Origin of the sequence: Curvivirga aplysinae, assembly GCF_009711445.1 — a bacterium.
Classification (GTDB): Bacteria; Pseudomonadota; Alphaproteobacteria; order UBA8366; family Aestuariispiraceae; genus Curvivirga; species Curvivirga aplysinae.
The window spans coordinates 1-57,671 of the sequence record NZ_SMMC01000213.1 but is presented as its reverse complement, the minus strand read 5'-3'; the positions used below and the strand labels follow the sequence as shown (position 1 = coordinate 57,671).

The 57,671-nt window shown below is 42.8% G+C and carries 51 protein-coding genes, 1 tRNA gene, 1 pseudogene and 1 riboswitch (1 of these 54 running past the window's edge); of the genes and pseudogenes, 20 read left to right on the top strand and 33 right to left on the bottom strand.

Going from position 1 to position 57,671, the window contains the following annotated elements:
• Together E1160_RS15970 and E1160_RS15965 are read left to right on the top strand one after the other, a co-directional pair.
• Nucleotides 1-214, top strand: the 3' end of a protein-coding gene (locus tag E1160_RS15970; protein WP_155157025.1) for a DUF4197 domain-containing protein. Its footprint begins 566 nt before the window's first position; only the last 214 of its 780 coding nucleotides appear in the window; its start codon lies off the left edge, out of view; its stop codon occupies nt 212-214.
• Nucleotides 215-241: 27 nt separating this feature from the next.
• Complete coding sequence (locus tag E1160_RS15965) at nt 242-631, top strand: hypothetical protein (RefSeq protein ID WP_155157023.1); 390 nt, start codon at nt 242-244, stop codon at nt 629-631.
• 27 nt (nt 632-658) lie between these two features.
• Here the strand turns inward: E1160_RS15965 and E1160_RS15960 are convergent.
• Nucleotides 659-746 (bottom strand) — tRNA-Leu (locus tag E1160_RS15960).
• 156 nt (nt 747-902) lie between these two features.
• On the opposite strand from E1160_RS15960, the gene lipB reads away from it, so the two are divergent.
• The 5 genes from lipB (at nt 903) to E1160_RS15935 (ending at nt 6,039) form a co-directional block, all read left to right on the top strand.
• Complete coding sequence (gene lipB, locus E1160_RS15955; protein WP_407923910.1) at nt 903-1,553, top strand: lipoyl(octanoyl) transferase LipB; 651 nt, start codon at nt 903-905, stop codon at nt 1,551-1,553.
• Between the two features lie 28 nt (nt 1,554-1,581).
• A riboswitch (TPP riboswitch) is annotated at nt 1,582-1,688 on the top strand.
• Nucleotides 1,689-1,777: 89 nt separating this feature from the next.
• A complete protein-coding gene (gene thiB / locus E1160_RS15950) occupies nt 1,778-2,788 on the top strand; it encodes a thiamine ABC transporter substrate binding subunit (protein WP_155157018.1) in 1,011 nt (336 codons plus the stop codon).
• Nucleotides 2,789-2,822: 34 nt separating this feature from the next.
• Nucleotides 2,823-4,445: a thiamine/thiamine pyrophosphate ABC transporter permease gene (gene thiP, locus E1160_RS15945; protein ID WP_155157016.1), complete on the top strand. Its 1,623-nt coding sequence runs from the start codon at nt 2,823-2,825 to the stop codon at nt 4,443-4,445.
• Nucleotides 4,442-5,158, top strand: a complete 717-nt coding sequence (gene thiQ / locus E1160_RS15940) for a thiamine ABC transporter ATP-binding protein (protein WP_155157014.1) — start codon at nt 4,442-4,444, stop codon at nt 5,156-5,158. The genes thiP and thiQ overlap by 4 nt, the downstream gene beginning before the upstream one ends.
• 134 nt (nt 5,159-5,292) lie before the next feature.
• Nucleotides 5,293-6,039, top strand: coding sequence for a substrate-binding periplasmic protein (locus E1160_RS15935; RefSeq protein ID WP_218048954.1), 747 nt, complete (start codon nt 5,293-5,295; stop codon nt 6,037-6,039).
• Nucleotides 6,040-6,074: 35 nt separating this feature from the next.
• Here E1160_RS15935 and E1160_RS15930 read toward each other — a convergent pair whose 3' ends face one another.
• From E1160_RS15930 to E1160_RS15850, 17 genes are all read right to left on the bottom strand, one after another.
• Nucleotides 6,075-6,275: a hypothetical protein gene (locus tag E1160_RS15930; protein WP_155157010.1), complete on the bottom strand. Its 201-nt coding sequence runs from the start codon at nt 6,273-6,275 to the stop codon at nt 6,075-6,077.
• A gap of 228 nt (nt 6,276-6,503) precedes the next feature.
• Nucleotides 6,504-7,445 carry a hypothetical protein gene (locus tag E1160_RS15925; protein ID WP_155157008.1) on the bottom strand — a complete coding sequence of 314 codons (942 nt, stop codon included), beginning with the start codon at nt 7,443-7,445 and terminating at the stop codon, nt 6,504-6,506.
• A 19-nt stretch (nt 7,446-7,464) separates the two neighbouring features.
• A complete protein-coding gene (locus E1160_RS15920; RefSeq protein WP_155157006.1) occupies nt 7,465-7,743 on the bottom strand; it encodes an acylphosphatase in 279 nt (92 codons plus the stop codon).
• Between the two features lie 64 nt (nt 7,744-7,807).
• The gene (locus E1160_RS15915) at nt 7,808-9,808 is read right to left on the bottom strand and encodes an acetyl-CoA carboxylase biotin carboxylase subunit (protein WP_155157004.1); all 2,001 of its coding nucleotides are present in this window, start codon (nt 9,806-9,808) and stop codon (nt 7,808-7,810) included.
• 21 nt (nt 9,809-9,829) lie between these two features.
• Nucleotides 9,830-11,362, bottom strand: coding sequence for an acyl-CoA carboxylase subunit beta (locus E1160_RS15910; RefSeq protein ID WP_155157002.1), 1,533 nt, complete (start codon nt 11,360-11,362; stop codon nt 9,830-9,832).
• A 326-nt stretch (nt 11,363-11,688) separates the two neighbouring features.
• Nucleotides 11,689-12,387 (bottom strand): ATP12 family chaperone protein, encoded by a 699-nt coding sequence (locus E1160_RS15905; protein ID WP_155157000.1) that lies wholly within the window; start codon nt 12,385-12,387, stop codon nt 11,689-11,691.
• A gap of 71 nt (nt 12,388-12,458) precedes the next feature.
• Nucleotides 12,459-15,296: an AsmA family protein gene (locus E1160_RS15900; RefSeq protein ID WP_155156998.1), complete on the bottom strand. Its 2,838-nt coding sequence runs from the start codon at nt 15,294-15,296 to the stop codon at nt 12,459-12,461.
• Nucleotides 15,297-15,968, bottom strand: coding sequence for an HAD-IA family hydrolase (locus tag E1160_RS15895; protein ID WP_155156996.1), 672 nt, complete (start codon nt 15,966-15,968; stop codon nt 15,297-15,299).
• Between the two features lie 22 nt (nt 15,969-15,990).
• Nucleotides 15,991-17,001 (bottom strand): RluA family pseudouridine synthase, encoded by a 1,011-nt coding sequence (locus E1160_RS15890; RefSeq protein WP_155156994.1) that lies wholly within the window; start codon nt 16,999-17,001, stop codon nt 15,991-15,993.
• 87 nt (nt 17,002-17,088) lie between these two features.
• Nucleotides 17,089-17,466 carry a fluoride efflux transporter CrcB gene (gene crcB / locus E1160_RS15885; RefSeq protein ID WP_155156993.1) on the bottom strand — a complete coding sequence of 126 codons (378 nt, stop codon included), beginning with the start codon at nt 17,464-17,466 and terminating at the stop codon, nt 17,089-17,091.
• A 9-nt stretch (nt 17,467-17,475) separates the two neighbouring features.
• Nucleotides 17,476-18,792 (bottom strand): replication-associated recombination protein A, encoded by a 1,317-nt coding sequence (locus E1160_RS15880; protein WP_155156991.1) that lies wholly within the window; start codon nt 18,790-18,792, stop codon nt 17,476-17,478.
• Nucleotides 18,793-18,797: 5 nt separating this feature from the next.
• Nucleotides 18,798-20,270: a DegQ family serine endoprotease gene (locus E1160_RS15875; protein WP_218048953.1), complete on the bottom strand. Its 1,473-nt coding sequence runs from the start codon at nt 20,268-20,270 to the stop codon at nt 18,798-18,800.
• Between the two features lie 105 nt (nt 20,271-20,375).
• Nucleotides 20,376-21,491 carry a DUF2336 domain-containing protein gene (locus E1160_RS15870; RefSeq protein ID WP_155156987.1) on the bottom strand — a complete coding sequence of 372 codons (1,116 nt, stop codon included), beginning with the start codon at nt 21,489-21,491 and terminating at the stop codon, nt 20,376-20,378.
• Between the two features lie 386 nt (nt 21,492-21,877).
• Entirely contained in the window at nt 21,878-22,189 is a 312-nt protein-coding gene (locus E1160_RS15865; protein WP_155156985.1) for an ArsR/SmtB family transcription factor, read from the bottom strand.
• Between the two features lie 210 nt (nt 22,190-22,399).
• Nucleotides 22,400-25,555, bottom strand: a complete 3,156-nt coding sequence (locus tag E1160_RS15860) for an efflux RND transporter permease subunit (protein ID WP_155156983.1) — start codon at nt 25,553-25,555, stop codon at nt 22,400-22,402.
• Nucleotides 25,556-25,622: 67 nt separating this feature from the next.
• Nucleotides 25,623-26,759, bottom strand: coding sequence for an efflux RND transporter periplasmic adaptor subunit (locus E1160_RS15855; RefSeq protein ID WP_155156981.1), 1,137 nt, complete (start codon nt 26,757-26,759; stop codon nt 25,623-25,625).
• Nucleotides 26,760-26,795: 36 nt separating this feature from the next.
• Entirely contained in the window at nt 26,796-27,725 is a 930-nt protein-coding gene (locus tag E1160_RS15850) for a histone deacetylase family protein (RefSeq protein WP_155156979.1), read from the bottom strand.
• Between the two features lie 152 nt (nt 27,726-27,877).
• On the opposite strand from E1160_RS15850, the gene E1160_RS15845 reads away from it, so the two are divergent.
• The 9 genes and pseudogenes from E1160_RS15845 to sppA all read left to right on the top strand — a co-directional run bounded on the left by E1160_RS15845 (nt 27,878) and on the right by sppA (nt 37,695).
• Complete coding sequence (locus E1160_RS15845) at nt 27,878-28,129, top strand: exodeoxyribonuclease VII small subunit (protein ID WP_155156977.1); 252 nt, start codon at nt 27,878-27,880, stop codon at nt 28,127-28,129.
• 52 nt (nt 28,130-28,181) lie between these two features.
• Nucleotides 28,182-29,098 (top strand): annotated as a pseudogene (locus E1160_RS15840) (polyprenyl synthetase family protein).
• Between the two features lie 57 nt (nt 29,099-29,155).
• The gene (gene dxs / locus E1160_RS15835) at nt 29,156-31,093 is read left to right on the top strand and encodes a 1-deoxy-D-xylulose-5-phosphate synthase (protein ID WP_155156975.1); all 1,938 of its coding nucleotides are present in this window, start codon (nt 29,156-29,158) and stop codon (nt 31,091-31,093) included.
• Nucleotides 31,094-31,109: 16 nt separating this feature from the next.
• Nucleotides 31,110-31,505 (top strand): YbaN family protein, encoded by a 396-nt coding sequence (locus E1160_RS15830; RefSeq protein ID WP_155156972.1) that lies wholly within the window; start codon nt 31,110-31,112, stop codon nt 31,503-31,505.
• Nucleotides 31,506-31,636: 131 nt separating this feature from the next.
• Nucleotides 31,637-33,031, top strand: coding sequence for an MATE family efflux transporter (locus tag E1160_RS15825; protein WP_218048952.1), 1,395 nt, complete (start codon nt 31,637-31,639; stop codon nt 33,029-33,031).
• Nucleotides 33,018-34,466 carry an MATE family efflux transporter gene (locus E1160_RS15820; RefSeq protein ID WP_155156967.1) on the top strand — a complete coding sequence of 483 codons (1,449 nt, stop codon included), beginning with the start codon at nt 33,018-33,020 and terminating at the stop codon, nt 34,464-34,466. The genes E1160_RS15825 and E1160_RS15820 overlap by 14 nt, the downstream gene beginning before the upstream one ends.
• Nucleotides 34,459-35,241, top strand: a complete 783-nt coding sequence (locus E1160_RS15815; RefSeq protein ID WP_155156965.1) for a TlyA family RNA methyltransferase — start codon at nt 34,459-34,461, stop codon at nt 35,239-35,241. Before E1160_RS15820 ends, E1160_RS15815 begins: the two co-directional genes overlap by 8 nt.
• A 52-nt stretch (nt 35,242-35,293) precedes the next feature.
• Entirely contained in the window at nt 35,294-35,866 is a 573-nt protein-coding gene (locus E1160_RS15810) for a peroxidase-related enzyme (RefSeq protein ID WP_155156963.1), read from the top strand.
• A 29-nt stretch (nt 35,867-35,895) separates the two neighbouring features.
• Nucleotides 35,896-37,695 (top strand): signal peptide peptidase SppA, encoded by a 1,800-nt coding sequence (gene sppA / locus E1160_RS15805; RefSeq protein WP_155156960.1) that lies wholly within the window; start codon nt 35,896-35,898, stop codon nt 37,693-37,695.
• Between the two features lie 40 nt (nt 37,696-37,735).
• Here sppA and E1160_RS15800 read toward each other — a convergent pair whose 3' ends face one another.
• The 11 genes from E1160_RS15800 to flgB all read right to left on the bottom strand — a co-directional run bounded on the left by E1160_RS15800 (nt 37,736) and on the right by flgB (nt 49,909).
• The gene (locus E1160_RS15800; protein WP_155156958.1) at nt 37,736-38,581 is read right to left on the bottom strand and encodes an AAA family ATPase; all 846 of its coding nucleotides are present in this window, start codon (nt 38,579-38,581) and stop codon (nt 37,736-37,738) included.
• Between the two features lie 70 nt (nt 38,582-38,651).
• Nucleotides 38,652-39,827 (bottom strand): cyclic nucleotide-gated ion channel, encoded by a 1,176-nt coding sequence (locus E1160_RS15795; protein WP_155156956.1) that lies wholly within the window; start codon nt 39,825-39,827, stop codon nt 38,652-38,654.
• A gap of 112 nt (nt 39,828-39,939) precedes the next feature.
• Nucleotides 39,940-42,597, bottom strand: a complete 2,658-nt coding sequence (alaS, locus tag E1160_RS15790) for an alanine--tRNA ligase (RefSeq protein ID WP_155156954.1) — start codon at nt 42,595-42,597, stop codon at nt 39,940-39,942.
• A 275-nt stretch (nt 42,598-42,872) separates the two neighbouring features.
• Entirely contained in the window at nt 42,873-43,973 is a 1,101-nt protein-coding gene (gene recA / locus E1160_RS15785; protein ID WP_155156952.1) for a recombinase RecA, read from the bottom strand.
• A gap of 211 nt (nt 43,974-44,184) precedes the next feature.
• Nucleotides 44,185-46,185, bottom strand: coding sequence for a response regulator (locus E1160_RS15780; protein WP_218048951.1), 2,001 nt, complete (start codon nt 46,183-46,185; stop codon nt 44,185-44,187).
• 188 nt (nt 46,186-46,373) lie between these two features.
• The gene (flhB, locus tag E1160_RS15775; protein ID WP_155156948.1) at nt 46,374-47,480 is read right to left on the bottom strand and encodes a flagellar biosynthesis protein FlhB; all 1,107 of its coding nucleotides are present in this window, start codon (nt 47,478-47,480) and stop codon (nt 46,374-46,376) included.
• A 6-nt stretch (nt 47,481-47,486) separates the two neighbouring features.
• On the bottom strand, nt 47,487-48,251 hold the full coding sequence (locus E1160_RS15770) for a flagellar biosynthetic protein FliR (RefSeq protein WP_155156946.1): 765 nt from the start codon (nt 48,249-48,251) through the stop codon (nt 47,487-47,489).
• Nucleotides 48,252-48,305: 54 nt separating this feature from the next.
• The gene (fliQ, locus tag E1160_RS15765) at nt 48,306-48,572 is read right to left on the bottom strand and encodes a flagellar biosynthesis protein FliQ (RefSeq protein ID WP_155156944.1); all 267 of its coding nucleotides are present in this window, start codon (nt 48,570-48,572) and stop codon (nt 48,306-48,308) included.
• 56 nt (nt 48,573-48,628) lie between these two features.
• Nucleotides 48,629-48,961 (bottom strand): flagellar hook-basal body complex protein FliE, encoded by a 333-nt coding sequence (locus E1160_RS15760; protein ID WP_155156942.1) that lies wholly within the window; start codon nt 48,959-48,961, stop codon nt 48,629-48,631.
• A gap of 115 nt (nt 48,962-49,076) precedes the next feature.
• Nucleotides 49,077-49,487, bottom strand: a complete 411-nt coding sequence (gene flgC / locus E1160_RS15755; protein WP_155156940.1) for a flagellar basal body rod protein FlgC — start codon at nt 49,485-49,487, stop codon at nt 49,077-49,079.
• A 23-nt stretch (nt 49,488-49,510) separates the two neighbouring features.
• Nucleotides 49,511-49,909, bottom strand: a complete 399-nt coding sequence (gene flgB, locus E1160_RS15750; RefSeq protein WP_155156938.1) for a flagellar basal body rod protein FlgB — start codon at nt 49,907-49,909, stop codon at nt 49,511-49,513.
• Between the two features lie 161 nt (nt 49,910-50,070).
• Between flgB and E1160_RS15745 the strand changes: the two genes are divergently transcribed.
• The 4 genes from E1160_RS15745 to fliP all read left to right on the top strand — a co-directional run bounded on the left by E1160_RS15745 (nt 50,071) and on the right by fliP (nt 51,995).
• Nucleotides 50,071-50,406 (top strand): EscU/YscU/HrcU family type III secretion system export apparatus switch protein, encoded by a 336-nt coding sequence (locus E1160_RS15745; protein ID WP_155156935.1) that lies wholly within the window; start codon nt 50,071-50,073, stop codon nt 50,404-50,406.
• A gap of 102 nt (nt 50,407-50,508) precedes the next feature.
• Nucleotides 50,509-50,805: a hypothetical protein gene (locus E1160_RS15740; RefSeq protein ID WP_155156933.1), complete on the top strand. Its 297-nt coding sequence runs from the start codon at nt 50,509-50,511 to the stop codon at nt 50,803-50,805.
• A gap of 39 nt (nt 50,806-50,844) precedes the next feature.
• Entirely contained in the window at nt 50,845-51,180 is a 336-nt protein-coding gene (locus E1160_RS15735; protein ID WP_155156931.1) for a flagellar biosynthetic protein FliO, read from the top strand.
• Nucleotides 51,181-51,257: 77 nt separating this feature from the next.
• On the top strand, nt 51,258-51,995 hold the full coding sequence (gene fliP / locus E1160_RS15730) for a flagellar type III secretion system pore protein FliP (RefSeq protein ID WP_235914185.1): 738 nt from the start codon (nt 51,258-51,260) through the stop codon (nt 51,993-51,995).
• Between the two features lie 40 nt (nt 51,996-52,035).
• Here fliP and E1160_RS15725 read toward each other — a convergent pair whose 3' ends face one another.
• From E1160_RS15725 to E1160_RS15710, 4 genes are all read right to left on the bottom strand, one after another.
• Nucleotides 52,036-55,497, bottom strand: coding sequence for an AMIN domain-containing protein (locus E1160_RS15725; protein ID WP_155156927.1), 3,462 nt, complete (start codon nt 55,495-55,497; stop codon nt 52,036-52,038).
• A 61-nt stretch (nt 55,498-55,558) separates the two neighbouring features.
• Nucleotides 55,559-56,281, bottom strand: a complete 723-nt coding sequence (locus E1160_RS15720; RefSeq protein ID WP_155156925.1) for an OmpA/MotB family protein — start codon at nt 56,279-56,281, stop codon at nt 55,559-55,561.
• On the bottom strand, nt 56,278-57,096 hold the full coding sequence (locus tag E1160_RS15715; protein ID WP_155156923.1) for a hypothetical protein: 819 nt from the start codon (nt 57,094-57,096) through the stop codon (nt 56,278-56,280). Before E1160_RS15715 ends, E1160_RS15720 begins: the two co-directional genes overlap by 4 nt.
• 168 nt (nt 57,097-57,264) lie before the next feature.
• Nucleotides 57,265-57,651, bottom strand: a complete 387-nt coding sequence (locus tag E1160_RS15710; RefSeq protein WP_155156921.1) for a response regulator — start codon at nt 57,649-57,651, stop codon at nt 57,265-57,267.
• Nucleotides 57,652-57,671: the final 20 nt, after the last annotated feature.

Sequence of the window (57,671 nt, the reverse complement as noted above, 5' to 3'; positions counted from 1 at the left end):
TCAGGATGTTGGCGCGATCCAAGCCTATGATCAGCTACTCGGTGAATATGACACAATTCCCTTTATGCCTGATCTAAAAGCCGACTTGACGGACCACGCCACAGATTTAGCTTTGGAAGGTTTATTTCATTACCTAGCTATAGAAGAAGCCGCCATTCGCGAAAATCCTGCCCAATATGGAAAAGATATTTTGCTCAAACTTTTTGGGCAATAAGTTTAACATATATTCAGGAAATCTTGGATGATCGAGCGTTTTGAGAAATTACTTCGAGTACCAATTGTAGCAATAATAATTATTTCTTGCTGCATTTTGATCGCTTCTCCTGTGTTTTTTTCTAACCTAGATCGTATCTCTACATACATTACATTTAGCATGTATATCTTAGCTGCATCAATTCCTTGGATGCGCTGGCCCTATATTGGATTAGGGATACTAATTATATTAATATTGCATGTTATAATCCAATATCCCTTCGACGATTTCAAAATGTTGCCCAAGAGTAAAAGTGGGCTAGTTTTCTATGGTATTTTGTTTTATCTTCACATCGGGAACTGGTTTGCAATGATTGTTGCTTCGGTCATGGAGTTTTTACATAAAAAACTAAAAGAAAACCCTGCTTCAGATAACTGAACGGGGTTCTTGAACTCTTTAGAGTTATGGTGCGGTCGAGAAGACTCGAACTTCCACGGGCTATTAACCCACAGCGACCTCAACGCTGCGCGTCTACCAATTCCGCCACGACCGCATCGCATTTGCCTTGTTAGAAATAATTCTATCAGGCTTGGTAGAAGTCCCAAATCCTTGAGACGGGTGGTGAATAACAAAAGGGGGCTGGCTAATCAAGCCCATTCTTCCTATATATGCTGTCATGACTGAAAATTTTAGCGATCTAAACAAAGAAATCGAATGGAAATACGGGCTGGATGGCAAAGACGGCTATGTAGACTATGAAACCGCCACCGCCTTTATGGAACAACGGGTGGCCGATATTCAGGCAGGTAAAGCGCCGGAATGCATCTGGTTTCTGGAACATCCCCCTCTTTACACCGCAGGCACCAGCGCGAAGCGTGAAGACCTACTCACCCCCGATCGTTTTCCAGTATATGACGTGGGGCGTGGTGGACAATATACCTATCATGGTCCGGGTCAACGAATCGCTTATGTGATGTTGAATCTAAAAAAGCGCAATCCCGATGTACGCTGGTTTGTCGCCCATCTGGAAGAATGGGTCAAAAACGCACTTGAAGAGTTCAATGTGGTTGGTGAAACACGCGAAGGCCGTGTTGGCATTTGGGTAGATCGTGGCAATGGTTATGAAGACAAAATTGCCGCCATTGGTGTGCGCCTTCGTAAATGGGTCACTTTTCATGGTATCTCCATCAATGTGGAACCGGACCTGTCCCATTTTGGCGGGATTGTACCATGCGGCATCGGGGATGAGAAACTAGGCGTGACCTCTTTGGTTGACTTGGGATTGCCCGTAACCATGCATGATCTGGATATGGCTTTAAAATCCACATTCGAAGCGAGTTTTGATCCTGAGGCATCTTGATTCTCACGTTAAAACCGCATAAATTCTGCTGATCTCAACGGGGTGCTTTGCAAGCTGAGATTCGAAAACTTTCTTCGAAAACCCGCTGAACCTGAACCGGGTAATTCCGGCGGAGGGATTGAGGAAATCACAGAGTTTTTCAAATTCTGAAAATTTCATACAAGACCGCCGCTACCCATTAACCAAATTGGGTCCTTTAAACAGGAACCTTAATGGAGCGCGAAATGAGCTTATCTCAAACATTTAAGAAATCTCTTGCCGTTGCCGTATTGGCTTTGGCCCCTGCTTTGGCAAATGCCAATGACAATGTCCTCACCGTTTATACTTACGATTCCTTCACCTCCGATTGGGGGCCGGGTCCACAAGTGGAAAAAGCGTTTGAAGCAGAATGCGGATGTGACTTACAATGGGTTGCTACCGAAGACGCGGTTGGCCTTTTAAGTCGTTTACGTCTTGAAGGATCAAACAGCAAAGCGGATATAGTTCTTGGCCTTGATCAAAATCTAATTTCCCGTGCAAAAAACACCGAACTTTTTATCGAAAGTGCCACAGATCTTTCCAAACTCAGCTTGCCTAATGGATGGAGTGACACAACTTTTGTTCCGTTTGATTATGGCCATTTTGCTTTTGTGTATGATTCAAGCAAAACAACCCCACCGACAAGCTTAAAGTCATTAGTGGAAGATGCAGATGTATCTATCGTGATCCAAGATCCGCGTACGTCTTCCCCGGGCCTTGGTTTATTGCTTTGGGTAAAATCCGTATATGGCGACCAAGCAGGCGAAGCGTGGGAAAAACTATCCAAGAAAATTGTTACCACCACAAAAGGCTGGTCCGAAGCGTACGGGATGTTCCTGGAAGGGGAAGCAGATATGGTGTTGAGCTATACCACTTCACCTGCCTATCACATGGAAGCAGAAGGCGAATTTAAATATAAATCTGCGCCCTTCAGCGAAGGCCATTATGAACAAATCGAAGTGGCCGCAAAATTGAAAAACGCGCCTAATCCCGCTTTGGCAGATCAATTCCTGAACTTTATGGTATCTGATAAATTCCAATCCATCATCCCAACCACAAACTGGATGTTGCCTGTGGCGGCTGCGGGGGAATTACCAGCAGCTTTTGCCAAAGATAAAATCCATTATCCAGAAACCTCTTTGTCTATCTCATCAGAAGATGTGGCAAAGAATAACAGTGACTGGGTTGATGAATGGTTGGAAGCCGTTAGCCAATAAGCCAGCGGTTTAAGTCCTTCAAAGCGTCCCTGAAATGCGTATCTTTTATAACAACTCCAAATTTGGCAGTGATACAATCTTACTGCTGATATCCATTGGCATATTGATCACGATTTTGGGGACCGCTTTTTTTCATTTAGCCTTACAGGCTGAAAGCTATAATTTCTTCGATGTTTTACAAAGTCGCTATATCAAAAGGGTATTGGTTTTCACCTTATGGCAAGCTGCTCTTTCCACGGGATTAAGCCTTCTATTTGCGATCCCGTTAGCACGATTTTTCTATTACCATAATTTTCCCGGTAAAAGGATCATCCTGACCTATTTTGGTCTCTGCCTTGTCATGCCGGTCATTGTGGCCATCCTCGGGATTATTCAGGTACATGGGAATTCCGGCTATATTGTCTGGATGATGCGAAGCCTTGGCATTGAAACCAAAGGTTATCTTTATGGATTATTCGGTATCCTTTTGGCCCATGTCTTTTTCAACACGCCACTGGCAGTGCGCAGCTTGTTATCCCGCCTGAATGACATCCCACAAGAACAATGGCGATCTGCGATCCAGTTGAATTTCACGCCTTGGCAGCGATTCAGATTAGTTGAATTACCTGCCTTGCGATCAGCTCTACCCGGCTTGGCAGCCTTGATCTTTATGTTATGTTTCACAAGCTTTGCCATTATCCTGTCCCTTGGAGGTGGACCAAAGGCGACCACATTAGAAGTGGCTATCTACCAAGCCCTTCATTTTGATTTTGATATGGCCCGTGCCGTCACCTTATCCGGATTACAATTGGCGATCTGTGCGATTTTAAGCTTTATTCTTGTACGTTTTGGCAAACAAAGTGAAACAGAGATTTCCTATCAAACCGGACAGGAAAGCATTTTAAAATTCCTACAGAACAAAAGCTGGATGGCACGCCTCTTCGGTTGGGTCAGCCTTGCCTTGATCCTGTTATTGGTGTTTCCGCCTTTGTTTTCCGTTATTGCAAAAGCGCTCTATCATTTTGAATGGAATTATTTGAGTAAACCAGCGCTTCTAAATGCAGGGTTGATCAGCCTAGGTATATCGCTTTCTGCCGGAAGTCTCTCTATCCTTTTGGCGGTCAGTTTATGTTTGGGATTACGCCATATCCAAAACAGATCCATACGCAGTTTTGTTGAAACCATCGGGGCACTCATTCTAGTCTTTTCCCCCTTTGCCTTGGCGACAGGGTTATTCATTGTGCTTTCCAATTATGCGAGTTTAGATCAGATCGGACCATTTTTAGTGATCCTGATTAACGCATTAATGTCTTTACCCTTTGCTTTGCGGATTTTAATTCCTGCCTTTCAACAACGGTTTCAGGAAACCCAACCTCTTTGTATCAGTATGGGCATTCAAGGATGGACCCGTTTTCGCATGATAGATTTTTCACTACTTCGAAAACCCATTGGTCTTGCCATGGCCTATGCGACCACCTTATCGATCGGGGATTTCGGGATTATCGCCCTATTTGGTAGTCAGGATTTTTCCACCCTGCCGCTCTATATCTATCGGGCAATTGGGTCCTATCGGTTACATGAGGCAAGTTTTGCGGCCTTGATCCTAATTCTAACCTGCTATCTCTTATTTATTATATTGGAACGCCTGATTGGTGGACCGAAAGGACAAACCCAATGATACAACAAACAGGCCTGATCCTTTCCGATATTCAATATAACTATAAAGATTTAACGCTTCGCTATGACTTCAACTTAAAACAAGGTGACATCCTTGCCCTGATCGGCCCAAGTGGCGGCGGTAAAACAACCTTGTTAGACTTAATCGCAGGTTTCTTATCCCCTCACCAAGGCACACTCTCTTTTCAAGGTAATGATCTTATTCCCCTTGCGCCAAGTGAACGCCCGATCACCATGTTGTTTCAACATCACAATCTTTTCCCACATCTTAGCATTACCCAAAATGTGGCGATTGGTATTGATCCGGGCTTAAAGCTATCTAAAAAAGATCAGGAAAATGTAGCAAACGCCCTTTCCCATGTGGGATTGGATAATATGGGAGAACGTTTACCTGCCACTTTATCAGGCGGCCAACGCCAGCGCGTCGCCTTAGCCCGCGCCTTGGTGCGTCATAAACCACTTCTTTTACTAGATGAACCCTTTAGTGCTCTTGATCCTAGCCTGTCTAAAAACATGATGCGCCTGATCAAACAGGCCCAAGAAGATTTAAACCTCACCGTGATCTATTCTACCCATAGCCCGATGGACAGCCTCGGCTTCGCAGATCAAGTCGCCTATATCAAAGAGGGGAGAATCGAAGAATTTGGAAAACCGGAAGATATCTTAAATACCAATACTCAATCTCCTTCGGTTAAAGACTATTTGGGAAACTAACTTAGTGTCTATAGAAGTATAGATGTATTAAAGATTCTAATTTTTGGTGTCTAAACATATCTAAATTCAAGTTTGAATAAGTAGAAACCTAATTTGTTTTTAAGTAAACTAACAGAAATCAGATGGAGATTCTGTTGTTTCTACGCGATTTAAGATTTGTATTCTGTATCTTAATTTTCCTGCCTTACCATTTCGCATTCGGCGCGGATAAAACTGTTCGTATCACCACATTGGAATTCAGCCCCTATGTCAGTGAAGATCTACCCGGTAACGGTTGGGCATGGCAAATTGCTGAGCGCGCATTGGCCTATGAAGGCTATAAGGTAAAATTAACGATATTACCTTGGGCAAGGGCTGTGAAAATGGTTCAGTCAGGACAATTAGATGCGTTATATCTAGCCAATAAAAATCCGGAACGAGAAATATGGGCCAGTTTCACCGAACCTATCGGAGATGAAATATCTGTCCTGTTTAAACGGCGGGATAATGAAATTAGCTTTGAAGCTTTATCCGATTTACAACAATATAGAATTGTCACGCTAAATAGTTCCCATGTTGAAAGTATTCTTAAAAATCAGGGCTTAAACATCCATTCCGTCAGCAACTATAAATTCGGCACCAACCAAGTTTTTCACAAACGGGCAGATGCATTTGTCACAGACAAATTTGTAATGCTGCATTTTTTACGCACCCAGATGCCATCTACATTCTTCCAACAGCTTGATTTCATTGATCAGCCCGTCGATCAAAACCAGCTTCATCTTGCCGTTTCCCGCAAACATAAAGGTCATATTGCGATCACAGAAAGCTTTAATCGAGGTCTCGTAAAGCTACACGCATCAGGTGCCTATCAAGAAATCCTACAATATTATGGGTTTTAAAAGAATGTGAGGGATAAAACCTTATGAGGTCGCTATTAATCATCACGCGATAATTCAGCATCAGCAATAGATTGCGTCGCATTTGGTCCTTTGGTTTTTTGCGGATAAAACATAAGAAATTTTAAGGTGAATAAGCTTACCGCGAATGCCACTAAATAACTCCATTTGGTTTCACTATAATGAGCAGCAACAGACCAAGTTATCGCCAAAGAAATAAGAATTAAAAAAAATCGCATAACGCCCTCAGAAACTATAAGACTATCTTGTATCATAAGAATTATTTGATCATAAGAGATTGAGCATATTTACAACTTACCGTCACGATATAACTCTTCAAACAAACTATCTTCGCGCGGGAACTCTTCCCAAAGGCACAGCATCTCTATCAGCTTTCTCGTAGAACAAAACGCCTAGTAAAATTATAAAAATTGCTCTTTTCATTTTATTACCACCCCCAATCAGTCTTATCCTTTGCAGTTGATTTGCTTCTCTTTATCCGCCATTGATATAAAGAAATCTCCTCCTTGATCTGCATATTCAAAAAAGGCCACATATGTGTATAAACCTTGGGGAGTTTTTTCATTAAAACGATATTTCTGCATATTATCGTCGCAACCATTCAAAGTTATAATTTTACCATTTTTAAGTTGCTCATCTACCCATAACGCCCAGATTTTTCTAAAATCACCTTTCTTAAAATAGCTAAACCAATCATCATAAGGATCATGAACAGAGCATCCATTATAAACCGATTGCTGATAACTTCTCTCCAAAACAGTTAAATGAATTGGGAAAGATTTATCACTCCATTTAATCTGGTTCACATCTCGCAACCAATCCTCTTCCCATAATTCCGACATATCAGCAGTATCAGCAACTTCCCCACTTGAAATGGGTTCAATACATCTCTTAAACATCATATCTATGAGAGTAGCGCGTGCTTCGCTGGCAGCAGTTTTTGAGGCAATTGGAATGTTAATATTAAAACGCTTTGGGAGTTTCTCTGGTAAATTGTTTTTACTGGTAATAAAAATCTTCAAAGATTGATTCAAGGAGTTCTCGAAATTTACTTTATCTTCAATTGATAGCGCATTTGTTCTTACTTTATCGACTTTAATGATTTCTTTTTTATCATAGGATATTTCTGCGATTAAAAACCCATCATCCATAAATGGTAATTGGATATCATTTTGCAAAATGGCTCTTTCAGCTAACCATGTTAGTCTAACCCAAGTTTTCCCAGAGGAAGAGGTGTAATATTTATCATAAAAAACACTTGGCTCACTCATCGATATTGGTGCCCAATTCCACAAACCTATATCAATCAAAAGCAATCTAAAATTTTCTTTACAGCCCGATAATAAGAAAATAACGGCAAATAAAACTATTATTTTTCTATAAAACATATTTCCCCCGTATATACTTTTACATTGTTGGAAGTTTATGGAACCCAGCATCCTTAGGAGCTTCACAAGCTTCAACCAAGACAGCAGTGACCCGCGCCAACTGAGGGCCATCCTCACAGCGCTTAAGCATTTCATCAACAATTGAGTCATCCCCTGAAAACAGGGCCTCAACGGAGCTATCCACCCGATTTCGCACCCAGCCGTTTAAGCCGAGTTCCTTGGCATTTTCCACTGTCCAGTTTCGATACCAGACGCCCTGCACTTTGCCTTCGATACGTGTGAGAACTGATTTAGTCATAGTGAACCTCGCCTAAGAAAAAGGCGGCCTATAAAGGACCGCCTTTAAACTTATAGTTTAGAGTTTATTCAAACTCTACGATTTTTTGGTCAACGGCGAGGTTATCGCCATCTTCTGCATAAACCGCTTTGATGGTGACATCCTGTTCAGCGCGCAGGATATTTTCCATTTTCATGGCTTCTACCACTGCAAGTTCACTACCAGCTTTCACTTGGTCACCTTCTTTGACAGAAAGACGGACCAACAAGCCCGGCATTGGGGACAGCAGGAATTTGGAAAGATCAGGTGGCTCCTTATACGGCATCAAGCGTAAGAGATGTGCCAAGCGACGTTCGATCAGTTGTACCCGAATACGCGCGCCGTCATGGGACAGGATACTGCCGCCTTCGGATGTATCGAGCTGCATCACCACGGGGGCATCATTCACCATTGTCTTCACAATCGGCTCAATCGGGCTCCAGCTAGACTCAATTTCAAACTCTTCACGATCCACTTTCACCGTCACATGAGTATCAGAACGTTTTTTGATTTTGATCTTATACTCGATCTTATCCTTTTCACCCAAGAAGGCATTAAACTTACCCTTCTTAAACGGCTCCGCAGGTGTGGCACGGCCGGATAAGCCTTGTTCTTCTTCCAATTCACGCATATGGATCATAGACGCCACGGCTGCAAAAAGTTTTGGGTTCTTAGGGGCTAATAACGCTTCCGTCATGCCGTCTGGATAATGATCCCCGATAAAGTTGGTGGTCATATTCCCTGCACGGATGTCTTCATCCCCACAAAGCTGGTTCAAGAAACCAAGGTTATGACTAAGACCACGTACATGATACAGGTCCAAGGCTTGCTGCATATTATCAAAAGCTTCCTTGCGATCCTTACCCCCGGTGACCAATTTGGCAATCATCGGGTCATAGAACATGGAAATTTCAGCACCTTCTTCAACACCCGTATCCACACGAACTTTGCCTTCGATTTCTTCCGGGGCTGTATATTGAACCAGACGACCGGTGGATGGCAGGAAGCCACGTTCTGGGTCTTCCGCATAAAGACGCGCTTCAAGGGCCCAGCCTGTCAATTTCACATCTTCCTGCTTCATTGGCAGTTTTTCATCATTTGCCACACGGATCATCAATTCGACCAGATCATAACCTGTGATAAGCTCGGTAACCGGATGTTCCACCTGCAAACGTGTATTCATTTCTAGAAAATAGAAGTTTTTATCCTTATCCACGATGAATTCCACAGTACCGGCGGAGCAGTAATCAACTTCCTTCGCCAAGGCCACAGCCTGTTCCCCCATGGCTTCACGGGTAGCTTCATCCAAGAATGGAGATGGGGCTTCTTCCAATACTTTTTGATGACGACGTTGAATAGAACATTCACGTTCTCCAAAATAGAGGGTATTGCCGTGTTTATCTGCCATGACCTGAATTTCAATATGGCGTGGTTGTTCAATGAATTTTTCAATAAACACACGATCATCCCCGAAAGAGGCACGGCCTTCATTCATCGCAGATACAAGGCCTTCGCGGCATTCATCATCATTCCAGGCAAGGCGCATACCTTTACCGCCACCACCAGCAGAGGCCTTCAACATCACCGGATAACCAATGCCGTTAGCAATTTTTACGGCTTCTTCTGGATCGTCGATTGCTTCCACATGACCGGGGACAGAACTTACACCTGCATTGATCGCCAGTTTCTTGGATTCGATCTTGTCACCCATGGCTTCGATCGCGCCTTTAGGTGGCCCAATAAAAGCAACGCCTGCTTTTTCCAACGCTTCGGCAAAGAGCTTATTTTCGGACAAGAAACCATAGCCCGGATGGACAGCTTCGGCGCCTGTTTGTTTGATCGCATCCAAAATCTTGTCGATCACAAGATAGCTTTCCGCCGACGCCGCAGGGCCAATATGCACAGCTTCATCCGCCATACGCATATGCAAGGCACCATCATCTGCATCGGAATAAACCGCCACAGTTTTAATGCCCATTTTCTTGGCTGTTTTAATCACGCGACAAGCAATTTCGCCGCGGTTCGCAATGAGAATTTTCTTAAACATTTTTCTAAATCCTCCTAAAACTTAAAGCGGGATATTGCCGTGCTTGCGCCACGGATTTTCAAGTTTCTTAGTGCGTAACATACGCAATGCACGTGCAATACGTGGACGTGTGTTATGCGGACGGATCACATCGTCAATAAAGCCCAGTGAGCCTGCCACGAATGGATTGGCAAACTTATCTTTATATTCCTGTTCTTTTTCTGCGATTTTTTTAGGATTATCACGATCTGCACGGAAGATAATCTCAACCGCCCCTTTCGCACCCATCACCGCGATTTCCGCAGACGGCCAAGCGTAATTCACATCCCCACGTAGATGTTTAGACGCCATCACGTCATAAGCCCCACCATAGGCTTTGCGAGTAATCAAGGTTACCTTTGGTACCGTTGCTTCGGCATATGCATAAAGAAGCTTGGCGCCATGTTTAATGATACCGCCATATTCTTGGGACGTGCCCGGTAAGAAGCCCGGTACGTCAACCAAGGTTAAGATTGGGATGTTGAAACTGTCACAAAAACGGATAAAACGTGCGGCCTTAATAGAACTCGCAATATCCAGACATCCTGCCAAGACCATTGGCTGGTTGGCAACGATACCAACTGTTTGCCCTTCGACACGGGCATAGCCACAAATGATATTGGCTGCATATTCAGGTTGGACTTCAAAGAAATCACCTTCATCCACCATTTTATGGATCAGCTCTTTCATATCATAGGGTTTGTTCGGGTTTTCCGGAACCAACGTATCCAAAGACATTTCCACGCGATTGGCCGGGTCAGATGTCGGCTTACTTGGCGCTTTCTCACGATTGTTACTTGGCAAGAAACTTAAGAAACGACGCAGCTGGCCAATGGCTTCCACATCATTTTCAAACGCTTTATCCGCAACACCGGATTTGGTTGTATGGGTAATTGCACCGCCAAGTTCTTCCTGTGTAACTTCTTCGTTGGTCACGGTTTTTACAACTTCCGGACCTGTCACAAACATGTAAGAACTATCTTTCACCATAAAGATATAATCAGTAATTGCAGGAGAATAAACCGCCCCACCAGCGCAAGGTCCCATGATCATGGAAATTTGCGGGATCACGCCAGATGCCAATACATTCTGTTGGAAGACATCCGCATAACCAGCCAGCGATGCCACACCTTCCTGAATACGTGCACCACCAGAATCATTCAGGCCGATCACAGGAACGCCGACTTTCATAGCCTGTTCCATCACCTTGACAATTTTACGTGCATGCGCCGCCGAAAGAGACCCACCAAATACGGTAAAATCTTGAGAGAAAACAAATACCTGACGGCCATTTACAGTGCCATATCCAGTTACAACACCATCCCCCGGCATTTTGTTTTCTTCCATGCCAAAATCGGTACAGTCATGTTCGACGAACATGTCCCATTCTTCAAAAGACCCTTCATCAAGAAACAGATCAATCCGTTCTCGCGCAGTCAGTTTCCCCTTGCTATGCTGCGCATCAATACGACGCTGCCCACCGCCTAATCGGGCTTGGTCCCGTTTTTCTTCCAAGGCATGGATAATATCTTTCATCAAGCTTACCCTTTGTTGTTTTAGTTACTCACACCGCAAATATCTTGCATTTCAAATCATGACTATTAGGTATGGATTACACCCGTTTTCCTACCCGCCTCACATAATTAAAAAAGGACTATAACACCGATCACTTCTTTAACCACACACGCCACCATACGCTACCGTATGGAAAATAGATATAGCAAGAAAATGCATCGCGCAAGAAAAAGCATACCATACGCTAGCGAATGGTACAAAAAATACGCAAAAACAATGGCTTCAACAATGATACAAATCAGTCGAAACCAAATAATGTTATAATTTTATTTCAAGATTAATTTAAATCAGGCGCGTAAAGCTTTAAGAAAAGTTTCTGCTTGGGTCATTTCACGATGATATTTTTCGCGACGATCCTGTGCTTCGAAATCTTCCCCCCATAATTCAGCTTGATGAAGCTCATCTAGAAGGCCTAATTTCAACGCCTCAGCAGCAGGGAGCTCTTCACGCAATACCGCAAGCCCTAGAACAAGTGATCCAGACATTGTCGTAAATTCATGTAAGGCGGTTAGTTCAAAAGCAGTTGTCGCATGTACAAGCTTCGCCAGCGCAGAAACAGCTTTTTCATCTTGCTCCACATGCATAATACCAGTGGTAACTTTCAAAGGTGCATCCAACTCACGCATTGCCCAATCGATCCATGGATTCCATTGATCTTGCTGCTTACGCACCAATTCTTCCTGAGTGGGTTCCGCGCGATAACACAATAGATCGTTACCACCATATTCTGCCAGCATATCCGCGATCTCTTTATGCGATGGCATCACACGATCAACCGTCGTATTTGCAAGGGTCATAATCGGCATTGAAGTTGGATCAACTTCTTCACCTTGTGCATTCCATTCTTCGGCAATGATTTCAGCTAAAGCAGCTGATGGCACTTCAAGTGTGACTTTGGATTTCGTTTTGATAGATCGTCCATCTAACTGCACAACAAAGTTATCGCCAGATTCAGCAATACCTGCATTCTTATAAAAGCGTTTCATCTGCTATTTTCCACATAACCAACAAGGATTGAACTTCTTGGCGGAGGATATGCCACGAGGGCACCAAAGAATCAATCTTGCTGCCCACCAAGAATATTAAAAATTCCTTCAATGGCTTTGGTTCCCAAATCATTGATAATACTTTCGCCACGCTCTGCTTCACGAGTTTTCGCCTTGGCATTTGCACCTGTACAAGGTGAATCTTTATGATTGAGAGGAAGAACACTTCCCGCAACAGAGAAAGGAAATAAGACGCCGGATAAGACTGTCCCAGTCAAAGAGGCCACAGTTCCTGCAGGATCAGGATAAACATTAAACTTCCTAAAATCGCCACTAACGATGACAGGCAATGCGGCACCAATCCCCAAGATATCCCCTTGAGGTGTTACTACCAGATCAATCTCCTCTTCCCCCAGATCAACTGTTCCCGTTGATGTAATTGTTGAAACGCTTGAATCAAAAAGTAAACTTTTCGTTTTCATAATCCCTTGTTCGATGGGGTAATCGGCAATGAAACAGTAAATCTTCACACCATCATCAGCTTGCCCGCCAGTAAAAAGCTCAGTAAAAACAGCTGCGCCAGCACCAAAATATTTAGTGATTGAATCCGCATTCATCACACCATTGGCCATCGCCATTTGCACATGACCTTGCATATTAGAGGCAAGTTGTTGAGGGGACTTCCCTTTGGTTTTTAAATCTAGACTAACTTGCACATCACCATTGATTAATTTCGTATAACCAACCACGCTAAGCAAAGCATCCACATTAAATTCTTTGGCCTTTAAAACGATATCCGTATCGATTTGACCGGAGGAAGTATCAAAGTTCATATATCCTTCCGCAAGATGACCGTCTCCATCTCCAAGCTCAAGTTTTTGTGTCTTAAGATTGCCGTTTATCAAAGATGCTTTCACATTTAAGGGGCTAATCGCAAGATCACCTTCAACCAATTTATTTATGGAGACATCTAGATTAACATTCGCTGATTTTAACTTTGAGAGATCAATTTCAGCTTTTGATAGTCTGTATAATTTCACTCTTGGCTTGGTTGGTTCTTTGAAATCCACTCTATTTTCAGTATATTTTCGTCCCAAATGAGATGTAGTTTCTTGATGGCTTTCCACAGTTTCACGAGATTTGGCAGCAGTTTTTAATTTATGGGCCTGCGATTTACGTAAATCACCCATAACAATACGCTGACTTGAAAGAACCGCGTTTATTTCCGGAACATCTTTCTTAAGTGAAATTTGCACATGTCCTGAAATATCTGAATCTTGAACTTGAAGCATGAAATTCTTCACATCAAAATACTCATCTTTCATCGATGAAAGATCACCTTCCAGTTTCACATTTTTCCATCCGGGTAATTTCAATCCAAATTTTTGGGCGGTCTGTGATACATCAGCCAATTTTAGATTATAATCCAAATTCATCTCACGCTCAGACAACAAATTCTGAATAGAGCCTGTTAATTTTGCATCCACTTTTTGACCAGATTTAACATGCAAATCAAATGCGTTTAGATTGAGATTAGCGGGATAATCTCCATTAATTTTTGCAGAAATACTTCCATGCCCCAAACTCGGAATTGGATAATTAAGATAGCTGGATAATTCCGAAATGTCAGAAACACTTGCTTCCGTGACGATTTTTATATCGGATTGCTTTAAAACATCACCGACATCACCAGTTAACTTTGCTGAATAATGATTCTTCTTAATTAAAGTCGCAGTTATATCCGAAAGAGTGATTTTATTTTCAAGACCACCACTTAACTTAGTATCAACTGCAAGCTGCCCTAATTCAGGATAATCAAAATCAGTTACCAGCAATCGAATAAACTCATTAATGGATTGAATTTCAGCCTGTGTAGAAACATGAATTCCATTCAGGGCAATGATATCATCAACGGCACCGTCGATAACCACACGATGCTTTCCTGATTTATTTACGGACCAATATAAATTTTGAGCAGCTAATCGCCCCTGTTCATCGGCCTTCAAGGTTGCGGATAATTCAGTGCTGCCAAGGTCGGGCACATCAAACCCACCAAAGATATGAGACAAAGCAGAAAACTTACTAATATCATTGGACATAATAAAGATATCAGCATTCGCACCAGCAGCTTTCCGTGGGTTTTGAAGATTTCCATTTAAATCTAGCTGAACTCCAGCGACATCTCCGGTCAATGTAAAAGGCCAAAATAATTCTTCGTCAAAAAGCTCACTAAAGCTTCCTGTCTCCCCTTCTACAAAGAAGGGGATACTAGATGCATCCCCCTCAAGAGAGATGCTTCGCTTTCCGACATTCTTACTTTCTGTAACAGTCAGATTATATAAATTAAAGATACGCTTTTCAGGTTCTTGAGTATCCGCGTATGTAACTTTTAGCCTATTTATTTCTGCCGCATGGATAATAGGCAAGATTATTGGCTCTTTAGGTTTAAGGCCGCGCTCAGATACGATCGGAATAGTATTATCTGTGTGTTTAGATACTGGGGCCTCTTCTGTAGAAGGAAAGTTTAATTGCCCATAGTCGTCACGCTGGATATGCAAAGTCGCATCATTAATCTTGATATGATTCACTTCAAGCAATCTATCAAAAGGCAATCGACTTAAATCAAGATCAATTTCAAGCTCCCCTACCTCAAGCATTACGGGCTCATTTGCCCATGGTGCATTTAGAAACTCAACATCGCTCACACGTAACCTTGGTGTAAATAAAGATAACGAGACATCTAATTCACCATGGATAACTAAATCTCGGCCCGTAAGATCTTTTACCTGTTCTTCAACGAAAGCTTTATGTTCATTAAAATCAATACTGAACAAAACCAAAAGTGCCACAGCGCTTAAAATTGCTATGCCGGAAAATAATGCTGCTATAACTTTCGCTACCATACGCATCTATCTAATAAAAACCTCATCTAACAATTCAGGTAAATCATTAAAGCTGGAAATTACTTTATATGACCCAGCCTGCAATAGCATTTCCGGTGCATGATATCCCCAGTCGACACCAATCGAAATCGCCCTCGCATTAACGCCTGCTTCAATATCATAAACTGTATCACCAATCATAACCGTATCGCTAGCCTCAACACCACATTCCAACATAGAATCCAATAAAATATCCGGATTTGGTTTCCCTGGGCCATCATCGGCTGATTTTAAAGTCGTGAATAAATGATCAATACCATGATCTTTTACTGTTCTTTCTAACCCTCTTCGCCCCATTCCGGTCGCTATTCCTAGGAAATAACCTTTATCGTAAAGCTTCGTTAAGGTTTTTCGGCAATCTGGAAAGAGCGGGGACATCTGCGTACCGGGTAACTTAACCTCATAAACCGCTTTTTTATAATTTTCGACCATGCGATGCAGCAAATCCATATCGTCTTTCTGACATAGATTATACATCATTTGCATTAAAGGAAGGCCAACTTGATGACAAATATCTTTGCGAGAAGGTTCTTCAAACCCTTCTTGTAGAAAAGCATAGCATGTTGCTGTCACAATGCGTGATTGGGAGTCAGTTAAAGTACCATCACAGTCAAAAATCACTAATTTAGGTCTATCCATCCCGATCACATATTCACTTTATCTATTCTAAATCTTCAAATGGATCTTGGTTAAGCCAGTCTTCATATTCGAAACCAATTCCCTTTAAGGTCTTTAAGAAATAATCTGGCAAAGTCGCCTTTATGGCTGGCCCCATTTTGTTGTTTTTCTCATCTGGCAATTGTAATTCACGTGCATGTAAATGCATTTGTTTAGCAATATCCTCGCTATCAACAAATGCTTCACGTCCGCCATATTTACCATCGCCAAGAATTGGCGTACCAATTGCAGCCATATGGGCACGTAACTGATGCGTACGCCCCGTTTTTGGCCATAAAGCGACCAATGCCAAACGACGGCCTGCCCGTTCCATTGTCATAAATTCAGTGACAGCATTTTTACCGTTTTCTTCATCCACAACAACACGTTCACCGCCTTTTCCACCTAGCTTACCCAGTGGGTGGGTGCAACGCCCTTCTTCTGGATCAGGAATACCAACAACAATTGCCCAATATATTTTACGAGTAGTACGATGTTTGAATGCACGTCCAATCGTGGTAGCGGATGCACGATTACGTGCTAATAATAATACACCTGACGTATCACGGTCTAACCGATGCACAAGACGTGGCTTTTCATCTGCTTCATATTGTAAAGCTTCTAACATGCCATCTAAATGGCGCTCTGTCTTGGTTCCCCCTTGCACAGCAAGGCCGGCCGGTTTGTTAATAGCAATGACATCGTTATTTTTAAAAATAACCAAGCTTTGTACAAATTTAATATCTGCATCGCTTAAAGGTTTCGGACCACGCGGTTTACCTGATTTTGCCGGATCGACTGTCGCATTATCATCCAGTGGCGGGATACGAATTTCCTGCCCAACTTCAAGGCGTTGATTCGTTTTAGCACGCTTACCATCCACACGCACCTGTCCTTTACGAACAATCTTCTGTAACTGACCGAAAGGTAATCCTGGAAAATAAGTTTTAAACCAACGGTCTAATCGCAGGCCTTCATCTTTGTCTTTGACACTACGTGTTTGTACACCGCTCATCCTATTTTCCTATTCAATCAAGCGTTAATTTCAAGCGTTTCTTTTGACGGATTTATATGACTTTTTCAAGTCATCACCCATAATAAACTATGTAAACTGTCTTACGAACATCATCGCAAGCATCAGCGCTATAATTGCGCCGGCGACAGAAACACCCACATATAAGATCATCATGAAAGACTGACCTCTTTGCATCAATAAAACGGTATCTAATGCGAATGTGGAAAAGGTAGTAAAGCTTCCTAAGATTCCAACAACGAGAAAAGCACGAAATTCCTGTGATAAAGACCAATGCATTGCAGACATCTCAATCAATGCCCCCATTAAAAACGCTCCCAGAATATTACATAGCATAATGCCCCACGGGAAATGACCAGCCATTTGGCTATTTATCCAATGAGCAAAAAAATGACGAGCCAATGCCCCAACGGCACCCCCCGCAGCAATTGCTAAAATCATATTCATAAGAATAGGTTATATCTTATTGCGTTTTTTGCGCAAGCCTTCCCAATATTCCAGGCGTTTATTTACGTCTCGTTCAAAACCTCGCTCAACAGGCTGATATAGTTTCTCACGTGCCAAATTTTCTGGAAAGAAGTTTTGCCCAGAAAATCCATCTTCTGAGTCATGGTCATATTGATATCCAACCCCATATCCCATCTCGCGCATCATCTTTGTGGGCGCATTCAAAATATGTTTCGGTGGCGGCAAAGAACCAGTTTCTTTCGCTAAACCTTTCGCGGCTTTCAGGGATTTATATTGGGCATTTGATTTTGGCGCAGTGGCTAAATAGACAACAGCTTGAGATAAAGCCATTTGCCCCTCAGGATTACCCAACCGTTCAAATGTTTGCCACGCATTTAACGCTTGAACGGCTGCATTCGGGTCTGCCATCCCAATATCTTCATAAGACATAACCAATAGGCGGCGCGCAATAAAGTTGGGATCTTCACCGCCTTCCAGCATGCGCCCTAACCAATAAAGAGCGGCATCTACATCAGACCCACGCACAGCCTTATGGAGTGCAGAGACCAAGTTATAATGACTATCTTGGCCTTTATCATATACCGGCAGGCGTTTTTGCACCACACGCCCTAGTTCTTCCACGTCCATTTCGTTAGATGTGCCAAGTGCATAAAGCGCTTCTGCCATGTTTAATAAATAGCGGCCATCCCCATCCGCCATATCCATCAGAGCCCAACGCGCTTCCTGTGTGAGAGGTAGTTTTCGATCTTCCTCTTCTTCTGCACGTTGAAGCATAGTTTCAAACGCGTCATGTTCCAAGCGGTTCAGGACAAAAACCTGACACCGGGATAGTAAAGCCGCATTTAGTTCAAAGCTTGGATTTTCTGTCGTTGCCCCGACAAGAATGATTGTGCCGTTTTCAACGTAAGGCAAAAAGCTATCTTGCTGTGCTTTGTTAAATCGATGAATCTCGTCCACAAAAAGACAAGTGCCTTGCCCTTGCATTCGACGGGATTCTGCTCGGTCAAATACTTTACGTAGGTCTGCAACGCCGGAAAATATCGCACTTAAAGGTTCAAAAGCCAAATCCGTGTGATCAGCTAGTAGGCGTGCAATTGTGGTTTTACCGCATCCGGGTGTACCCCATAAAATCAAAGATGTTAAACGTCCTTGATCAAGGAAACGTCGAATACTGCCTTCTGGACCTAAAAGATGGTCTTGCCCCACAACATCATCAATGGTTTTGGGACGCAAACGATCTGCCAATGGACGCGGAGCATCCGCACCAAACAGACTATTTTCAAATCCTGTTACGCCCCCAGCCATAATCTTTAACGCACCTCAATTACATGTTTACGGCCATTACGTTCAATCACCACATGCCATTCCCCGCCATCTGTTTCAAGCGCATCACGTATATCTTGAACCATTGGCGTATCCTGACCGTTAATAGCTAGGATACGATCACGGTTTTTCATCCCAAGACGCGCAGCTGGTGAGCGTTTAATGACACCAGACACAACGACACCTTTTGCATTGCTTGGCATATATAATTCTTCAGCAACAGCCGGTGATAAATTATAAAGACGTAGACCGGCTAATGGAGAATGCCCTTCAACAATAAATTCATCACGTGCAGGTGTTTCAGGTGGGGCAATCAAATCAAAAGACACTTCTTTTATCTCACCACCACGCAGCAATGACACCTTCGCCGTACCGCCAATACCGCGTGTTGCCAATCGGAAACGTAAAACTTGCCCGTCTTCAACGTCGTAATCTTCAACTGACAAAATCACATCCCCCGGCTGCACGCCAGCTTTCTTAGCCGGACTACCTTCAAAGATATCTTCAACAAGCACACCGCCGGGACGATCCATGCCTAACGCATCTGCAATTTCACTTGTCACATCGCGACCATTAAATCCAAGCCATGGGCGTAATAATGGCTCACCCGTAATTGCGCTATCCACAACAGCTTCAACCATTGTTGCAGGAATAGCGAAACCGATTCCAACACTACCACCTGTCTTTGAAAAAATAGCGGTGTTAATACCGACAACTTCACCATTCATAGACATCAAGGCGCCACCAGAATTTCCAGGATTAATCGCGGCATCAGTTTGAATAAAGGAGCGGAAGTCTGACACACTTACAGCTGTACGGGCCAACCCAGAAACGATACCTGATGTCACTGTTTGGCCGACACCAAATGGATTACCAATTGCTAACACAAGATCCCCAACTTCCAGCGCATCTGAATCACCAAAAGTTAAAGCAGGTAATTTTTCTTTCACTTTCTCAAGTTCTAGTACGGCTAAATCTGTACGATCATCAGCTAAAATAACCTTTGCATCAAATTCTCGACGATCAGACAAGACCACGCGGATTTCAGTCGCCCCCGCAATCACATGATTGTTTGTAACAACAACACCATTGTCTTTTACAATCACACCCGATCCTAAGGAGTTTTCTACTTTCTTTTTCTTGCCACCTAAATTGAAACGATTACCAAAAAACTTTTGAAAGAATGGGTCATTAAAGAGGGAAGCACCTTGACGACTCTCAACAACTTTCTTGGTATAGATATTCACAACTGCAGGCGCAGCTTCTTTTACCAATGGCGCAAACGATAATTGCATTTGCATTTGGCTTTCGGGAGTTATCTTCGTTTCTTCTGCCTGTGCAGGTTCAACCGAAAAAGGGTTTACGGACACAGAAACTACAAAAGCCAATGCAGCAGCAACGCTGCTAACAGTGTGCTTACCGAAACCTAGTTTTTGAATTTTAGGTCGGAATATATTCATCATAATCTTCATAAGACTTTATATTAGGGAGATATATGTCAGAAACAAGGCGACTTCATTAGAAAATCGCCGTCTCATTCTCTATTTTATTTTTTTCGATAAAAACTAAGCAACCTGATTAAACTTGTTTAACAAGTAATCAACGTTTTCCTCACCATATCGACCGATAACATCTTCATGTGCGGTTAAAATATGCTCCAACATCGAACGCGTTTGCTGCTCTAAATCTGCATCTGTGCGTTCTTTCTCGTTATCACGGGCTAAAGAAACACCTGTACGGAAGGCAGGTAGGAGACTAGATGGCAATCCCCCTTTTGCATAAAGGGACTTGAACCCTAAATCACCTTCATCATGAATGAGGATACGTGCATTTTGTAAAGGTACATCAGCCATAATCGCCAAAGCATTTTCGAAAAACACAAGATCTCCAACGCATAAAGATCGAAATACAATAGAAGGTGTTAACCGACCATTATTATGAAGCTGTCTCACCAAGGCCTCTACATCCGTTTCATCGTTATATGTGGCAGCAAGGCCAATGGTTGCACGCTCCCGAGCTTGTAAGACTAAATCAGTAGCTGTTTCTTCAGATAACTCGTGATGTTGAACCAGATAATCTTTTAATTCGTCTGTTAACTTACTTACAAGTTTTTCTGTAATTGTGATTGGTAATGTTGGGCGATGAACCAATGGACGTTGTACATCTTCGTCTTCACCATAGGTTTCCACAACTTTGTCCAAGACGCCTTCAGATAAATTAACGCGCTCATTAGACACAAGTGCCACAACAGCTGTTTTATCAGCTTCATCAACCAAAACATGCGCAACACCATCCGTCACGTCTTCACGAGAAGCAACAGCGACCTGACGTTGTGGCGCCTGAGTACGTACGATATCAATCAGGTCATCTTCGCTTAAGGCTTCAGAAAATTGAATAATTGGTAAGGCAACCTTATCACTAATATCCTTGGCTAAAGTAACAGCAACATCAGCAGGAACGCCCGCTGCATTTTTCAAATTCTGGGAGAGGGCCTGACGCACACGTTCTTCTGCATCTTTTGCTAATACACGAAAAATCTCACTGGCGAGTTTTTGTTCTACTTCACCCAGACTTCCGTCTTGGAAACTAGATGCTACTTTTGCCGCGGTCTCAGTTCGAGTCTCCGCAGAAGGATCCGTCATTAAACGTTGTACATCAGCAGCAGATAATGTTGTGCCCATATTAACAAGCCTCTCAAGCGTTAGTTTCTGCCTATCTCATCCGCAATTTGCGCGAAGTTCCCCAATAACAGTTGAGTAAATTTCACCAATCAACAGAAACAATCCTGTTCTTTTCTCTAAATAGAATGCGATTTATCCTCTTGAATTGCAAGAACATCCGCATCAAACGAAAAATTATTTTATCACTTTTTCCGAAATTGTTTAATAATAAAATAAAAGGACGCTGCATAATTGCAGTGTCCTTTTAAAAAATCACTATTAACCAAATGCCTATAAAATCCTGCTTATTAAGATGAGATCACCTTCCCCATATCGATCCATCTAAGCATTCTGATTTTTACCACTTAATTAAATTCCTGATACCCCTCAGGTATAAATTCGCAGCCTTATGCAGCTAACACCATTTCATCTGCGAAAATATTGCTTAACGCAGAGATAATAGTCTTAGTCTGCTCACCCTTAATAGAATAGTAAATTGTTTGTGCTTCGCGACGTGTTTGAACAAAACCATCACGACGCAAACGTGCCAAATGTTGAGATAGTGCAGACTGGCTTAAACTAACTAGTTTTTCCAATGCGCCAACAGACAATTCGGAATTAAGCAAATGGCAAAGAATCAATAAGCGTTTTTCATTGCTCATAGCTTTCAGCAATGTGCTTGCTTCTTGAACACGAGGTTCCAAAGCTTGTGGGGACATTAATTTCACCTTTTAGTTGAATTATTTAAACGAAGATGAGGTCCATCCTCTTGCACGCATATTAGCAATATGCAATGGCAAAGAAAATGACTTTCCCCCAGAAAACCGCCATATTTTTGACAGCATTTTATCTAGTTGAGGTACTATAATACCTTACATAAAATGCCAGCTTATATATTAACAATTCGTTAACCACTTGCTAAGATCATGTTAACTTTTCGATCTATTTTCCAAGGAGGCAACAAGCAATGCTAATAGTGGTGGAACTATCGCTAAAGTTAAGATTGCAGATAATGCCAAGCCACCGACAACAACCGAACCAAGACCACTATATATCTCAGAACCTGCACCTGGGAATAAAACAAGCGGTAACATACCAACCACAGACGTGAGAGTAGACATGAAGATTGGACGAATTCGATTCGTTGTCGCTTCGACCACAGCTTTTCCTGCTTCCATCCCTTCTTCACGGATATGATGCAAGGTTTGATGTACTAATAAAATCGCATTATTCACTACAATGCCGATCAAAATCACAAAACCCAAAAGCGTTAACATATTAAATGTCTGGAACTTCCATGTCGCGAGCAACTGGAATCCAACCAAACCACCCGCTGTCGCTAAAGGCACCGCCAACATAATGATCAATGGATAAAGAAAACTTTCGAATAGAACCGCCATAACAAGGAAAACGATGATCAGAGCAATCAACAAGCTACCTTTCATTTCACTCCATGTTTCATTCAATTTTTCTGCCGTACCTGTTAACTGTAGATTGATCCCATTTGGGACACCTTCCTCAATCAGAGGATTCATAACTTGCCCTTCCAACATTTCCAGTGCCACTTCTAACGGGATAAAATCATTGGGGCGAATCTGTAGAGTGACTGTGCGTACACGTTCAGTGTGACGAATTTCTGTGGGTCCTGAAGTTACACGAATATCAGCTAATGACGCCGCAGGCAAAATGGTGCCACTTTCTGTCACAACAGGTAATGCATTAATATCCTGTGTTGCCTTATTATATTCTTCAGGCCCTGTCAGAGTTAGATCAATCAATTTACCATCGACCGTAATCTCATCAATTCGAAGACCATCATTAAAAGCATCGACAGTAATACCTAACTCATTTGCAGATACACCGTTATCAGCCAATCGCACTGGGTCAGGCGTCAAACGGATTTCAGGTTCACCAAATTCTAATCCCGGAATCGGACGCATCTGATTTCCTTCATTACGCGGTAAAATCGCGCCAACCTTCATTGCAGCACGTTGGGCAGTGGTAATCACATCTTCCAGACTAGGACCAGAAATATCTAAATCAACCGAACGAGATCCACCAACCCCACGGCCAAAAATAGATGGCTGCGTAAAGAAACCAAACATACCCGGTTCGCTAAATATTGGTTTCGTCAGAACGGGAATAAGTTCCCCCGCACGTTGTTGATCCATCGCACTTGCGCCCATAAAAGTACGATTGGTCAATGCAACGAAAAAGAAATTTTCAATTTTCGGAGGTTGTCCTTCTTCAGATTCAGGACCTGATACAGATGCCCACAGTGGTTTAACCTTACTTTCGACCTCAGATGCGATCTCATTCATCGTTTCTAAATTATAGCCCGGAGGTGGAAATAACATACCAAAGACGAAATTTCGGTTACCGGTTGGTAGATATTCAAGTTTTGGAATCAATGCCAAGGTAATTGCTGAACTAATGACAGTTACACCAATCACCAATGTCAGGGCAAGTTTACGGCTATTGACGACACCATTTGTAAGCTTAGTCACTGCGGACATGAACATGCGCCCAAAACCATCGACAAATGGCAATTTGATAATCTTGCGATTAGGATCATTCACATCATGACGCAACAAGCGATTTGCCAAAGCCGGAATAACAGTGATGGAAACAAGTAAGGACAACATCACAGATACAGAAAGCGCCACAGCAATATCACGGAATAGCTGACCAACCTCTAATTCCATGATCATTATAGGAATGAAGACAAGAACAGTCGTCATCGCAGAGACGAAAATAGCACCCCAAACCTGCGCGGCACCTTCATAGGCGGCTTGTGAAATCGGCTTCCCTTCTTGTCGTAAACGATAGATATTCTCAAGAACGACAATCGCCGCATCCACCACCATACCAACAGCAAAAGCAATACCCGCTAAACTTACCACATTAAGCGAGCGCCCCATAAAGGCCATAGCAACAAAGGACGCAATCACAGATACAGGAATAGCCAATCCCACAACCAAGGTCGCACGTAAACTACGTAAGAATATCAATAAAATAATGGCAGCTAGAACACCTCCAACCCAGATATTCTGAATAACCAGTTCAATAGCAGAATCAATATAGACAGTTTCGTCATAAAGCTGTTCCATTGTTAGTTTTTCACCAACTAAAACACCTGCATTAAGTTCGGCTACAGCAAGACGAATTTCTTCCATTACCTCAATCACATTGGCACCTGTTTCACGGGTGGCATTCACCGCAATCGCATCAATACCGGAGGATCGGATATCTGATGTGGAACGTTTATATGAGAAATATACATTGGCGATATCACCGACAGTGATACGGGCCATACGCCCTGTCGTTACATCTTGTTCTGTTCGTAGAACGACATCACGTACCTGCTCAAGAGAAACAAATTCATTATCCGTGCGCACAACATAGCGACGCTTACCTTCTTCTACGATACCGCCAGTAATAGAAGCATTTGCCGCGCGCAAAGTGGACAGAACTTCGGAAATCGTAAGATTATGTTGTGCAAGCAGGGTCGGTTCGATTTCAACGCGCATTTCGCGTTCCCCACCGCCATACACATTCACTTCGCCAACACCGTTCACACGTTCAATGCGTTCTTGGACAACATCAACGACAAAATCACGATATTCCCCCACCGGACGGTCGTTCCCTTCGGTTCGAACAACACGGAACCAAGCGATAGGATTATCTTCACTACCTGCCGTCCGTAAAGTCGGCTCATTCGCTTCTGAAGGATAACTTGAAACACGATCAAGACGGTTTGCGGTTAAAAGCAAAGCACGAGACATATCCTGCCCGACTTTAAATTCAAGTGTCACACTACCACGTCCCGTGGATGCACTACTTTCCATGCTTTCCAGGCCTTCAAGACCTTTTAACACATCTTCTTGCTCATTGATGATTTCACGTTCTACTTCTGCAGGCGCAGCCCCGGGCCAGTCAGTTCGGATGGTAATCACCGGGCGTGTGATATCTGGTGTTAACTGGATCGGAATCGTGTTCAAGGCCACGAATCCAAACATCACAGCCATTAATACGGCTGCGATGACGGCGACAGGTCGTTCAATAGAAATACGGATTAAATTCATGTTCCAAGCCCTTCCCGGCTTTGTAATATATCAAATATGCGAGACGAATTAATTTAAAGCGGCATAGTTAGCTGCCGCTTTCCTCCGCTTTTGGCATATTTGGATATTGTACCGCTTGTCCCGGGAATAAACGTTCATTCCCACGTATGACAACAATATCACCTGCTTTAAGGCCAGTCATAACTTCAAAACGCTGTCCAACAGCATCCCCAACTGTTACAGGACGAATATTAGCAACCCCATTTTCAACCACATAGGCGATATAACCTTCACCTTTGGCAATAAGTGCATCCTTATGAACGGTCATTACCTGACGTGTTGATCCAACAGGAATATATACTGTCACGGATTGGCCCGCCGCTAAATTTTCAAGTGCATTATCATCTGCACCCAAGGTAAAACGAACCGCACGTGTACGGGTAAGTACATTTTCATCTGGTACCACAGCACGCACGATTGCATCGTAATTTTGCCCTGACAAGTCTACGTTAATCAATCGACCGTTTTCCAGGCCAATCAAACGATTGGATGGCACATCTGCCTCTACTTCTAGATCTTCATGGTTGATCAACGACAAAACAGCATTACCTTGACTTACATAAGATCCAACCTCGGTATTCTTTTCAGTTACAACACCATTAAACGGTGCTTTAATCACAGTGCGGGCTAGATCGATCTCAGCTAAAGATAAATTTACTTGTGCCGCAGCTACTTCTGCTTCGGCTACAGAAACTTGAGACGTAAAACGTGCCAATTCTAACTGCTTATCTTCAAGACGAGCTGGGGAGAATGCTGCTGAAGATTGTAAACGTTCCAATCGTGCTAATTCTTGTTCAGTCAGGGCTTTTTGATCAAGAGCTGCTTTTAAGCTCGCTTTTGCTTGCTGTAACATCGCCGCTTGCAGGTTACGTGATTGACGAATACGGCGATCATCTAAAACAACCAACGTGTCTCCTTTGACAACGCGATCGCCTATTTGAACATCCATTTTTTCAATCGGCCCATCGACCAAGGCTGCAACTTGCGAACGTTGTTGTGCAACCAATCGACCCAATACAGGGATAGTTTGCCCTAGAGGCTCCCCCTGCACTTCATCGACACCAACCAATGCAGCTTGCTGACCTTGCGCCCATACAGATTGTAGCGGGCCTATCAAAGCAAGACCTAATACTGCCGCACCAACAATCTTTAAAATATTCTTCATGTCATTAATCCCCTGATGACAAATAGCTCATCCATATCAATAAGCTTGCAATTCTCTTACATGAGCCTGAACTGAACGAGGTAAGGCTTCCAGATCATACCCACCTTCCAAAGTTGAGATGATCGGACAATTACTTATATCCCGTGCGAATGCAACAAATTCAGCAGTCATCCATGCATAATCCTCATCTTCCAAAATCATATTGGCCAAAGGATCATCTCGATGTGCATCAAACCCAGCTGAGATAAATAAAAGGTCCGGATCGTATTTTTCAAGGGCAGGCATGATTTTTTCTTTGAAAGCAATACGTATTTTTTCTCCATCCGCATAAGCAGGTAAGGGAAAATTCACTATATTATTATATGCACCATGATCATGTTCAGCACCCGTTCCTGGATAAAGGGGCGATTGATGCGTAGACAGGTATAAAAAATCCGGATCATTCCAAAAACAGGCTTCGGTTCCATTTCCATGATGAACATCAAAATCAATCACGGCACATTTCTTAATGCCATAAGCTTCGCGTGCATATGCAGCCCCAATTGCAACGGAATTAAAAAGACAAAAGCCCATAGATTTGTTTGGTTCCGCATGATGCCCAGGTGGACGAGTCGCACAAAACGCTGTCTGATCTTCCTTAGCATGAATAATAGTGTCGACTGCCGCCACCACCGCACCCGCTGCACGCATGGCGGCTTCTCCAGAATGCGGGCATAGTGAAGTATCTCCGTCAATAGATATTAATCCATCTTGGGGCACTGCATTTAGAATTGAGTCAATATGCTCTTTAGGATGTATCAGTGCCAACTGATCTTTCGTTGCTAACGGCGCTACTTTTCGATTCAGCGATTTAAACTCATCAGCTTCTAGACCTTTTAGAACAGATACCAAACGCGCTGGCTGTTCTGGATGCCCAGCGCCCATGTCATGCAAAATGCAACTTTCATGTGTGAATAATAAAGTCATGTTTAAACACCTTCCCTCTACCTGAGCACTTGTTATCACAAAGAAAACTTGTTTTCTCCATTCTTATAGCTTGGCTGTCCCTTGCATAAAGGATAAAATACATCTCAATTCATGAAATATTTAAGCATAAGTAAACTTTAAGGACCTGCATCATGTCAGAGACCCAAGAAAAACAACCTATCTCCAATATGAGTTTTGAAACTGCCCTTCGGGAATTGGAGACTATTGTAACAGGTCTGGAAAGTGGTGACATTCCCCTAGAAATGTCGATCGCATCTTATGAACGAGGTACGGAGTTAAAGAAGCATTGTGAGGAGAAGCTTTCTGAAGCACGCTTGCGTGTAGAGAAAATCAGTTTAAATCCAGATGGCAGTGCCAGTGCTACTGAAATGCAGCTAGATTAAGCCTATTCCCGTTACTAAATAGAACATAGAGGTAGCCTCAATGGCCCCGAATATGAATCAGGATTTTTCTATCTCTCTAAATACAGCTATGACAGATGTGGCTGACAAGATTGAAACAGAAATCAGCAAACATCTTCAAATAGAACAACCTGAAGATAGTGTTATCTCAGAACCCAAACTTATCCAGGCAATGCGCCATGGTAGTTTGAATGGCGGAAAACGATTACGCCCCTTCTTGCTTATGCAAACAGCTAATCTGTTTTGTGTTTCAGAAGCCTCTGCCTTACGTGCTGCCACTGCCCTTGAAATGATCCATTGCTATTCATTGATCCATGACGACCTTCCAGCGATGGATGATGACGACTTACGTCGAGGCCAACCAACAGTTCATAAAGCCTATGACGAAGCCACAGCTATTCTGGCAGGAGACGCTCTTCTCACAATGGCGTTTGAACTGTCTTCACATGAAGAAACTCATGCCAATCCGACAATCCGCTGTGAATGGGTTGCAGCCTTGGCAAAAGCAGCTGGCCCTCATGGTATGGTGGGTGGTCAAATGATTGATCTGGAAGCAGAGGAAACAACATTAGATCTAAATGGCATTACAAGATTACAGCGCCTTAAAACCGGATGCTTAATCGAGGTTGCATGTCAAGGTGGTGCAATCCTTGGCCAAGGAGCAAAGCCCAACGAGATGCCTTACGTGGTTATGCACATGACCTTGGTTTAGCCTTCCAAATCGCAGATGATTTACTGGATGTGGAAAGTACCGAAGAAGAAACCGGAAAGAAAGTAGGCAAGGACGCGGATCGTGGTAAAGAGACTTTCGTATCGCTTCTTGGTGTGGATCGTGCCAAGGCCCAAGCAGCACTTTTAGCCGAACAAGCGGTTGACCATTTGTCTGACTTCGATCATAAGGCTGATTTGCTGCGTGAAGTTGCAAGATTTATCGTAAACCGTCGCAACTAAAAACGCGTATAATACACAGGATTTTTATCCGACAGGATAAGTTGAGGAGCCCCTTTCATGGTGATCAAAGATACACCACTGTTAGACCAGATTAATGTCCCAAGCGACTTGCGTAAACTGGATGAAAACCAGTTACAACAAGTTGCAGATGAAGTACGTCAGGACATGATCCAATCTGTATCACATACAGGTGGTCATTTAGGGGCTGGCTTAGGTGTTGTAGAATTAACAACGGCCTTACATTATATCTTCAACACGCCGGATGATCGTTTGATCTGGGATGTGGGTCATCAATGCTATCCTCATAAAATCCTGACCGGTCGCCGTGATAAGATGTTGACTATGCGCCAAGGAGAAGGCTTAAGCGGCTTTACTAAGCGTAAAGAAAGTGAATATGATCCATTTGGTGCTGGTCATAGTTCCACATCCATTTCTGCTGGTCTTGGTATGGCTGTTGCCCGTGATCTTGCGGAAAGTGACAATCATGTGGTTTCTGTGATTGGGGATGGTTCCATTTCTGCAGGGATGGCATTTGAAGCTATGAATAATGCAGGGGCCTTAAAATCCAATCTGACCGTTATCCTGAACGACAATGAAATGTCTATTGCACCACCTGTTGGGGCAATGAGTGCCTATTTAACCAAACTGCTTTCTTCCAAATCTTATTTGTCCTTGCGCGATATCATGAAAAAAATTGCGACAAAATTCCCGGACCCAATGGAAAAAGCAGCTGCGCGCGCAGAGGAATTCGCCCGCGGCATGGTTCAAGGTGGCACCCTATTTGAAGAACTTGGTTTTTATTATATCGGCCCAATTGATGGGCATAATATGGATCATTTGATTCCAGTTCTTAAAAATGCACGCGAAGAAGCAGAACGTGGTCCTTTCTTGATTCATGTGATCACCCAGAAAGGAAAAGGGTATCAACCTGCGGAACAGGCATCTGACAAATATCATGGTGTTTCTAAATTTGATATTGTTACAGGGACACAGGTTAAATCCCAACCAAAGGCACCGACATATACAAAAGTCTTTGGAGAAACTTTAACAGAACTTGCTAAGCACGATGACAAGATTGTTGCGGTCAATGCTGCCATGCCATCCGGCACGGGCTTAAATATTTTTGATGCGGCCCATCCAGATCGTTGTTTTGACGTAGGCATTGCCGAACAACATGCAGTGACATTTGCAGCAGGTATGGCATGTGAAGGTTTTAAACCCTTTGCCGCAATTTATTCTACCTTCTTGCAACGTGGATATGATCAAATTGTACATGATGTTGCCATTCAAAACCTTCCCGTTCGTTTCGCGATTGACCGTGCAGGCTTTGTAGGGGCTGATGGATCAACACATTGTGGTGCTTTTGATATTACTTTCTTGGCAAGCCTACCGAATATGATTGTCATGGCGCCAAGTGATGAAGCCGAATTGGCAAATATGATTGCCACAGCTGCCGATATCGATCATTGCCCTTCTGCGGTTCGCTATCCACGTGGTGAAGGTATTGGTGCGGAGTTACCAGAAAAACCTGAAGCATTAGAAATTGGTAAAGGCCGTATCATCCGTGAAGGTAAATCTATCGCTATCCTCTCAATTGACACACGCTTGGCAGATTCCTTGAAAGCCGCAGATAATCTGGTAAATATGGGTATTAACTGTACTGTTGCTGACGCACGTTTTGCAAAGCCTGTAGATACGGAACTGGTTCATAAGCTCGCATCTGAACATGATCTCTTGGTAACTGTAGAAGAAGGTTCCATTGGCGGCTTCTCTACTCAAGTCATGGATTATGTGGTGCGCAATGACCTAACTCAGGGATTAAAAATCCGGAATCTATTTATGCCAGATATATTCCAAGATCATGAAAAGCCGGAAAAGCAACTTGCAGATGCGGGTTTAGATGCAAATGGTATTCAAAAAACGATCCTTGATGCCCTTGGCAAAGACAATATGGGACACAATATCCGAAATAGTCCCGCAGGTCTTTTAGAATAGGAAATCATACACGCTTATGGTAAAGCTCTCCCATCACACCCTTCGTTGGATATATCTCATCATTGGGTGGGTAGCGCTGAGTCTTGGTGTGATAGGTGCTTTTCTACCTATCATGCCAACCGTGCCATTTCTAATCGTGGCATTATGGGGGTTTTCCAAAAGTTCAGAACGTTTTCATCATTGGCTCTATACTCATAAAACTTATGGCCCACTTTTACAGGATTGGGACCAGCATAGAGTCATCCCGATCTGGGGAAAAATCTGGGCAGTCACAGCCATGACAGGTAGCATGTTAATTATGCTTTATCTGGAAATTCCATTTTATGGATTGATTTCTGCGGGCATAATCATGACTTCTGTTGGGATTTATATTGTGACCCGTCCTAGCCGTAAACGCGAGAAAACCACCTAGAAACTTCAATTTTTCTTAAATTTTGCCGTTTTCCGACATCTATTGACGCGAAAGGTATCTTTCGTGAAAGATAAAAATTTGTTACAAGCTTATTAAACGAACAATTAATAACTCTTTTCAGGATGACGAAAATGCTACTTCGGTTGATTCAAAAAGATCCAATCGTGATCGGCAAAGCCAAAGAAGAATATCGCAAACTTTTCAAGATTGCTTTCCCCTTATGTCTTGGACATCTGGGACATATGGCCATTGGAACCACTGATGTCTTGATGATTGGACAATTAAGTGCGGAAGCACTCGCTGCTTCTGCGATTTCAATCAGTATTTTCTATACCCTGTATTTATTACTAACTGGCACCATTATGGCGATCACACCAGTGGCCTCACAAGCTATTGGTGCCGGACAAGCACGCACTGCACGTCGCGCTGTACGCCAAGGTATATGGGTTGCCCTGACGGTATCTGCACCTGCCCTATTCATTTTATGGCATACAGAATTTATATTTGAGGTAACCGGGCAAACCGAATCCTTAATCGCACCTGCCAAGGAATATATGCATACCTATATGTGGATGATGATTCCGGGTTTAATTTTTGATGCATTAGTATATTTCACGGTTGCGTTGGGGCGTCCAAAACCGATCCTGTATGTCACCTTGATCGGTATTGCCGCAAATGCGTTTTTCAATTACTGCCTAATTTTTGGTAATCTGGGCGCACCGGAACTTGGTCTGGCGGGTGCTGGTATTTCCAGTACATTGGTTACCACGTTAATGTTGCTTATCACCGCAAGTATCATCCTCACACGGCTTCCTTATCGCCGCTATCATGTTTTCAGCCGCATTTGGCGACCAGATTGGGAGCTTTATGTAAAAATCTATCGCATGGGCTTGCCTATTGGCGGTGGGATGCTTTTAGAACAAGCGATGTATTCAGTGTCTGTGCTATTAGCTGGGCGTTTAGGCGCTGTGGAAGCTGCAGCCCATTCCATCGGCATGGCCATCATCAATATTATCTACATGTTCAGCATGGGTATTAGTGACGCGACCACCAGCCGGGTAGGCAATAACTTTGGCCGTAAAAACTTTATGGGAGTTCAGATCGCAGGCTATGCGGGCCTGTCTCTCGCCTTACTGTGCTCTTCCCTCGCCTTCGTATTTGTCTTGATTTTTGCAGGACCCATTACATCTGCATTTATGGACGATAGCTTGCCAAATGCAGAACTTGTTTTGGCGCTTGCGGTCAAGATTGCGATTATCGGAATGATCTTTGAAATTGCGGATGCGGGGCAGCTTGCCCTTAAAGGAAGCTTGCATGGAATCTCCGATATGAAAGTTCCGCTTTACACTTTCATTTTGACCTATACAATCGTCGGCACAACTACAGCGTATCTTTTATCCCACCACTTCAACCTTGGTGTCATCGGGATCTGGTACGGGCTGCTTACAGGCGTCTTACTCACGGCATTCTTCCTGTATTTACGTTTTCAATATATGATGCGAAAGATTAGCTATGAGCCAAGATAACCACTTCCTCAATCAGGTCGAAGAGGGACAAGTCACCCATAAAACCGGGATATGGGCGAATTACATAGAAACTTGGAAAGTCGCGTTACCTATCTGCCTAAGTTTGCTTGGGCAGATGGCAATGGGCACAACAGATGTGATTTTCATCGGACAATTAGGCCCAACGGAATTAGCGTCTGCTAGTTTATCCGCTCATATCTATTACATTTACTTTATGATTTCCATTGGGATTATTCTTGCCTCAAATTCGTTGATTAGTCAGTTCAGAGGACAGCAAAATCAGCGGATGATACGTCGTACTGTACGACAATCCATCTGGATAGCCATCTTATGCTCAATATTTTTTATGCTCCCTTTATGGTTTATGCAGGAAATCTTTCTTATTCTCGGACAGGAAGAAAGTCTGGCTATTACCGCAGGGCGATATACAGACTATTTGATGTGGAGCTTTTTGCCTGCTGTGGCATTTGTATCGTTACGTTGCTTTTTTGTTGGGATGCAACAAGCCAAAATGGCTGCAATTATAGTTTGGTCGGCAGTCCCCTTAAACGCAGGATTAGATTATTTATTGATCTTTGGTGGTTTAGGTATTCCTCCTCTTGATATTGAAGGGGCAGGAATTGCAACGACAATTGTATCAACCTTGATTTTTATAGCCGCAGCTATAACGGTTTCCATTAAGCAGCCATTTGCGGAATATCAGATTTTTAAAAATTTTTGGCGTCCTGACTGGGGAATATTCATTAACCTCTTCAAGTTAGGTACGCCTATGTCCATACGCCTTACTCTTGAAGAATCTGTTTTCACTGTTTCAGCAATACTTATTGGTTGGCTTGGTGTAATCGAACTTGCTGCAAATACAATCATCATGGTAATTTTGGGAACTACATATATGATTAGCTTGGGAATCGCGGATGCGACAACCAGCAGGGTAGGATATGAGTTCGGAGCAAGAAACTATGTCCAAGCGAAACAGAATGGTTGGGTCGGCGCATTTGCTACTTTGACTTTTACAATTACAGCTGCCCTGATTGTCGTCATTTTTTCAACCGAGATTTCAGAGTTTATTCTCGATCCAAGCACAGAACAAGCAGACGAAGTGCTCTTAATCGCTGCTAGCGTTATGCTAATTGCTGCTTTATCACAAATTCCTGACGGAATTCAACTTTCTATCGCAGGATGTTTAGCAGCATTAAACGATACAAAACTCCCAATGTTTGCCTCCATTTTCTGCTATTGGGGGCTTGGCTTCTCTGTAGCGTGGATATTGGCTTTTGAATTGGACATGGGAGTGCCAGGATTCTGGCTAGGATTGTTTATTGGACTTTGCAGTTCCGCTGTCGTAAATCTTCTGCGTTTCTGGTATCTGATCCGAAGCGATGCTAGACTTGATCACCAACAACAGCTTGCAAGTAACGAAGACTCTCATGGCTAAATCCCCAAAACCAAACACAGGTCCGCGCCCACTAAAGGTAAAGAAAGAACGTATTGATCAGCTATTGGTAGATCGTGGTCTCGTCGAAACCAAAAGTAAGGCACAAGCCTTGATCATGGCAGGTAAGGTTTTCAGTGGGGAGCAAAAAATCGCCAAACCCGGCGACAAGGTAGCTGAAGACAAGCCCCTAGAAGTGCGTGGACAAGACCATCCCTGGGTTAGTCGTGGGGGGGTTAAACTTGATAAAGCCATCAGTGAATTTAATCTGGATGTAAAGGATCGTATCTGTATTGATGTGGGTTGTTCTACAGGTGGGTTTACCGATGTGTTATTGGCAAATGGCGCCAAGAAAGTATATGCGGTCGATGTCGGTCGTGGTCAATTAAGCTGGAAATTGCGCAGTGATGATCGGGTGGTGGTTATGGAAAGCACCAATGCCCGCCACCTCACCCGTGATGATATCCCTGATGAAATTGATGCAGTTGTCTGCGATGCAAGCTTCATTGGATTGGAAAAAGTACTACCTGCTACTATGGGCCTCACCCGCAGTGGTGCCTTTCTAGCGGCCCTTATCAAACCTCAATTTCAGGTTGGTAAAGGCGAAGTTGGCAAAGGTGGCGTCGTTCGGGATCCTGAACTTCATAAAAAGGTCTGTGATGAAATCCATCAATGGGTTTCCAGCCTTGAAAATTGGGAAGTCGAAGGTATCACTGAAAGTCCGATCACAGGCCCACAAGGAAATGTTGAATTTCTAATTTGCGCTCATAAGAAGTAATCCCTACATTATCTCTAATACATATGAAAATGAATGCGTTGGGGAAGTTCACATGCCACAAAAAGATATATTATCTATTCTACCTGATCCGGATATTTCCGCCCTTGATCCAGACATCCAAAAATATTTCAAGATTTGTGAAGAAAAACTTGGACTGATCCCAAATGTTTTACAGGTATATGCCTATAAACCTAATCGTCTTCGTAAATTTATGGATATGTATAATGAGATCATGCTGGAAGAAAGTGGCCTTTCCAAACTAGAACGCGAGATGATCGCAGTTGTCGTGAGTAGCTGTAATCGTTGTTACTACTGCCTTGTTGCCCATGGACAAGCGGTTAGACAATTATCAGGTGATCCGGAATTAGGGGAAATGATGGTGATGAATTATCGGATCGCGCCATTATCAGAGCGTCATAAAGCCATGTTAGATTTTGCATGGAAATTGACAGAAACACCCGGTGTCTTTGAAGACGAAGATCGCCAAAAATTACGCGACGCTGGTTTTAATGAGTCTGATTATTTTGATATTTGTGAAACCATTAGTTTCTTCAATTATACCAATCGAATGGCACATGCGACAGAAATGATGCCGAATAAAGAGTATCACAGCTTGGATCGTTAACTTAACGCCTCTATTAACAGGATAAATAAATGCGACTTTTCGGTAAAATTCTTCTTTGGTTTATGGCTGTTCTTGGCTTCCCAATGTTGATCATGATCGTCTTTGGAATCAGCCTTGCATTTAACTTAAAGAAAGAAATCGCTTCTGTTGAACCAAATGCCGTCCTATGGCTGGATTTAGATCGTCCGATTCCAGAACGTGCAGGAAGTGGTAACCTGTTCGAACAATATGATCAGGCCAGTTTCCTTGACCATCTACAAGCAATTGAACGTGCAAAAACCGATGATCGCATTATTGCCATTGCCGCGGAAATCAGTGGAAGTATTATGGGCATTGCCCAAACCCAAGAGTTAAGAAATGCCCTTATCGATTTTCAAAACGAAAGTGGTAAGAAAACCTATGTCTATGCGGAAGATTTAGGTGCAATGGGCGGCGGTATGCTGAGTTATTATTTAGCGACAGGTTTCTCAGAAATCTGGCTTAACCCGACAGGTGGTGTCGGTGTGAGCGGCATGGCAATGGAAATCCCCTATTTCGCCGATGCATTAGAAAAAATTGACATCACCGCAGAAATGGAACAACGCCATGAATATAAAGGTGGTGCAGATCCTTTCATTCGAAGTCAAATGACAGAACCTGTTCGTGCCTCCCTTCAAGGCTTATTGGATGACTGGCATAAACAATTGGCAACGGGTATGACAACAAGTCGTCAAAACATCGCCGAAGACATTGATCAACTTGTTTTGAATTCTCCTTACCTTCCACAACAATCTTTAGAATTAGGGCTCGTAGATCGTCTCGCCTATTGGGACGAATTTGAAGACTTAATCGACTATCTTCCTGAAGATACAGAATCTCACACTATTTCTGTTTCCTACTACATGCTGGCAACCAATCTTGAAATCGAAGAAACGGATGAGGAAGAAAACAACAAATCCTATACTATTGCAGTTGTTCAAGGCATAGGCCCAATCACGGGCGAAGATTATGGTCCTGGCTATTATACCGATGAGACTTTCTCTCCCTATACAGTTTCTAAAGCCCTTGCCAATGCCCGTGAAGATAGCAGTGTCGACGCTGTTCTATTTCGTGTGAGCAGCCCTGGTGGGGCTTATGCGCAATCCGATATGGTCAGACGGGAAGTTCTAAAACTCAAAGAAGCCGGAATACCGGTTATTGTGTCGATGGGGGACAATGCGGCAAGTGGTGGTTACTTTGTTTCCATGGGTGCGGATTATATTGTGGCACAACCAGGTACATTAACGGGTTCAATTGGTGTTTATGCAGGCAAGGTTGCAACGAAAAAGCTTTGGGATAATCTGGGTGTTAACTGGGAGCGCGTGGAAACGGGTCCACAAGCAGGAATGTGGAGCATGATCAGCGAGTTCACCCCATCTCAGAAAGCCAAATTTCAAGAAAGCCTCGATTTCGTCTACACAGACTTTTCTGGTAAAGCTGCACAGGATCGTGGTCTTGATGCAACAGAAATCGATGCAGCAGCGCGTGGTCGTATATGGACAGGGCGTGAAGCTGTAGATATTAAATTAGTTGATGAGCTAGGTGGTTATAATGAAGCCTTAAATGCTGCCCGTATCGCTTTGGAAACTGAAAAAGATGCCGCATTAAATCTGCAAGTTTTCCCAAAACAACCAACACCTGTGGAACAAATCGAAGCAATTCTGTCCTCAGATGACCCATTACGTTACATTTCAGTGCAGGTCAGTGATCATTTTATTGAAAGACAAATTCCTGATTGGGTATTACAGGTCAGAGACCAGTTTACATCACATGGCCTACTGACAATGCCGATAATGAAAATCAGTGATTAACAAAGAAGCCTCCGATTATCTTCGGAGGCTTTTTCAATTACTAGCGTTGTTGTCGACGCGCCATAAACGCAAGACGTTCAAAGATATGAACATCTTGTTCATTCTTTAGCAAAGCCCCATGCATAGGCGGTATAGCTTTACTCGTATCTGTTTCTCGTAATGCTTCTGCAGAGATATCTTCTGCCAATAACAGCTTAATCCAATCCAATAATTCTGATGTAGAAGGACGTTTCTTAAGCCCTTGCACCTCACGAATATCATAAAACATCCCGAGGGCTTCCTTCAGCAAGTTTTTCTTAATATCGGGATAATGAACCTCAACAATATCTTGCATGGTTTCACGATCAGGGAATTGAATATAATGGAAGAAACAACGACGTAAAAATGCATCTGGCAGTTCTTTTTCATTATTTGATGTGATGATCACGACGGGGCGATTAGTTGCCTTCACCATTTGCTTGGTTTCATAGACATAAAACTCCATTCGATCCAATTCTTGCAACAAATCGTTTGGGAATTCGATATCAGCTTTGTCAATTTCGTCAATTAACAAAATCGGAGCCTGATCCGCCTCGAAAGCTTCCCAAAGCTTGCCTTTGACAATGTAATTAGAAATATCGTGAACTTTATCGTCACCTAGTTGGCTATCGCGTAGTCGACTAACCGCGTCATATTCGTAAAGACCTTGCTGCGCACGCGTTGTTGATTTTATACCCCATTCAATTAATGGGCGTCCTAAACTCTTAGCAACTTCCTGCGCCAATACTGTTTTACCAGTACCAGGTTCACCTTTAACTAATAAAGGGCGTTGCAAGGTAATCGCGGCATTTACAGCAATGGTTAAATCATCAGTTGCCACATAAGAGTCTGTCCCCTCAAAACGCATGGCATATACTCCCGTCCAATAAACTTATCTTGTATGAAACCTAGTCAGTCCCAAGCGATTGGACAAGAGGCTAAATCTCGGAAATTTCCTCATCAAACCAGTGACGTCGGTTGTAGGCCTTTTCTAATATCTTCTCTTTTACTTGTGGATGACGTGCCAGCAATTCTTCAAAACTACGTCGTCCCATTTCCAGAAGTTGTACTTCATCTAATGTTACAAAGGTGGTTGAGGTTAATCCTCCATGTAAAATTCCAAGTTCACCAAAGTAATCCCCATTTTTAAGAATTTCTGTTCCTTTAGGTAACTCGGCTTCCACATGACCAGATACGACAAAAAACACGCGATCCGCTTTTACATTTTTACGAAGGATCAAATAATTTGACTGTAGTGTAACTGGCTTCACTTCTCGAGAGACTTCTAACACTTCTTTGGCAGATAGGCTTGCAAAGATTGGATTTTGCGCAATCATTTGCCATTGCACCTGAAAACCCCGACGACGTAATTCTTCAGAAAAACCAGATGCCATAATACCCGCCCAGAGACCAAAAACCCCGATCCCCATAAGCATTACAAACCCACCGACAATTTTACCTGTTAGTGTGATCGGCGTTACATCCCCATATCCGACAGTGGTCAATGTTGCCATGGCCCACCACATGGATGAAGGTATAGAGCCAAAAGCTTCCGGTTGAATATGCCCTTCCACAGCATAAATAACCGAGGATGCCAAAAATAAAACGACAAGCCCGATCATAAGAGCAGAGAATATGGCACGCTTCTCCGCATGTAATACTGTTCCCATGATCTGCATAGCTGGGGAATAACGAACCAGTTTCATAATACGCAAAACACGGAAAATACGCAGATAACGCATATCTGCCAAACCAACAAAACCAAACAAAAAGAAATATAAAGGAAGGATCGCCACAAGATCGACAATCATAATTGGCTTAAAAATACATTTAAGGCGCGCCTTCCACGAAGGAAGGTCAATATTTTCAGGGTTCTCCACACAAACCCATATGCGAGCTAAATATTCCGCGCTAAACACTATTACGGAGAATATCTCAATCGCAACCCACATGGTCTGATATTTCAGCGCCCAACTGTGAACTGAAGAAAGTGTTAAGGCCGCAATATTCACTAAAATCAATGAAATCAGAATAGCATCAATAATTCGCCCTGTAAGACTGGCTTGCCCCCAACCTTCCAGTAATAAAAACAATCTTTTACGTAATATACTCATAGGTAACGATCATAGAATAATCAGGAATTCGTGCAACCAAATTCCCTTAAAGAAAAACCGGGAATAGTTCTTCTTATTCCCGGTTCATCTTAATTTATCCGATGAAAAGTAGTTAACCTACTAATCCAGCCTCAATCGCGGAAACAGCAGCATCAGCAGCATTTCCATCTGGTCCACCAGCTTGCGCCATATCAGGACGACCACCGCCGCCTTTACCGCCCATTGCAGCTGAACCAAGACGTACAAGGTCTACCGCCGAAAACTTTTCAGTCAGATCATCCGTTACGCCAACCACAATAGAGCCCTTACCCTCAGAAACCGACACGGCAGCAATAACACCAGACTTAATCTCTTTTTTCATCGCATCGACTAATGGCTTTAGTTCTTTTGCCGGAATGTCAGAAAGTACACGTCCAAGATAATTAACGCCATTTACGTCCTTAGCTTCTTGTTTGTTAGAAGAACCACCACCGCTTACAGCCAGTTTCTGGCGAAGATCAGCAACTTCCTTCTCTAACTTTTTCCGTTCTTCAATCAAGTTATAAACACGATCAGCAACATCTAATGGTTTAGCTTTCAAGACTGCTGCCATTTCACCTAGCTTCGCATCATGTGAATTCACATAATCCATCGCCGCCTGCCCGGTTAGACATTCGATACGACGCACCCCTGCTGCAACTGCCGTTTCATTGGAAATTTTAAAGAAACCAATATCACCAGTCCGCTCAACATGTGTACCACCACAAAGTTCTGTTGAATAAACACCAGACTTTGTTTCAGTATCTGAGCTCCCCATGGAAACCACACGAACTTCTTCGCCGTATTTCTCACCGAACAATGCCATCGCGCCTTCTTCAATAGCCGCATCCGGTGTCATTTGACGGGTTGCAACAGAGGAATTTTCCCGAATTTGACGGTTAACGATATTTTCAACTTCGGAAATTTCTTCCGCAGTCATTGCTTTTTGATGCGCAAAGTCAAAACGCATTCCCTCAGCCGCGACCAACGAACCTTTCTGAGTTACATGATCACCTAAAACACGTCTTAATGCTTCATGTGCTAAATGAGTTACGGAATGATTTGCTTTTAATTTCGTACGACGATCACCATCAACTAACATGTCGAGGCTTTCGCCAATTTTGAAGTCACCTTTGGTCACTTCACCAACATGAACATGCAAGCCATCTACTTTCTTCAAAGTATCGGAAACTTTAAATTCCGCACCTTCAGCCGATATAATGATCCCCATATCGCCCATCTGACCACCAGATTCTCCATAAAATGGTGTTTGGTTTGCCAATAAGCTAACTTTATCACCCTGTTTTGCTTCCAGCACAGGTTTGCCATCCGCAACAATCGCAGAAACAACACCTTCGGCACGTTCGGTTTCATAACCCAAAAATTCACTTGCACCCGTTTCTTCTTTAACTTCGAACCACACTGTTTCTGTTGTTTGATCACCGGATCCAGCCCAAGCAGCACGGGCCTTAGCTTTCTGCTCAGCCATAGCCGCATCAAAACCAGCTTGATCAACAGTGCGTCCCTGACCACGAAGAATATCTTGGGTCAAATCCAATGGGAACCCATATGTGTCATATAAAGTGAAAGCCACATCGCCACGAAGGGCTTCTTTACCGCCCAGCTTGTCTGTTTCACCTTCTAGTAAACGCAAACCTTTTTCCAATGTACGGCCGAAACGCTGCTCTTCTAGTTTTAAGGTCTCGGTGATCAAGGATTCCGCACGTTTTAATTCGCCAAAATGACCGCCCATTTTAGAAATTAGGGATGGTACTAATTTGTGTACCAATGGATCACGTGCCCCTAGCAAATATGCATGACGCATTGCACGGCGCATAATCCGGCGTAAGACATAACCTCTGCCTTCATTTGAAGGCAATACGCCATCCGCAATCAAGAAGGAAGAGGCACGTAAGTGATCGGCGATAACTTTATGGGAAGCAGCTTGATCACCATCTGCATCTACGCCTGTCAAATCCGCACATGTTTCAATGATCGCACGGAAGATATCGATGTCATAGTTGTTATGCTTGCCTTGTAACAGAGCAGCGATACGCTCCAGCCCCATACCCGTATCAATAGATGGATTTGGTAGATCAACACGGTTACCCGGTTCAATCTGTTCATATTGCATAAAGACCAGATTCCAGATTTCGATAAAGCGATCGCCATCCTCTTCTGGACTTCCTGGAGGGCCACCCCAGATATGATCACCATGATCGTAGAAAATCTCGGTACATGGACCGCATGGACCTGTGTCGCCCATTTGCCAGAAATTGTCGGATGTTGGGATACGAATGATTTTGTCATCAGACAAACCTGCAATCTTACGCCATAATCCGGCTGCTTCTTCATCTTCGGAATAGACAGTGACTAACAACTTATCTTGTGGAATATCGAAACCTTTAGTTACGAGGTTCCACGCCATCTCAATTGCTTGGTCTTTGAAATAATCACCGAAGGAGAAATTCCCCAACATTTCAAAGAAAGTATGATGGCGTGCTGTATAGCCCACATTTTCTAGATCGTTATGCTTACCACCTGCGCGCACACATTTTTGAGACGTTGTCGCACGTTTGTAGTCGCGTGTTTCCGCGCCTGTAAAGACATTCTTAAACTGCACCATTCCGGCATTGGTAAACATCAATGTCGGATCATTACGTGGTACCAGTGGAGAGGAATCCACCACTGCATGTTCATTCTTTTCAAAGTAATTCAAAAAGGTTGAACGAATGTCATTAGCTGTTGTCATTTTTCTACCTGACTCAAAAATCTTATTTTCAAATATAGAGCTCTATCACTCTGACAAATTTGCCTAGTAAATTGGTTAAGTAGTTTGATACTGATCTAGCGCGGACAAGCAAGAAAAAAGACACTTTTCGATCTCAATCAACGCCTAAAAAACATTTTTTTTTAAACTATGACAAATTTGTAAGCTTTAACAAACGACCGTATCTATATCACTCAAAGAAAAAGCCCTGCAGTTTTCACATACAGGGCTTAAAACTTTGTTAGATCATACTTGATTTATTTTGTTGGATCATCATCCGGGTTCAAGTTTGCATCTGCTTTCTCTGAATCAGATGGCCCTTCCAACATCGCACTGTCTAGAATACCTGCATTCTCACGTACTTTATGCTCAATCTCGTTGGTCATTTCCATGTTCTCACGCAAGAAATTTTTCGCATTTTCACGACCTTGGCCTATACGTTGTCCATTATAGGAGAACCAAGCACCAGATTTATCAACGATACCTGCATTCACACCAAGATCGAGAATTTCCCCCATTTTCGAGATACCTTCTCCATACATGATGTCAAATTCAACCACCCGGAATGGCGGTGCCACTTTGTTTTTAACGACTTTAACCCTTGTCTGGTTACCTGTCACATCATCACGATCTTTGACCTGACCAATACGACGAATATCCAAACGTACGGATGCATAGAATTTCAACGCATTACCACCTGTTGTGGTTTCAGGATTACCAAACATCACACCAATTTTCATACGAATCTGGTTGATGAAGATCACCATACAATTGGAACGATTAATGGACCCTGTTAATTTACGAAGCGCTTGAGACATCAAACGCGCTTGGAGACCAACATGGGTATCCCCCATCTCCCCTTCTAATTCTGCACGCGGCACCAATGCAGCAACGGAATCAACGACCAAGACATCAATCGCACCAGAACGCACCAACGTGTCCGCAATTTCCAGCGCTTGCTCACCTGCATCAGGTTGAGAGATTAATAACTCATCAACATCAACACCCAGTTTCTTTGCATAAGCAGGATCCAGCGCATGTTCCGCATCAACAAAAGCACAAGTACCACCAGCTTTTTGAGCTTCCGCAACACAATGTAACGCCAATGTTGTCTTACCCGAACTTTCAGGACCGAAAACCTCAATGATACGTCCTTTAGGAAGGCCACCAATCCCTAATGCGATATCCAACCCGAGGGAGCCTGTAGAAATTGCCTCAACATCCAAATGTTGCTGCTGGCCCAATTTCATCACGGAACCTTTACCAAAAGAGCGCTCAATCTGACTCAGCGCAGCTTCTAATGCTTTTTGCTTATCCATAGTATCTTTATCCACTAAACGTAATTGCGGTTGCGACATTGCTTCATTCCCTTTTCTCATAGGCTTTCCCCTGTTGCAACGGGCTTCATCTAAACGCAATGTGCCGCAAATGTTCTCATTAAGCAAGTTCTTTTTTTATTCTCATTAAATATCATTATTTTTCAATATTATAGAAATATGTTCTCGTTAATAATGCAGATTATTTACTGGATGTTCTCATTAAAGATTCCAAATAAGAATCTGTTCTTTTTTATCCAAGAGGTAAATTCTTGTAATCATCATCCGCTGTTTCAACCGAATCGACAGCCTCCTTTACCCGTGTGGCCAATTGCTTCAAGCTGAATGGTTTAGGTAGAAAATAGATATGTGATAAATTGGATAAGTCTGCTGCGACGGTCTCTCTGGTATAACCAGATATACAAATAACCGGAATTTCGGGAAATTGTTGGCGTGTTGCATGAATGACTTCAACTCCGCTCACTTTTGGCATCATCATATCAGTTACAAGCAAGTCAAACTTTTCTTCTCGCTCTTCCAATAAAGTAAGGGCAACTTCACCAGAACGTGCTTCTGTCACACGGTACCCTTTTGAACGTAATGCCCGTGCCGCGAACAAACGCACAGCATCTTCATCTTCTACCAATAAAATAGACCCGCCCCCCGTATTATCCTGCTCGGTAATATCTTCTGAAAGAGCGTCATCCAATTCCTCTTCTGATACATCTATCTTTGGTAAATAAATAACAAAGGTTGTTCCTCTATTTTCGCCCAAACTATGTACATAGATATACCCTTTCGACTGCCGTACTGCGCCAAAGACCATAGATAAACCGAGACCAGTTCCTTCACCGACATCCTTAGTTGTGAAAAAGGGATCAAAAATCTTATTGAGATTTTCCTTGGTTATTCCAGTTCCAGTATCCGTAACACTAATACTAACATATTCTCCAGCAGGCATTATTTCATCACGTATCGGATAAGGCTTTTTGCTTATAAATTGATCCGTTTGAATTGAAAGACGCCCTCCCTGAGGCATCGCATCTCTGGCATTTACAGCTAGATTAATAATCATTTGCTCAAACTGTACATGATCAAATTTTACTCGCCCTAAGTCTCGACCATGCAAAACATCCAATTCAATATTATCACCAATAAGTCGGTTCAGGAGCGAAGATATTTCGGAGAAGATATCAACGATATTTAAATTTCTAGGTTCAACTTTCTCACGTCTGGAGAAGGCCAATAACTGTCGTACCAAGCCTGCTGCACGATTGGCATTTTGTTTAATTTGCATCGTATCCACAAAAGATGCATCCCCAGGACGATGACGTAGAAGTAATAAATCACAAAAACCAATAATGGCTGTCAGCATATTGTTAAAATCATGTGCGACACCTCCAGCTAATTGGCCGACAGCTTGCATTTTTTGTGATTGGGTGAACTGACTTTCTAGACGCATTCTTTCTGTAATATCAGTCATACTTACAAGCAATTCCGCATCAGCTTTCTGACGGGGTCCCGAACGTAATACATTCACAGAAAAAACAGTTTCCATACTGTTTTTCATACGCACATCGATACTATGTGCGGGGACATTCTCATCTCCAAAAAATTGTTTCAGATAATTCTGCAACTTCTCCTGATCTTCTATATGAAATGCATCTATAAAGCTTTCACCTCTAGAATAAGCCTTCCCCAAAGCCTCTTGGGCACTAGGATTTACTTCCTGTAGAATGAAATTTTGATCGCAACTAAAAAGACCAAAAGGTGCATTTTCCATAAACTCATTAAGGAAATTTAATCGTTTTCGAGAACGATGATACTCCTTAGATTCTTTTGTTTCCGGCAAACAAGACCAAATTAGGGTTCCTCGATCATCGAAAGGGGAAACATATATTCTTAATCTTGCAGTATTGGGCTGCTTAGGAAATTGAAATAAGAACTCTAATTCACCATCAACATCTAATATCTTTTTGAGCGTCTCAACCTTTACCGAGTTAAGTTCAAGATCATATAAACTACCCGTTTCAAGCAACTCTAACGGTCGATGCCCATATTTTGGAGTGCCATTCATTGGCATTTTGGCTTTAGAGAAAAATAACTTTCTAAACCGTTCATTTGCAAATTCAAGCTGTCCATTTGCATTTTCCAATGCAAAAGAGAATTCAAAGAATTCTTCTTGTTTGTTATGCAGAAGTAACTCGCATTGAGTACGTGCTAGCTCACGCGTCACACGTCGGAGCTTAATCAAGAAAAAGATGCTCCCCAGAAAAAGAGCTGCAATTAAAACGAATATTACAGAACTATTTGTATTTTCCTGATATAAGAGAAATGCAACCGCTAGACATAAGAAAATGACTCCTACCAACGCTACTAAGTCATGCCAAAAAGAATGCTTGATTGGCCGCATATTTTCAGCTTTCGATAAGAGGCGCCTCATTATAATCTCGCTTGTTCAGCTTTTCCCATTCGCCCCTTTGTCTTACCGCGTGAACGCAAGTTATAAACGTAGGAAATTACTTCTGCCACTGGTTTATAATGCTCTTCCGGTATGTATTCATCTACTTCTGCCGTTGCATATAAAGCACGAGCTAGAGGTGGATTTTCTACCATCGGAATTTCATTTTCTTCGGCAATTTCACGAATGCGAGCCGCAATGATGTCTTGTCCCTTTGCCAAAACTTTTGGCGCATCCATCGAATCTTGATCATAAGCTAATGCAATTGCAAAATGCGTCGGATTGGTTACCACAACATCCGCCTGTGGCACTGCCTGCATCATTCGTTCAGCAGCACGTTGCATACGAATTTGACGAATACGGCCTTTTACCTGCGGATCACCCTCGATGTTTTTGAATTCCTCTTTCACTTCTTGTTTTGTCATTCGAAGTTGTTTTTTATGTTGATACCGCTGGAAAACTAAATCACCAATCGCAATCACAAATAAAATCAAAAGAACAACGGACATGACTTTTAAAAGTAGAATATAAATTTCCTGCGGCAAGAAGGCCACATCGATCCCAGGCATAGCTTGTAACACTCCTAAATCCGGAATCAAGGTGATCACACCAGCAGAACCAATAACAACCAGCTTCACAATATTTTTGACAAATTCAACGAGTTGTTTGGCATTAAAATATTTTTTAGCCCCTTTAATAGGATCAAGCTTACTCAACTTTGGCTTAATACTTTCAACTGAAATCATGAGCCCAAATTGACCAACGTTACCCATCACAGCCAAGATTAAAAATCCAAGAATTGGCCAGATAACAATAAGTAAAACACTGCCAACTATATCAAATAGAAAATCTTTAAGATCGGTACTATGAAAGGGAACTTGATGTGCCTGAGCAATAAAAACCACCAACTTATCACGGATCGCGCCAGCTACATAAGGTCCAGATGCACCAATTATAAGAGCAACCCCTAACAACATTAACCATGTAGTTAACTCTTTACTATTTGCCACAGTCCCCTTTTCTCGCGCCTTTTGAAGTTTGCGCGCGGTGGGCTCTTCCGACTTTTCACCATCATCACCATCAGCCATGACATTTTAACTCACTACAACAAAAGGGGCGATTGTTTCTGTAAAATAACGCATAAACCAAAGTATAACCGAAGAGAGAACCAACGCAAAAAGGATAATTCCTAATAAAATCTGCAACGGCATAGCGACAAAAAATATCTGCAAATTAGGCATCAAACGCGCTAACAAACCAAGTAAGGAGTTATAAATGATCGCCCCCAATAAAAAGGGCGACGCAAATTGCACACCGATAACAAAGCTCCGAGCGACCGTACGTGCGATAGTCTGTGAGAAATCTTCAAGTATCGGCACATCGCCAGGAATAAATAATTGGTAACTATCTACTGTTGCCATAATTAAAAGATGATGTGTATCCGTAGCTAATATTACGGCTGTAGCTGTCAGGGTAAGCACCACAGTATGCAAAGCACCTTGGCCTTGCAACATCGGGTTAAAAGCCTGTGCGGCAGCAAAACCTGATACAAAAGACATCACAGCACCGGTGGTGGCCATTGTCAAAAGTACAATCCTCATAATGCTACCAATAAATACTCCAATTAGTATTTCAGCGAGCAATAAAAGAAGTATCAACAGAACGCTATCCGGCATCGTTGGTAAACCATCTCTTACAACAGGCGTCACAACCAGTGTTAACATCATACCAAACATTAATCGAATACGCGGACTAATATAAGTCTCCCCAATTGCCGGCATTTGCATCAGCACAGCACCAATTCGTGCAAATACCAACGCATAAGCAAAAAATTCTTGAGGAACCAAAATATCATACATGAAATTGAATTAGCAGATTCTTACTGCTTAATGCTAGTAAAAGATAGCGACCTGTTAACCAATGCCGATTATTCTATGACCAACAGCAGCCATAAAATCCTGCAGTAACTGCAACATCCATGGCAAGAGTACTAGTAAAGCCAAAAATACAGTAACAATTTTGGGAACAAATGTAAGACCCATTTCTTGGATTTGGGTCAGTGATTGAAAAATCGCAACGACCAAGCCAACCGCAAGCCCAATCAACATAACTGGCAAACCAAGCTTCAACAGAAGGAAAATCGCCTCGCGGGCAAAATCAAGAACTTCCTGTTCTGTCATTTAAAGCTTCACCAATCCTATAATTTTTCCTGCAGATTTTAGTAGGTAAGAAATGCCTAGATTGGCATTTTTAAAATTTCTTGATAGGCACTAATCACTTTGTCGCGCACAGTCACAACGGTCTGTAATGTTTGCTCAGCGGAGGCTACTGCTGTCACAACATCAGTCAAATCCGCTTTTCCGGTCATCGCATCTTTAGAAACTTGCTCAGCATGTCGGTTAGCGTCGATTGCAGTTTCCGCAGCACCTTTAACCATACCCAAAAAATCACTACCTGTTTCATTGGAACCAGATAAGTCACTAGGCTTCATGGCAGACGCATCATTGATGGTCTTCAAAGCATTGGTACGATAAGCGGCTGCCGCTTGTGCTGCAGAGATATTTGCCATCACTCTCTCCTATGGCAAGTTTCCAAATAGATAATGGGTAGGCTCTCACCCCTATTTCACCAGCCAAGCCGACTACTTCCATCACTACATAACTTATTTTACCTTACTCTAACCTTTATTTCAATAGGTTAATCGTATTATTCACCATCGTTTTTGTCGCTCGGATCACACTTAAATTCGCCTCATAAGAACGTTGCGCTTCGCGCATATCCATCATTTCAATTAAACCGTTGATATTAGGGCGTTTGTAATATCCATCTTCATTTGCTGCCGGATGGCCTGGATCATATTCCAAACTAAAGTCTGACATATCTTCACCAATTTTGTTAACCGTCACCAAATCTGCACCAAGAGCTTTATCCAACTCATTTTTAAATGTAATCGTTTTGCGACGATATGGATCCCCACCAGGGGTCTGAGCTGTTGAGTCTTTATTTGCCAAGTTTTCAGAAATCACACGTAGACGCGCACCTTGCACTCGCATACCTGCGCCAGCAATAAAAAAGGAATTAGCTAAATCATTCATAATCTCTCTCCTTACCTAGCCACTTACTGCCCTTTAAGGGCAATGCGGTACATTGTGTTGTATTTTTTCAAAAGATTGGTTGCTGTTGCATGCATACCGTTTGTACGGTTCATCTTCATCATCTGCTCTTCTAAAACCACACGGTTCCCATCAGGAGAAATCTCATATCCAGACTTACTGGCCTTCGCGTCATAATCCCCAACACTGCCATTTGGTGTATTGAAATGCGCTTCATGCGTCATCTTCAAACCTACTTTTTTCTCGCTCAAAGTTTCTTTGAAAGTTAATGCTTTCAAATCTTTAGCAGCATATTCAGGGGTATTGGCATTGGCGATATTTTCAGCGATCAAAGATTGACGTTGAACACTCCAGTTCAAACGTTCTTTCATCATACCACCCAATGCAGAAGACGCGATTGTCATTTTCTCTCTCCTAGTTTCAATCCCACCATCACTCTCACATTTTGGATTAGGACTGATCTCTCAGTTTCTCTCGGGATTACAAAAGCAAAAGTAATGCCAACTTTTAAATTCTTCCCTTTTTACAAAGATATGCTACTATCCAAACAACGAAGGTTAACATTATGAAACTATCAAAACGGCAAAATAATACCGGTTCAATCAGCAATGATAAACAACCTCTAGAAGAAGAGGCCTCATCAGCAGTTGCACTTGGATACGATCCGTTAGACAAGGAAGGCGCCCCAACCATCCTTGCCTCAGCTCAAGGTGAACTTGCTGAGCAGATAATAGCCCTCGCCAAAGAAACGGATATTCCAATCCATAAAGATCCCGATTTATTAGCACTCCTAACAGCCAGTGATGTAGGGGATGAAATTCCATTAGAAGCCTTCATCGCGGTTGCTGAAATCTTACGGTTTATTTACGAACAAAATGGCATTAAAATTCCAAGTTCATAAAGACTTTCCAACCCAAACTATCACTTTTCATATATAAAGAATCAGTTCATAGTTTGGGTAAAGGTTTTTTATACGTTCTTGAATAGGGATTGGAGTGACCAGATGTCACGCGCTGAAGTTGAACAAAAAATTCATGATATGCTTGACGAAATTGAAGCAAGCCGAATTGGTATGACTAAAGGAGAGGTTCCTGCTCTTGAGAGTTATCCTGCGTTATTAGCACAACTTTCTTCAGATGTGCTCGCTTTACCTGATGAGGATTCAATAGAGCTCAAACCATTAATGAACTTACTACGTGATGAATTATCCCAGTTATCTTGGGAGATGGGGGAAATTGCTCGTCGTTTACGGGAAAGCGATGATGAACAAACATCAGAACAAGTTACTTCACCAGAATAACATTGAAATTACAGTTTTATAAGAGACGGACAGATAAGCATGGATAGCGTGATCGGGTACGCAGATTTTCTTCGAATGATTGTCGCACTGATCTTTGTTTTATCTCTAATTCTGCTCGCCTTATTCCTTGCCAGAAAATATGGAAAAGGATGGGGTTTTCAACACACCCCCCTTACCAAACGGCGCCTACAAATAATTGAAAGCTTACCTGTTGGCCCAAAACAGCGCATGATGATTGTTAGACGTGATGATGTGGAGCATGTTTTGGTAATCGGACAAGAAACCGCGGTCCTTGTAGAAAAAGATATTTCAATTGCAGATACAGATTCTGCAAAGGTATTTAGACGCCCTGAAATTAAGGCCACAGAGACATGAGTATTGGAAAAATTGTAAAAACCTCGTTCTCGCCGAAAGCAAGTAAAACAGATAAAACTGCTTTAGTGAAAAGTGCATTGACATTTAGTTTAGCTGCAAGTTTGTTTACATTTGCACTTACAGCCCTTTTCCATGGAACAGCACTAGCCCAGTCCGTAAATATCGACATTGGCGAAGGTGGCTCCGTTACCGGACGTTTTGTACAGCTAATCGCCATGATCACGGTGCTATCATTAGCGCCATCCCTTATGATTATGGTTACAAGCTTTACACGTCTTGTTATTGTACTTTCCCTACTCAGGACAGCATTGGGAACGCAAGGTACACCACCTAATATGGTATTAGTTAGCCTCGCCTTGTTTATGACATTGTTTATTATGCAACCCGCCTTGGAAGAAGCTTACGATAATGGGATTGCACCACTTATCGAAGAACAAATTACAGAAGAGGATGCATTTACCAGAACAGTAGCGCCATTTCATGACTTCATGCGACGTCACGTAAGAGAGCAAGATCTTCAGCTTTTTATGGATATAGGCAAATTTGAGGCAGTAGAGGACCCAAAAGATATTCCGTTACGCGCACTCATACCGGCATTTATGATCTCCGAATTAAAACGTGCGTTTGAAATTGGTTTCTTATTATTTGTGCCATTTTTGGTCATTGATATGGTTGTCGCATCAGTCCTCATGTCAATGGGTATGATGATGCTCCCTCCGGTCATGGTTTCGCTTCCATTCAAACTGATTTTCTTTGTCTTGGTTGATGGCTGGTATCTTGTTGTAGGAAGCCTGGTTCAAAGCTTTATCCCATAAAAAAAACCACATAGTAAATTGTGGGGCATGATAATTATCATTATGCTGGCGTCTCTACTTCTGAAAGAGGCGCTTCATCTTCTGGCCTATATTCATCATCATCCTGACTTAACAACTTATCACGATAGTTGTTCACAAACGCGTTAAACATATCACTATTTGCCAGTTGCCTGATCATATCTTGCAGCTTTTCAGGGCGTTCTGAATTTACAGACGTCGCAATAAAGTTATAAGCATTTGCTAACGCACTAAATTGCATCGCTGGCCCGTATAACTCATTGAGCAATGCCAAACCATCTTCGTCCTCGTTCAACCGCAGAGCAACAGCCCAATTTAATACGTAACCAGCTTTCTCGTCATCAAGACCAAGCTCTGCCTCGTCCGGAGGATTCCCGGCTAAACTTTGCAAAACACGCGAAACCTCTGACCAATTTTCTTCGGCCCAGAACATATCCCGACGCAACATATCGGCTTCTTTTGACACATCCCCTGCAAGCAATTTGATTGCTTCTGGTAAATCCCCCAATTCAAAAGCAGCTTTCGCACGCAAACGACGTCTGTCCCCTTCTAAATCTTCGTTGAGTTGAGGGCTTTGCGACGCATTCAATGCCCGAATAGCATCTTCTGCCTGACCATCAATTAAATGAACTAAAGCCAATTTAGCACCGACACGAGCTCGATTTTCCCCTTGCAAACGGAACCTAACCTGATGATCCAGTAGGGCTGCTGCGCGATTCAACAAATCAACAGCAATCAACCGATCTGCTAATTTTTCAATCATCTCGTCCCCATCTGGACCAGAAGGCGTCAGCTCACGGAATTCATCGTAAATTGCCAATGCTTTAAGAGGTGGCAATAGATCCGCGTCCCCCTCTAAATATAGACGCTTGAATATATTCACCATTTCCTCGGCCATTTCTTTACCGATTGGTGTTTCCGGATAATATGTCACAACGGTCTTCATAATATTAAGACCATTTCTATAATCCAAATTCTCGAAATGAAGCTCAGAAAGTCTGCGTAAAACCGCCAGCTCAAAACTATCACCACGCCAACGATAACGCAATTTATCCAATATATCGATGGCTTCATCCAATGAGAGTGTTTCTTGCTTCAATCCATGATTAACTAAAGCATATTGCGATCGCACCGCATTAAATTGATCAGGGCCAGCAGCCAAGTCTTTCCATATATCATGAGCTTGATCCAAATTATTTTTGGTTAACGCAATGCGCGCTTGATGGTAACGCAAGGCAGCAAGTTGACCACGACTTAATTTGTCCCTGCCTTTATCAAGTTCATCTAACCAGTTTTCTGCGGAGCGCAAATCCCGGGTCGCCAAAGCTGCTTCTATGCGCAACATGGCTAAAGTGGCTTTCAACGGATAAGGATACCGTAAAAGAAGAGAGTCACCAGCTTTAAAATAATCAACAGCTTGCTTCCACTCACCTAATTCCGCAAGCGTTGCCCCACGCCATATTGACGCCTCTGAAAATCCATCCAGTCTCGGGTCATTTAAAGTTTGGCGTGCTGAATCATAGTCCCAATTCAAGAAATGTGCGGCGCCCAACATAGCGCGATAGTCAGGACGTGTCTCAATCGTTTGATCATTTAGTGCAATAACTTCTAACACCCCTTTTGCTTCAGGGCCTCGTCCATGAGCAAGATAAAATTCAGCAAGCTTAAAACGCGCATCATTTTTGTCGACAGGGTCTGTATCTTGAACTGTCGTTATTAATTCTTGTCGATCCTTTTGATACTTATCAGGTCCACCGCGCAACCATTCTTCGAAATCAAACAATCGCTTTGAAGAGAGTTGAGAAATATCTGCAACAGGTGCTTCGGGAGAAATCGCTGAGATATGTAACCCTTCAGTACTATACAAACGGAAACCATCCAATTCTCGATCAAAGAAAACTTCATCACCTAACATCTCCACAACAACGCCCTGTGCAGAAGCTAAAAGAGTAAATTCAGGATAAGCTCGTTGCCCCTGAACCCCAATACCAGGCTCTTTAATTGTAGCGATCCGTAAAACATCTCCGATATCTGGATCCGGAAGATTAATTAAAACACCCGGTTCATCAGACGGGAAATTCAAATGTGGGCCGATATCTCCATCCACATCCGCCTGAATGGTGGCTTGGATACTCGGTAAAATTGGTCCCTGACGGAATTCAAGCAACCAATCAAAACCTTCTTTTTGAACAATCGGATTAATACCAGGAAGAGTTTTTAGTCTGAAAACAGTCGCGCCACCAACAGGTAATTGCTCGACACGAGTGATTAGTGGTTGTCCTTGCTGGCGTAGGGGAGCCAAATCAACCGGTGCTCGTTTATCAAAAACAATCCATACATTTTCGCCACGACGAAAGACCGCAGCGCCGACATTTTCAGACCACGGGAATAACAAAGTAACTGGTGCAGGACCAGATTGCTTTTGAGCTTCCTGCCTTTTCTTTTCAGCTAGACGCGCAGCTAGTTCCGCCTGATCTGGACGCAATAAAGTTACAGAACCTTCAGCTTCGGCTTTCGCCAGAGCTTCATCTTCTTTTTGAATCTGAGCGGTGTCCAGCTCTCCCTGGACTTCTCCTACCTCATTAACTTCTGCTTGTGTCACACTTGTTGTTGGTGCAGGCGTCACGGGAGGGAGCTCTACTGTTTCTGATTCAACGGGATCGGGCACGGACACTTCAGGTGATTGATTGTTAGGTTCTTCAGTCTCAGCCTGCACCTGTGCAGGAGCTGTTTCTGGAGCAGACCTTGCTGGTTGTCCAGCTCCCTTTACCAAATCCACAACAACCTTATTACCTGATTTGAAATGCCTCAACCCCGTATCTGCTGGTGCAGTTAAAGCAAAACGAGTTCCTCCATTTGAACTAGAAGATGTTAAATCAGAGAAGCCGTCAGGTAATTGTTCTCTAAGTTGAGCAAGATTCAGCCCAGCTTCCGCGGCAAAAGACAGAACCAACTGCCCAGCGGTCAGATCAGCATTATAAGTAACATTATTCGGCCAATCAAATACCAAACGTGTAAAATTGTCATGTTCACCAACTCGCACGCGGATAGATGTGGTATTCCCTGAATTTTCCGCTACTTGTGAGGATGTTGGGGTTGCAGGCTTTAGATCAACAACAATAGATTGGCCGTTTTTAAAATGGCTAACAGCTAAGCTTTGCCTCAAAGGGAAGGACAGACGCAATTTATCAGAAGAGAAACTTCCTTGACCAAGATAGCCTGATAAATGCTCCGCCACTGGCGCCAAAGAAGCGTCAAAGGGCTTCGAGAAGGACAAAACCAATGTTTGCCCTTGAATCGCAGTAGTTACATTCACATTAGAAGGCCAGTCAAATACAAGGCGGCCAAAATCAGTATGCGCCCATGCTCTTAACCCCACAACTTCTTGCGCAGATGCAGCAGACATACTTCCACCAACAAAATGCGCAGAAAAAGCGAGCGGTAAAACCGTGTTACGCAATATCTTTTTGAACGTACCTGACATCTATTCCCCAAACGAAACTAACGAATCAGTCATAACTTACAATATATTACAGAAAAATCCATTAACTTCCTGCCTCTGGATAAATAACCAAGTCCACCCGCCGCGCAAGCTTTTTTCGACGGTCTTCTGGAATAGATTGATTTAAATATTCATATTGGCTATCCGCATGTCCCATAATTGTTAATTCCTGCTGATACCCAACATCTTTCAAATATGACGCAACAGAAAGCGCCCTCGCCAATGACAGTTCCCAGTTTGATGGATATATATCTGCCCGTGTGGGGGTCGGGTCAGTATGTCCAGCAACCACAACTTGATTACCAAATTGAGACATAACACCTGATAGATTAAATAGCGCAGCGGTCGCACGTGAGCTAATAATTGCACTACCGGGCAAAAACAATTCTTCCGCGGGTAAGGACATAATAATACGGCCGTTTAACAGTGTAATTCTAGCTTTTTCTAAAACGGGATCACTTTCAATTGCTTCAGCTAAGATACGCTCAAGATATTCTGGGGCTTCAGCAGGAAGTACTGCTGCCATCTGAATAGATTCACTTGCAATCGGAGCTAAATCTCGGACGGGGTCTTCCTGTTTTTCTTTAACAGTAATCTTTGAAATAATCTTTTCATATTCTTCAGTTTTCAACGTGGACATGGAGAAAAGCATGACAAAGAAAGCAAGTAATAACGCACTCACATCGGCAAAGCTTAATAACCAAGCTGGCGCTTTTTCGACACCGCTATCATCCTTACCTTGATCATGCCCTTTAAAGTCTATCATTGTGCACTGCCCCCAATAACAGGCGACTGTACGTTTGAAGGATTTGGAATCAAAGGAGCAGAAGTTTGATCAATAACTTCATCCGTAAATGTATTAAATGCGCTACTTTCTGGATGTACATAAAAGCGCATTCTAGCCACTTTAGGATCTCCATGCATCAAGCCAATAGAAATACCGGATTTTGGTGCACCTTCAGTAATCAATTGTTGAGCAACAACACCAGTTCGAGCGAATGCCAGTGATCGATTATCTTCGTCTGGTTCATCCAAATTTATTTCTTCGGGGTTTACCGTTTCGTCTACCTCAGTCCCAACAATTTTCGGCAAGGTGGTTTTCAATCGTTCTAAAGAATCCACGCCAAGCATAAATTGAAGTTCCAACACATTGCCTTCAAAAGGTTTTTCCAATATTGCTGCAGTATCTCTGATAAGATCAAGACGATCCGCCCGCAATGCAATTTCACCGACAACAAAAATTTCACGTGTGGGAACCGTCATCTGCATAACAGAACCATCTCTCAGTGTTTCTACTTCAGCAATTGGGACAGCCGTAACCCAAAGCTTTTCTACATCGTTAATAACACGATTTGCTTCTGGTACCGGACCAACTGTAGAAATCATGATCTGCGCTTTGGTTTCATTGATAAGCTCAGTTTTGAAGGTAGAGGTAACAGACTTAATCACCTTACGCGCTTTGGCTTCTTCAAAGGTAGATAATGTATTTAGGAGTATAAAAAAGGCAAGTAATAGCAAGAAGAGGCTCAAAAACATGATTGGCCCCATATCCTTTCCTTTAACTTTAGGTGCACCTGCCATTATTCAACTGTGCCTTAACTTCTACAAAATCTAAATATCCAGTTAAGAATCATACACAGTTTCGCGTTAAGCAAAAAGGAAAAAGCAAGAATAGCTAAAGAAAAAGGCGTATATTTTTACATATACGCCTTCAATCTTTTATAACTTACAAGTAAATCTAAGTAAAACTTAGAAGTTGCCAATCACACTTGTTAGTTTTGTTTTTAATGTCGCTGCGTTAAACGGCTTCACGATATAGTTAGACACGCCGGCTTCTTTCGCTGCAATCACATTTTCAGTCTTACTTTCAGCAGTAATCATGATGAATGGTAAATCGCGCATCTTCTCATCGGCACGCACTTCGCGAAGCAATTGAATACCTGTCATAGGCTCCATATTCCAATCGGAAATTACGAGTCCATAATCCTTAGAACGAAGCTTGGCCAATGCGTCACTTCCATCTGTGGCTTCATCAACATTGTTAAAACCCAACTGCTTAAGCAGGTTGCGGATAATACGCAGCATCGTCTTATAATCGTCGACGATCAAGATTTGCATATTCATATCAACAGCCATGGTGATCCTCCGATTGGCAA

Bases quoted from the DNA above. Each gene is read 5' to 3' on its own strand.
- E1160_RS15965 (WP_155157023.1), top strand. From the start codon at position 242: ATGATCGAGCGTTTTGAGAAATTACTTCGAGTACCAATTGTAGCAATA.
- thiB (WP_155157018.1), top strand. From the start codon at position 1,778: ATGAGCTTATCTCAAACATTTAAGAAATCTCTTGCCGTTGCCGTATTG.
- thiP (WP_155157016.1), top strand. From the start codon at position 2,823: ATGCGTATCTTTTATAACAACTCCAAATTTGGCAGTGATACAATCTTA.
- thiQ (WP_155157014.1), top strand. From the start codon at position 4,442: ATGATACAACAAACAGGCCTGATCCTTTCCGATATTCAATATAACTAT.
- E1160_RS15930 (WP_155157010.1), bottom strand. From the start codon at position 6,275: ATGCGATTTTTTTTAATTCTTATTTCTTTGGCGATAACTTGGTCTGTT.
- E1160_RS15925 (WP_155157008.1), bottom strand. From the start codon at position 7,445: ATGTTTTATAGAAAAATAATAGTTTTATTTGCCGTTATTTTCTTATTA.
- E1160_RS15920 (WP_155157006.1), bottom strand. From the start codon at position 7,743: ATGACTAAATCAGTTCTCACACGTATCGAAGGCAAAGTGCAGGGCGTC.
- E1160_RS15915 (WP_155157004.1), bottom strand. From the start codon at position 9,808: ATGTTTAAGAAAATTCTCATTGCGAACCGCGGCGAAATTGCTTGTCGC.
- E1160_RS15910 (WP_155157002.1), bottom strand. From the start codon at position 11,362: ATGAAAGATATTATCCATGCCTTGGAAGAAAAACGGGACCAAGCCCGA.
- E1160_RS15905 (WP_155157000.1), bottom strand. From the start codon at position 12,387: ATGAAACGCTTTTATAAGAATGCAGGTATTGCTGAATCTGGCGATAAC.
- E1160_RS15900 (WP_155156998.1), bottom strand. From the start codon at position 15,296: ATGCGTATGGTAGCGAAAGTTATAGCAGCATTATTTTCCGGCATAGCA.
- E1160_RS15895 (WP_155156996.1), bottom strand. From the start codon at position 15,968: ATGGATAGACCTAAATTAGTGATTTTTGACTGTGATGGTACTTTAACT.
- E1160_RS15890 (WP_155156994.1), bottom strand. From the start codon at position 17,001: ATGAGCGGTGTACAAACACGTAGTGTCAAAGACAAAGATGAAGGCCTG.
- crcB (WP_155156993.1), bottom strand. From the start codon at position 17,466: ATGAATATGATTTTAGCAATTGCTGCGGGGGGTGCCGTTGGGGCATTG.
- E1160_RS15880 (WP_155156991.1), bottom strand. From the start codon at position 18,792: ATGGCTGGGGGCGTAACAGGATTTGAAAATAGTCTGTTTGGTGCGGAT.
- E1160_RS15875 (WP_218048953.1), bottom strand. From the start codon at position 20,270: ATGAATATATTCCGACCTAAAATTCAAAAACTAGGTTTCGGTAAGCAC.
- E1160_RS15870 (WP_155156987.1), bottom strand. From the start codon at position 21,491: ATGGGCACAACATTATCTGCTGCTGATGTACAACGTTTAATGACGGAT.
- E1160_RS15865 (WP_155156985.1), bottom strand. From the start codon at position 22,189: ATGTCCCCACAAGCTTTGGAACCTCGTGTTCAAGAAGCAAGCACATTG.
- E1160_RS15860 (WP_155156983.1), bottom strand. From the start codon at position 25,555: ATGAATTTAATCCGTATTTCTATTGAACGACCTGTCGCCGTCATCGCA.
- E1160_RS15855 (WP_155156981.1), bottom strand. From the start codon at position 26,759: ATGAAGAATATTTTAAAGATTGTTGGTGCGGCAGTATTAGGTCTTGCT.
- E1160_RS15850 (WP_155156979.1), bottom strand. From the start codon at position 27,725: ATGACTTTATTATTCACACATGAAAGTTGCATTTTGCATGACATGGGC.
- E1160_RS15845 (WP_155156977.1), top strand. From the start codon at position 27,878: ATGTCAGAGACCCAAGAAAAACAACCTATCTCCAATATGAGTTTTGAA.
- dxs (WP_155156975.1), top strand. From the start codon at position 29,156: ATGGTGATCAAAGATACACCACTGTTAGACCAGATTAATGTCCCAAGC.
- E1160_RS15830 (WP_155156972.1), top strand. From the start codon at position 31,110: ATGGTAAAGCTCTCCCATCACACCCTTCGTTGGATATATCTCATCATT.
- E1160_RS15825 (WP_218048952.1), top strand. From the start codon at position 31,637: ATGCTACTTCGGTTGATTCAAAAAGATCCAATCGTGATCGGCAAAGCC.
- E1160_RS15820 (WP_155156967.1), top strand. From the start codon at position 33,018: ATGAGCCAAGATAACCACTTCCTCAATCAGGTCGAAGAGGGACAAGTC.
- E1160_RS15815 (WP_155156965.1), top strand. From the start codon at position 34,459: ATGGCTAAATCCCCAAAACCAAACACAGGTCCGCGCCCACTAAAGGTA.
- E1160_RS15810 (WP_155156963.1), top strand. From the start codon at position 35,294: ATGCCACAAAAAGATATATTATCTATTCTACCTGATCCGGATATTTCC.
- sppA (WP_155156960.1), top strand. From the start codon at position 35,896: ATGCGACTTTTCGGTAAAATTCTTCTTTGGTTTATGGCTGTTCTTGGC.
- E1160_RS15800 (WP_155156958.1), bottom strand. From the start codon at position 38,581: ATGCGTTTTGAGGGGACAGACTCTTATGTGGCAACTGATGATTTAACC.
- E1160_RS15795 (WP_155156956.1), bottom strand. From the start codon at position 39,827: ATGAGTATATTACGTAAAAGATTGTTTTTATTACTGGAAGGTTGGGGG.
- alaS (WP_155156954.1), bottom strand. From the start codon at position 42,597: ATGACAACAGCTAATGACATTCGTTCAACCTTTTTGAATTACTTTGAA.
- recA (WP_155156952.1), bottom strand. From the start codon at position 43,973: ATGTCGCAACCGCAATTACGTTTAGTGGATAAAGATACTATGGATAAG.
- flhB (WP_155156948.1), bottom strand. From the start codon at position 47,480: ATGGCTGATGGTGATGATGGTGAAAAGTCGGAAGAGCCCACCGCGCGC.
- E1160_RS15770 (WP_155156946.1), bottom strand. From the start codon at position 48,251: ATGTATGATATTTTGGTTCCTCAAGAATTTTTTGCTTATGCGTTGGTA.
- fliQ (WP_155156944.1), bottom strand. From the start codon at position 48,572: ATGACAGAACAGGAAGTTCTTGATTTTGCCCGCGAGGCGATTTTCCTT.
- E1160_RS15760 (WP_155156942.1), bottom strand. From the start codon at position 48,961: ATGGCAAATATCTCTGCAGCACAAGCGGCAGCCGCTTATCGTACCAAT.
- flgC (WP_155156940.1), bottom strand. From the start codon at position 49,487: ATGAATGATTTAGCTAATTCCTTTTTTATTGCTGGCGCAGGTATGCGA.
- flgB (WP_155156938.1), bottom strand. From the start codon at position 49,909: ATGACAATCGCGTCTTCTGCATTGGGTGGTATGATGAAAGAACGTTTG.
- E1160_RS15745 (WP_155156935.1), top strand. From the start codon at position 50,071: ATGAAACTATCAAAACGGCAAAATAATACCGGTTCAATCAGCAATGAT.
- E1160_RS15740 (WP_155156933.1), top strand. From the start codon at position 50,509: ATGTCACGCGCTGAAGTTGAACAAAAAATTCATGATATGCTTGACGAA.
- E1160_RS15735 (WP_155156931.1), top strand. From the start codon at position 50,845: ATGGATAGCGTGATCGGGTACGCAGATTTTCTTCGAATGATTGTCGCA.
- E1160_RS15725 (WP_155156927.1), bottom strand. From the start codon at position 55,497: ATGTCAGGTACGTTCAAAAAGATATTGCGTAACACGGTTTTACCGCTC.
- E1160_RS15720 (WP_155156925.1), bottom strand. From the start codon at position 56,281: ATGATAGACTTTAAAGGGCATGATCAAGGTAAGGATGATAGCGGTGTC.
- E1160_RS15715 (WP_155156923.1), bottom strand. From the start codon at position 57,096: ATGGCAGGTGCACCTAAAGTTAAAGGAAAGGATATGGGGCCAATCATG.
- E1160_RS15710 (WP_155156921.1), bottom strand. From the start codon at position 57,651: ATGGCTGTTGATATGAATATGCAAATCTTGATCGTCGACGATTATAAG.